Source organism: Sphingobacterium faecium (assembly GCF_003054045.1).
Lineage (GTDB): Bacteria > Bacteroidota > Bacteroidia > Sphingobacteriales > Sphingobacteriaceae > Sphingobacterium > Sphingobacterium faecium.
The window spans coordinates 1-57,671 of record NZ_QBKH01000001.1; the positions used below are offsets into that span (position 1 = coordinate 1).

46 protein-coding genes, 3 tRNA genes and 1 rRNA gene (1 of these 50 running past the window's edge) are annotated in these 57,671 nt (G+C 35.4%); 29 read left to right on the forward strand and 21 right to left on the reverse strand.

What is annotated here, in order from left to right; all coding sequences use genetic code 11:
* The 7 genes from rrf to C8N37_RS00035 form a co-directional block, all read left to right on the forward strand.
* Positions 1-87, forward strand: a 5S ribosomal RNA gene (gene rrf, locus C8N37_RS00005); the annotation flags it as partial.
* A gap of 841 nt (positions 88-928) precedes the next feature.
* Positions 929-3,067 carry a cytochrome-c oxidase, cbb3-type subunit I gene (gene ccoN, locus C8N37_RS00010; protein WP_108156983.1) on the forward strand — a complete coding sequence of 713 codons (2,139 nt, stop codon included), beginning with the start codon at positions 929-931 and terminating at the stop codon, positions 3,065-3,067.
* Between the two features lie 11 nt (positions 3,068-3,078).
* The gene (locus tag C8N37_RS00015) at positions 3,079-3,270 is read left to right on the forward strand and encodes a hypothetical protein (protein WP_045753281.1); all 192 of its coding nucleotides are present in this window, start codon (positions 3,079-3,081) and stop codon (positions 3,268-3,270) included.
* A gap of 2 nt (positions 3,271-3,272) precedes the next feature.
* Positions 3,273-4,142, forward strand: a complete 870-nt coding sequence (locus C8N37_RS00020) for a cbb3-type cytochrome c oxidase N-terminal domain-containing protein (protein WP_108156984.1) — start codon at positions 3,273-3,275, stop codon at positions 4,140-4,142.
* Positions 4,143-4,151: 9 nt separating this feature from the next.
* Entirely contained in the window at positions 4,152-5,534 is a 1,383-nt protein-coding gene (gene ccoG, locus C8N37_RS00025) for a cytochrome c oxidase accessory protein CcoG (protein WP_108156985.1), read from the forward strand.
* Between the two features lie 34 nt (positions 5,535-5,568).
* A complete protein-coding gene (locus C8N37_RS00030; RefSeq protein ID WP_108156986.1) occupies positions 5,569-5,991 on the forward strand; it encodes a FixH family protein in 423 nt (140 codons plus the stop codon).
* 1 nt (position 5,992) lies between these two features.
* Entirely contained in the window at positions 5,993-6,691 is a 699-nt protein-coding gene (locus tag C8N37_RS00035; protein WP_108156987.1) for a sulfite exporter TauE/SafE family protein, read from the forward strand.
* On the opposite strand, the gene C8N37_RS00040 is transcribed toward C8N37_RS00035, so the two are convergent.
* Genes C8N37_RS00040 through C8N37_RS00050 form a run of 3 tightly spaced genes read right to left on the reverse strand, consistent with a single transcriptional unit; the run spans position 6,684 to position 12,501 of the window.
* Positions 6,684-8,138 (reverse strand): efflux transporter outer membrane subunit, encoded by a 1,455-nt coding sequence (locus C8N37_RS00040; protein WP_108156988.1) that lies wholly within the window; start codon positions 8,136-8,138, stop codon positions 6,684-6,686. The two genes, C8N37_RS00035 and C8N37_RS00040, sit on opposite strands and share 8 nt — an antisense overlap.
* Before the next feature lie 10 nt (positions 8,139-8,148).
* On the reverse strand, positions 8,149-11,304 hold the full coding sequence (locus C8N37_RS00045; RefSeq protein ID WP_108156989.1) for an efflux RND transporter permease subunit: 3,156 nt from the start codon (positions 11,302-11,304) through the stop codon (positions 8,149-8,151).
* 36 nt (positions 11,305-11,340) lie between these two features.
* Positions 11,341-12,501 (reverse strand): efflux RND transporter periplasmic adaptor subunit, encoded by a 1,161-nt coding sequence (locus C8N37_RS00050; RefSeq protein WP_108156990.1) that lies wholly within the window; start codon positions 12,499-12,501, stop codon positions 11,341-11,343.
* A 257-nt stretch (positions 12,502-12,758) separates the two neighbouring features.
* Here C8N37_RS00050 and cls point away from each other — a divergent pair, with 257 nt between their 5' ends.
* On the forward strand, positions 12,759-14,246 hold the full coding sequence (gene cls, locus C8N37_RS00055; RefSeq protein WP_108156991.1) for a cardiolipin synthase: 1,488 nt from the start codon (positions 12,759-12,761) through the stop codon (positions 14,244-14,246).
* A gap of 91 nt (positions 14,247-14,337) precedes the next feature.
* Positions 14,338-17,064, forward strand: coding sequence for a carboxypeptidase regulatory-like domain-containing protein (locus C8N37_RS00060; protein ID WP_108156992.1), 2,727 nt, complete (start codon positions 14,338-14,340; stop codon positions 17,062-17,064).
* A 61-nt stretch (positions 17,065-17,125) separates the two neighbouring features.
* On the opposite strand, the gene C8N37_RS00065 is transcribed toward C8N37_RS00060, so the two are convergent.
* Both C8N37_RS00065 and C8N37_RS00070 read right to left on the reverse strand, forming a co-directional pair.
* The gene (locus C8N37_RS00065) at positions 17,126-18,127 is read right to left on the reverse strand and encodes a YihY/virulence factor BrkB family protein (RefSeq protein ID WP_108156993.1); all 1,002 of its coding nucleotides are present in this window, start codon (positions 18,125-18,127) and stop codon (positions 17,126-17,128) included.
* Between the two features lie 73 nt (positions 18,128-18,200).
* Positions 18,201-19,970, reverse strand: a complete 1,770-nt coding sequence (locus tag C8N37_RS00070) for an AMP-dependent synthetase/ligase (RefSeq protein WP_108156994.1) — start codon at positions 19,968-19,970, stop codon at positions 18,201-18,203.
* Positions 19,971-20,159: 189 nt separating this feature from the next.
* On the opposite strand from C8N37_RS00070, the gene C8N37_RS00075 reads away from it, so the two are divergent.
* Positions 20,160-20,660 carry a hypothetical protein gene (locus C8N37_RS00075; RefSeq protein ID WP_108156995.1) on the forward strand — a complete coding sequence of 167 codons (501 nt, stop codon included), beginning with the start codon at positions 20,160-20,162 and terminating at the stop codon, positions 20,658-20,660.
* 57 nt (positions 20,661-20,717) lie between these two features.
* Here the strand turns inward: C8N37_RS00075 and C8N37_RS00080 are convergent, their stop codons facing one another.
* Positions 20,718-22,451, reverse strand: a complete 1,734-nt coding sequence (locus C8N37_RS00080) for a M61 family metallopeptidase (protein WP_108156996.1) — start codon at positions 22,449-22,451, stop codon at positions 20,718-20,720.
* Positions 22,452-22,658: 207 nt separating this feature from the next.
* On the opposite strand from C8N37_RS00080, the gene C8N37_RS00085 reads away from it, so the two are divergent.
* The gene (locus tag C8N37_RS00085) at positions 22,659-23,525 is read left to right on the forward strand and encodes an N-acetylglucosamine kinase (protein WP_045753295.1); all 867 of its coding nucleotides are present in this window, start codon (positions 22,659-22,661) and stop codon (positions 23,523-23,525) included.
* 9 nt (positions 23,526-23,534) lie between these two features.
* Positions 23,535-24,053: a glutathione peroxidase gene (locus C8N37_RS00090; RefSeq protein ID WP_108157733.1), complete on the forward strand. Its 519-nt coding sequence runs from the start codon at positions 23,535-23,537 to the stop codon at positions 24,051-24,053.
* 224 nt (positions 24,054-24,277) lie between these two features.
* Here C8N37_RS00090 and C8N37_RS00095 read toward each other — a convergent pair whose 3' ends face one another.
* A complete protein-coding gene (locus tag C8N37_RS00095; RefSeq protein ID WP_108156997.1) occupies positions 24,278-24,862 on the reverse strand; it encodes a thymidine kinase in 585 nt (194 codons plus the stop codon).
* Positions 24,863-25,100: 238 nt separating this feature from the next.
* Between C8N37_RS00095 and C8N37_RS00100 the strand changes: the two genes are divergently transcribed.
* Complete coding sequence (locus C8N37_RS00100) at positions 25,101-26,090, forward strand: hypothetical protein (protein ID WP_108156998.1); 990 nt, start codon at positions 25,101-25,103, stop codon at positions 26,088-26,090.
* A 32-nt stretch (positions 26,091-26,122) separates the two neighbouring features.
* On the opposite strand, the gene C8N37_RS00105 is transcribed toward C8N37_RS00100, so the two are convergent.
* The gene (locus tag C8N37_RS00105; protein ID WP_108156999.1) at positions 26,123-26,749 is read right to left on the reverse strand and encodes a substrate-binding domain-containing protein; all 627 of its coding nucleotides are present in this window, start codon (positions 26,747-26,749) and stop codon (positions 26,123-26,125) included.
* A gap of 126 nt (positions 26,750-26,875) precedes the next feature.
* Between C8N37_RS00105 and C8N37_RS00110 the strand changes: the two genes are divergently transcribed.
* Positions 26,876-27,181 (forward strand): YbaB/EbfC family nucleoid-associated protein, encoded by a 306-nt coding sequence (locus C8N37_RS00110; protein ID WP_045756141.1) that lies wholly within the window; start codon positions 26,876-26,878, stop codon positions 27,179-27,181.
* 3 nt (positions 27,182-27,184) lie between these two features.
* A complete protein-coding gene (locus tag C8N37_RS00115) occupies positions 27,185-27,868 on the forward strand; it encodes a metal-dependent hydrolase (RefSeq protein WP_108157000.1) in 684 nt (227 codons plus the stop codon).
* Positions 27,869-27,904: 36 nt separating this feature from the next.
* Here the strand turns inward: C8N37_RS00115 and C8N37_RS00120 are convergent, their stop codons facing one another.
* The 3 genes from C8N37_RS00120 to C8N37_RS00130 form a co-directional block, all read right to left on the reverse strand.
* Entirely contained in the window at positions 27,905-28,723 is an 819-nt protein-coding gene (locus C8N37_RS00120; protein WP_108157001.1) for a UDP-2,3-diacylglucosamine diphosphatase, read from the reverse strand.
* A gap of 135 nt (positions 28,724-28,858) precedes the next feature.
* Positions 28,859-29,713 (reverse strand): N-acetylglucosamine kinase, encoded by an 855-nt coding sequence (locus C8N37_RS00125; protein ID WP_108157002.1) that lies wholly within the window; start codon positions 29,711-29,713, stop codon positions 28,859-28,861.
* 243 nt (positions 29,714-29,956) lie between these two features.
* The gene (locus C8N37_RS00130; RefSeq protein ID WP_094772860.1) at positions 29,957-31,684 is read right to left on the reverse strand and encodes an MFS transporter; all 1,728 of its coding nucleotides are present in this window, start codon (positions 31,682-31,684) and stop codon (positions 29,957-29,959) included.
* Between the two features lie 335 nt (positions 31,685-32,019).
* On the opposite strand from C8N37_RS00130, the gene rho reads away from it, so the two are divergent.
* Complete coding sequence (gene rho / locus C8N37_RS00140; protein WP_108157004.1) at positions 32,020-33,501, forward strand: transcription termination factor Rho; 1,482 nt, start codon at positions 32,020-32,022, stop codon at positions 33,499-33,501.
* Positions 33,502-33,569: 68 nt separating this feature from the next.
* Positions 33,570-34,247 carry a CDP-diacylglycerol--serine O-phosphatidyltransferase gene (pssA, locus tag C8N37_RS00145; protein ID WP_108157005.1) on the forward strand — a complete coding sequence of 226 codons (678 nt, stop codon included), beginning with the start codon at positions 33,570-33,572 and terminating at the stop codon, positions 34,245-34,247.
* Between the two features lie 3 nt (positions 34,248-34,250).
* Here pssA and C8N37_RS00150 read toward each other — a convergent pair whose 3' ends face one another.
* Both C8N37_RS00150 and folK read right to left on the reverse strand, forming a co-directional pair.
* Complete coding sequence (locus C8N37_RS00150) at positions 34,251-34,598, reverse strand: Hpt domain-containing protein (RefSeq protein WP_108157006.1); 348 nt, start codon at positions 34,596-34,598, stop codon at positions 34,251-34,253.
* A complete protein-coding gene (gene folK / locus C8N37_RS00155; RefSeq protein ID WP_108157007.1) occupies positions 34,591-35,082 on the reverse strand; it encodes a 2-amino-4-hydroxy-6-hydroxymethyldihydropteridine diphosphokinase in 492 nt (163 codons plus the stop codon). Before folK ends, C8N37_RS00150 begins: the two co-directional genes overlap by 8 nt.
* 110 nt (positions 35,083-35,192) lie before the next feature.
* Between folK and sppA the strand changes: the two genes are divergently transcribed.
* Both sppA and C8N37_RS00165 read left to right on the forward strand, forming a co-directional pair.
* Positions 35,193-36,956 (forward strand): signal peptide peptidase SppA, encoded by a 1,764-nt coding sequence (gene sppA, locus C8N37_RS00160; protein ID WP_108157008.1) that lies wholly within the window; start codon positions 35,193-35,195, stop codon positions 36,954-36,956.
* Between the two features lie 112 nt (positions 36,957-37,068).
* Positions 37,069-38,259 carry a phosphoglycerate kinase gene (locus C8N37_RS00165; RefSeq protein ID WP_108157009.1) on the forward strand — a complete coding sequence of 397 codons (1,191 nt, stop codon included), beginning with the start codon at positions 37,069-37,071 and terminating at the stop codon, positions 38,257-38,259.
* Between the two features lie 53 nt (positions 38,260-38,312).
* Here the strand turns inward: C8N37_RS00165 and C8N37_RS00170 are convergent, their stop codons facing one another.
* A complete protein-coding gene (locus C8N37_RS00170) occupies positions 38,313-41,132 on the reverse strand; it encodes a TolB-like translocation protein (protein WP_108157010.1) in 2,820 nt (939 codons plus the stop codon).
* Between the two features lie 648 nt (positions 41,133-41,780).
* On the opposite strand from C8N37_RS00170, the gene mgtE reads away from it, so the two are divergent.
* The 4 genes from mgtE to C8N37_RS00190 all read left to right on the forward strand — a co-directional run bounded on the left by mgtE (position 41,781) and on the right by C8N37_RS00190 (position 44,693).
* Positions 41,781-43,163 (forward strand): magnesium transporter, encoded by a 1,383-nt coding sequence (mgtE, locus tag C8N37_RS00175; RefSeq protein ID WP_108157011.1) that lies wholly within the window; start codon positions 41,781-41,783, stop codon positions 43,161-43,163.
* Between the two features lie 133 nt (positions 43,164-43,296).
* Positions 43,297-43,370 (forward strand) — tRNA-Asn (locus C8N37_RS00180).
* A 121-nt stretch (positions 43,371-43,491) separates the two neighbouring features.
* Positions 43,492-43,565: transfer RNA gene (locus C8N37_RS00185), tRNA-Asn, on the forward strand.
* Between the two features lie 264 nt (positions 43,566-43,829).
* Positions 43,830-44,693: an HD domain-containing protein gene (locus C8N37_RS00190; RefSeq protein ID WP_108157012.1), complete on the forward strand. Its 864-nt coding sequence runs from the start codon at positions 43,830-43,832 to the stop codon at positions 44,691-44,693.
* A 146-nt stretch (positions 44,694-44,839) separates the two neighbouring features.
* Here the strand turns inward: C8N37_RS00190 and C8N37_RS00195 are convergent, their stop codons facing one another.
* Positions 44,840-46,399: a S41 family peptidase gene (locus tag C8N37_RS00195; protein ID WP_108157013.1), complete on the reverse strand. Its 1,560-nt coding sequence runs from the start codon at positions 46,397-46,399 to the stop codon at positions 44,840-44,842.
* Positions 46,400-46,607: 208 nt separating this feature from the next.
* On the opposite strand from C8N37_RS00195, the gene C8N37_RS00200 reads away from it, so the two are divergent.
* Positions 46,608-46,681: transfer RNA gene (locus C8N37_RS00200), tRNA-Asn, on the forward strand.
* A 61-nt stretch (positions 46,682-46,742) separates the two neighbouring features.
* A complete protein-coding gene (locus tag C8N37_RS00205) occupies positions 46,743-47,657 on the forward strand; it encodes a PfkB family carbohydrate kinase (RefSeq protein ID WP_108157014.1) in 915 nt (304 codons plus the stop codon).
* Here C8N37_RS00205 and C8N37_RS00210 read toward each other — a convergent pair whose 3' ends face one another.
* The 3 genes from C8N37_RS00210 to murB form a co-directional block, all read right to left on the reverse strand.
* A complete protein-coding gene (locus C8N37_RS00210; RefSeq protein ID WP_108157015.1) occupies positions 47,658-47,903 on the reverse strand; it encodes a cytochrome b5 domain-containing protein in 246 nt (81 codons plus the stop codon). It lies immediately after the preceding gene.
* Positions 47,904-47,922: 19 nt separating this feature from the next.
* Positions 47,923-48,435 carry an RNA polymerase sigma factor gene (locus C8N37_RS00215; RefSeq protein WP_108157016.1) on the reverse strand — a complete coding sequence of 171 codons (513 nt, stop codon included), beginning with the start codon at positions 48,433-48,435 and terminating at the stop codon, positions 47,923-47,925.
* Between the two features lie 263 nt (positions 48,436-48,698).
* On the reverse strand, positions 48,699-49,715 hold the full coding sequence (gene murB / locus C8N37_RS00220) for a UDP-N-acetylmuramate dehydrogenase (RefSeq protein ID WP_108157017.1): 1,017 nt from the start codon (positions 49,713-49,715) through the stop codon (positions 48,699-48,701).
* Between the two features lie 104 nt (positions 49,716-49,819).
* Between murB and C8N37_RS00225 the strand changes: the two genes are divergently transcribed.
* The gene (locus C8N37_RS00225) at positions 49,820-50,425 is read left to right on the forward strand and encodes a TetR/AcrR family transcriptional regulator (protein ID WP_108157018.1); all 606 of its coding nucleotides are present in this window, start codon (positions 49,820-49,822) and stop codon (positions 50,423-50,425) included.
* Positions 50,426-50,429: 4 nt separating this feature from the next.
* Here the strand turns inward: C8N37_RS00225 and C8N37_RS00230 are convergent, their stop codons facing one another.
* The 3 genes from C8N37_RS00230 to C8N37_RS00240 form a co-directional block, all read right to left on the reverse strand.
* Positions 50,430-51,404 carry a YpdA family putative bacillithiol disulfide reductase gene (locus tag C8N37_RS00230; protein WP_108157019.1) on the reverse strand — a complete coding sequence of 325 codons (975 nt, stop codon included), beginning with the start codon at positions 51,402-51,404 and terminating at the stop codon, positions 50,430-50,432.
* A gap of 20 nt (positions 51,405-51,424) precedes the next feature.
* Entirely contained in the window at positions 51,425-53,623 is a 2,199-nt protein-coding gene (locus C8N37_RS00235) for an FUSC family protein (protein ID WP_153195824.1), read from the reverse strand.
* Positions 53,624-53,716: 93 nt separating this feature from the next.
* Complete coding sequence (locus tag C8N37_RS00240; protein ID WP_108157021.1) at positions 53,717-54,127, reverse strand: organic hydroperoxide resistance protein; 411 nt, start codon at positions 54,125-54,127, stop codon at positions 53,717-53,719.
* Positions 54,128-54,329: 202 nt separating this feature from the next.
* On the opposite strand from C8N37_RS00240, the gene C8N37_RS00245 reads away from it, so the two are divergent.
* From C8N37_RS00245 to C8N37_RS00255, 3 genes are all read left to right on the forward strand, one after another.
* Entirely contained in the window at positions 54,330-56,906 is a 2,577-nt protein-coding gene (locus C8N37_RS00245) for a phosphoenolpyruvate carboxylase (RefSeq protein WP_108157734.1), read from the forward strand.
* A 74-nt stretch (positions 56,907-56,980) separates the two neighbouring features.
* Positions 56,981-57,532 (forward strand): hypothetical protein, encoded by a 552-nt coding sequence (locus C8N37_RS00250; protein WP_108157022.1) that lies wholly within the window; start codon positions 56,981-56,983, stop codon positions 57,530-57,532.
* A 16-nt stretch (positions 57,533-57,548) separates the two neighbouring features.
* Positions 57,549-57,671, forward strand: the 5' end (the start) of a protein-coding gene (locus C8N37_RS00255; protein ID WP_108157023.1) for a Gfo/Idh/MocA family oxidoreductase. Its footprint extends 903 nt past the window's final position; only the first 123 of its 1,026 coding nucleotides appear in the window; it begins with the start codon at positions 57,549-57,551; its stop codon lies beyond the right edge, outside the window.

Genomic DNA, 57,671 nt, shown 5'->3' on the forward strand with positions numbered 1-57,671 from the left:
ACCTCTTCCCATTCCGAACAGAGCAGTCAAGCCCGCCAGAGCCGATGGTATTGCCGTAACAGGTGGGAGAGTAGGTCGGTGCCTTTTTTTATACAGAAGCCCTTGCTAAACAGCAGGGGCTTTTTTGTGCGCTAAACTTTTTTTTCTGTACTGCCTTTCTGCTGCACATACCCCATCTCACTGGTTTCGCAATGATGCCATGCACCGCAATATCCTTTTCCTAAGATCTCCATGATTCTGTATGTGGTTATCCTTTCTTAACGCACTGTTTGTATTGATCTTTACGTTTACTCCTCTTCTGCGCTTTGTGCTATGGTTTCTTTTCAGCTTTATTATTTTTTGTTTGTGGTTTGTTGCTTTAATTAAAATAGAAAGCAAAGTCTGACCTTGGTAGGAAGTTTACTTCTTGTTTTATGGAAGATTCCTATTGTTATTCATGCTGTGTATACAATGATATGGAAGGAGTTGCCTGAATGAACTCATATCAACAAGCTTAGATGTAACTTAGAGTACACTATAATATGATATTACCTTATCCATGTTGTCAATTATCACCTCAATAACTTTCTATTTTTATGGGGATATCTAGCTTTCCTGCTCTGGTCTGATCATTGTTATTATTGAAGTATTTCCTAGAGCATAGCTTACTCCTTATCATCTGTAATTACCTGAATAATTTCAGTTGTATCGCGAGAAGTATCTTTAGCTTAAGTTATGTTTCAATCCCTTATATGCTCTATATTAAGCTATAAAATCAACCAATTCTACCACGATTTATCCCAATTATTATTTCAATATTTAAAGACTGCTCAATTCGTTACATGCGTGTGCAAAAAGTGTGACGAATGTTATTATTTTTGGTTATCGTCATCATTCTAATGTCATAAAACAAGCTCTACTTTTGATTAAGAAATCAATATTATAAGTAATGCAGTTAGAGCAGTTTAATTATGACAACAAGATTGTCAGAAATTTCGGTATCGCTACCATTATTTGGGGGATAGTTGGTATGTCCATTGGACTACTTGTAGCTACTCAACTGGTATGGCCTGCGATGAATTTTGGAATTCAATTTTCCACTTTTGGTCGAATCCGACCTGTTCACACCAATGCGATTATCTTCGCATTTGTCGGTAATGCAATTTTTATGGGCGTTTATTATTCGTTGCAGCGTGTGTTAAGAGCGCGTATGTTTAGTGATGTGCTCAGTAAAATTCATTTCTGGGGTTGGCAGTTGGTCATTGTAGCGTCGGCTATTACATTGCCTTTGGGATTGACGACAAGTCATGAATATGCAGAGATGGAATGGCCTATTGATCTTGGTATCACTATTATTTGGGTGGTATTTGGTATCAATATGTTTGGTACAATTATAAAACGTAGAGAGCGACATATGTATGTAGCGGTCTGGTTTTATATTGCCACATTCGTTACTGTTGCTGTATTACATATTGTCAACTCTGTTCAGTTACCTATATCGGGTTGGAAAAGTTATTATGTGTATTCGGGTGTTCAAGATGCATTAGTACAATGGTGGTACGGACATAATGCGGTTGCATTTTTCTTGACTACTCCTTTCTTAGGTATGATGTATTACTTCTTACCTAAAATGGCAAATCGTCCTGTCTACTCGTATAAATTGAGTATTCTTCACTTCTGGTCATTGATCTTCATTTATATTTGGGCTGGTCCACATCATTTACTGTACACTGCTCTTCCGGGCTGGGTTCAATCTTTAGGTGTAGCATTTTCCATTATGTTGATTGCTCCGAGCTGGGGAGGTATGATCAATGGTTTATTGACACTTCGTGGGGCATGGGACAAAGTACGTACAGAGCCTGTTTTAAAATTTATGGTGGTTGCTCTGACTTGTTATGGTATGGCTACTTTCGAAGGGCCAATGCTATCGCTGAAACAAGTAAATGCCATTGCCCATTTTACGGATTGGATAGTAGCTCACGTGCATGTTGGTGCTTTGGGATGGAACGGATTTATGACTTTTGCAATTTTGTACTGGTTGATCCCGCGTATATATAGAACTGAATTGTATTCTAAAAAAATGGCATCTGCTCACTTTTGGATTGGTACACTTGGGATTTTATTTTATGCTATTCCGATGTATTGGGCTGCAGTAGTTCAAGGATTGATGTGGAAAGAGTTTACACCTGAAGGGGTGTTGAAGTATCCGAATTTCCTTGCAACAACATTAGAAATCATTCCGATGCATATGATGCGTGCAGTTGGTGGTGCTTTATATCTCAGTGGTGCTATTTTAATGACGTACAATTTGGTAAAAACCATGCGTCAAGGTAAGCTATTGGCTGATGAGCCAGCTCAAGCCCCTGCTTTATTACCGGTAACTACCAATGAACAGTCTACGCATAGACGTTTGGAACGTAAGCCTGTGATGTTTATGGTGTTGGCATTGATCGCTATTTTGATCGGTGGTATCGTAGAGATGATTCCTACATTTACAATTTCTTCTAATATACCCACTATTGCTAGTGTAAAACCTTACACGGCATTGGAACTTCAAGGAAGAGATTTATATATCCGTGAAGGTTGTGTCAATTGTCATACGCAATCGATCCGTCCGTTCCGATCAGAGACTGCACGATATGGTGAATATAGTAAAGCGGGTGAATATGTCTATGATCATCCATTTTTATGGGGATCAAAACGTACTGGTCCAGATTTACATCGAATCGGTGGTAAATATCCAAATAAGTGGCACTTCGATCACCTGTTAGATCCAACGATCACTTCTCCTGGTAGTATTATGCCTACGTATCCTTGGTTGATCGATCAAGAATTAGATAATTCTTTACTGACAGCTAAATTGGAAGCAATGAGAAAATTAGGGGTTCCTTATACAGATCAAGAGATTGCTCAAGCACAATCAAATTTAGATAAACAAGCTCAGAAGATTGCTGCTGATTTGAAAAAGAATCAAGTAAATGTATTGCCAAATCGTGAGATAATAGCCATGATTGCATATTTACAACGATTGGGTACAGATATTAAAGCTGAGCCTAAAGTTGCTGATAAAGTTGATGAACTCAATTAAAATTAAGGATTATGTTCAAACAGATAACAAATTTAAATGGTAGCGAACTGTATCTGATCGCTTCATTATGGATATTTCTAGTATTCTTCATTATTGTCGGAATTATGTTGTTCAGGATGAATAAAGAGCATATTTCATATATGAAGGAACTTCCGTTCCAAGAGGATGATATTAATAAAAGTGAGTCATCAGATAGTTTATAAATATGAGTTTATTTTTAAATACTACAGTTTTAAATGCAGCAGCATGGGGCATTGGCTCAGGCAATATGTATCAAGATATTTTAGTTGTTGTACTTATTGTTGTCATGTTTGCTTTACTAGCTACAGCATTGATCGTGAATAAGGCCATGCGTTCTATTCTGCGTATCACAATGCCGGAAGTTTTAAAGGAAGAACAAGTAACTAAAGTCAAAAGAAAAGAGTCGCGAAAAGCTTCTTGGAATAAATTATTGGGTTTACGTCCAATTTCTGAAGAGAAAGACTTGATTATCGACCATGAGTATGATGGAATTAGCGAATTGGACAATCCAGTTCCCATTTGGTTCAATGCTTTGTTTTATTCGACCATGACTTTTGCAGTGGTTTATATTCTAATCTACCATGTATTTGGTTGGGGAATGAACCAACATCAAGAATACGTGCAAGAGATGGAAAAGGCTGAGATAGCAAAACAGGAATATTTAGCACAGGCAGCTAATTTAATTGATGAATCCAGTGTGCTCTTTGATGAGACTAAGGTGGCGGCCGGTAGTGCTGTTTTTCAGGCGAATTGTGTGGCTTGTCATGGTGGTGCTGGAGAGGGTGGTATAGGACCAAATTTAACGGATAAATTTTGGCTACATGGTGGTGAAATTAAAGATATTTTTAAAACGGTTAAATATGGTGTCCCTGATAAAGGTATGGTGCCTTGGGAGCAAACACTGACTCCAGGACAGATTGCAGAGGTGAGTAGTTATATTGTTTCCCTCCGTGATACAAAACCTGCAAATCCAAAGGAACCTCAAGGAACTGAGGTAGCATACCAAGCTGCAGACGCAAAAGCTGCAGCAACAGATTCGACAAAAGTTCAATAAAATAGTATTATGAAAGCAGTAGCGACAAATTTTCCTGAGACCCCGAATAATAAGACAAAACGTGCCTGGATATATGCAAAGAAGCCTTCGGGACAATTATATGCGATCAGGCAATGGGTCGGGTATGGGTTGCTACTGTTTTTATTTGCAGCTCCGTTTATAAAAATAGGAGGTGAGCCATTCTTGATGTTCAACATCTTGGAACGTAAGTTTAGTATTCTGGGGAGTATATTTTATCCTCAGGATTTACACATTTTTGTTTTTGGGATGTTGATCGTGATGGTTTGTGTTGTTCTTTTTACTGTTGTTTTTGGTCGTATCTGGTGTGGTTGGACTTGTCCTCAAACGATTTTTATGGAGCTTATATTTCGTAAAATCGAATATTGGATTGAAGGGGATTGGCAACAACAAAAAAAATTGAATGAAGGTCCTAATACTGATGAGAAGAAATTTAAAAAGATATTAAAGCATAGTATATTTTTATTGATTTCATTTTTAATATCTAATATTTTTTTATCCTATATCATTGGTGTTGATGCTCTTTATAAAATTGTTACAGACCCGCTCGATCAGCATTTGGGAGGCTTATTTGCCATTACCATTTTTACCTTTGTTTTTTATGCGGTATTCGCCCACATTCGAGAAATTGTTTGTACCACGATCTGTCCATATGGAAGATTACAGGGGGTATTGCTCGATGATCAAAGTATAACGGTTGCCTACGATCATCGTCGTGGTGAACCTCGAGGTAAACAAAAAAAAGATGCGCAGCAAGTAAAAGGGGATTGCATTGATTGTCAAATTTGTGTACATGTATGTCCCACTGGAATTGATATTCGAAATGGTTTGCAGATGGAGTGTGTGAGCTGTACGGCTTGTGTGGATGCCTGTGATGCCGTAATGGAAAAAATTGGTAAGCCTAAAAAACTGATCGGTTTTTATACCATGGGTGAAATTCAAGGGACTGTCACCAAAAGAAGTAATACAAGAGCTATCGCATACTCGGTCGTATTAATTGCCTTAATTTCTGTTTTTATTTCACTCATCTTAATGCGCTCAGATGTAGGTGCTACTTTATTAAGAGCTAAGGGGAGCTCTTATCAATTACGGGATGATCAGACTATCAGCAACCTCTACTCACTAGAATTAGTGAATAAGAGTGCATCAGAAATGCCTTTTAGACTAGTTCCTGAGGATAAAAAATTAAAAATTCAGGTTGTTAATCCTATAAATTCTTTAGCTAAAGGTGGAACAGCTTCTTTAAGCTTTTTCCTGATCATTGATAACGCAAATGTTAAAAGATATAAAGAGGATGTGAAAATAGCGGTATACTCTGGAGATCGAAAAGTAGAGACACTTAAAACAACATTTATTGCTCCTCCTGGTATGTAAATTTATAGAAATTTTAAAATTAGAAAAATAGCAGATGAATTGGGGTAGTAAGATATTTTTAAGTTTAGGTGCATTTATGTTATGTATCGTAAGTGCTGGGATCTATATGGTAAGCCACGATACGGATACGTTAGAAGATACGGATTATTACGAGCAGGGTTTAAACTATGATCAAGTTTATAATAAAAAAGAAAATGTGGTCACGCATCAGGCTAAACCTATCGTAAAAATCAGTCAGGATACCTTGTACATTGAATTTGTCCATGCAGCAAATAAAGGAAACTTAATCTTTAAGCGACCTTCTGATAGCAGTATTGATTTACAATTACCCTTTGAGACCAATTCGACCTTATTTCAATTGCCGATTTCGAGTTTGAAAAAGGGGACTTGGAATTTAGAAATTATCTGGAAGAGTGGTGGATTGGATTTTTTAACAGATCAACAATTGCATTTATAGGATGAGCTATTTGTATTTTGCGTTTTTTATGGGTCTATTTGGAAGTATTCATTGTGCAGTTATGTGCGGACCTTTACTTCTTGCAGTACAAGGAAATCAAGAATTGACCTGGACAATTGCATTAAATAAGGTATTGTATCAAGTTGGGCGGATACTGACCTATGGTATTTTTGGTGTAGCACTCGGTCTGGTTGGTCAATTAGCCTCTATCCAAGGGTGGCAAGTGGGACTCAGTCTTTTTACAGGAATCATATTGCTCCTTATAGGATTGATTCAATTATTCAAAATTAAAAATCAGGGTTTTACAAAATTACAAATGCGTTTTGTTCAGCCAGTAGCCAAATTAATGGGACGCTGGTTATATAGACCTGGGGGGAGTTTTTTTGCTGGGGTTTTAAATGGAATCTTACCCTGTGGTATGCTTTACATGGCAGCCGCGGCAGCCATGAATACATCGTCTAGCCTGACAAGTTTCTACTTCATGATCATGTTTGGTTTAGGGACACTTCCTTTATTATTGGTCTTTTCTTTTTTAGGTAATTTTATTCGAACATATTTTAAGATGAATTTTTCCAAATGGTTACCTTTTATCTATATTTTGATGGGAATCTGGTTTCTGCTACGTGGAGCAAATTTAGATATTCCATATTTAAGTCCATTGCTCCATATGGATGGAGCAATAAACTGTCATATTATTTAGATACTGCCCAACCGCCACCTAAAGATTTATATAATTCGACAAAAGAATCCAATTGAGACTGCTTGATCGATACTAAATTCAATTCTGATGTCAATGCATTGGATTGTGCTGTTATGACCTCCAGATAAGTTGCATATCCAGATTTAAATAGTAAGTTGGCATTTTTCACGGCCAAGTGTGAATTAGCAACTCGGGCTTCGGCTAATACCAATTGTTCTTTTAATTTGGTGAGTGAGGTGAAACTATTGGATACTTCATTTACGGAGCGTAGAACAGTTTTTTGTAAATTGATTTCGGCTTTCTCACGCTCTAATTTTGAGACTTCGTATGCTGTTTTTAATTTTCTATTTTTGAAAATTGGCATCGTTACATTCCCTAGAGCCGAACCCAGTAAAGATCCGGGGATATTAAACCAGTTTTCAGGTAACATCGCATTTAGACCCAGTGTTCCACCAAGCGTGAATGAAGGATATCGCAGCGCTTGATTCATATTCATTTGCGCATTTGCCGCTATCAAGTCTAATTCTGCTTCTCTAATATCTGGTCTATTACGGATCAAGTCTAAGGGTGATCCTAAAGAAATTTTAGATTCATCAATTAAATGCTGTAGACTTTTTCCACGATCAATTTTATCAGGCATTTTTCCTGTTAGCTCCAATAATGAATTTTCTTGAATTTCTATCTCTTGCTCCAACTGTGGCACTAATGAAGCTGCAAGCAGTCGTTGAGATTGGGTTTGCTGAATCGCTAATGAGGTAATCTCGCCTGCATCAAACTGCAATTGGATCATCCTTAATGTACTGTCGTTAAGCTGTACATTTCGAAGTGCTACTTCGATTTGCGCATCCAACGTCAACAGGTTAAAATAACCTTTGGCGATGTTGGCAATCAAGCTGGTTTGTATTGCTTTTTTTGCTTCAGTAGAGCCCAAAAAATTGGCTAAAGCTTCTTCTTTTTGAGCGGATATTTTACCCCAAATATCGATTTCCCAACTGAGGTTCAACGTAGTTAAGTATTGGGATTGTGTTTTGAAAAGATTATTTTTCGCTTCTTTTCCATCATAAATTTTAGAGGCAGGTCCTGCATAGTAATTCTTGGATCTCCACTCTTGTCCGACACCTGCAAGTGTTGCATCCAGTTGTGGGAGATAACCGGCTTTTGATTGCGATAATTGACGATTGGCGATTTGAATATTTAAAATTGCGCTACGCATGTCATAGTTATTGGCCAATCCGGCATCAATAAGCTGAATTAGACTCGAATCTGTGAAGAAATCGCGCCAATTGACTTGAGCAAGTGCTTCCATACTATCCTGATAGGTGGAATCCGAACGATATTGATCTGGAAGTTGATAATTGGGAGCAGTATAGCGCTGTCCAATTTTACATGATGATAATAGGAGCAATATAGCTGTAAATAAGAAGATATGACGATTGATATGTTGCATGTATAACAGACTAATTGGATTTAAAATTATTTTTTAAGCGTTCATCTAAGGTTTTGAAGATGATATAGAGTACTGGGATAATGAAAATCCCGAGTAAAACACCAAACAGCATTCCTCCTGCAGCACCGAAACTGATCGAGTGGTTTCCTTTTGCGGATGGTCCAGAAGACCACATGAGTGGTATTAAGCCAGCGACAAATGCAAAGGAGGTCATTAAGATGGGACGTAAACGCAATTTCGCTCCTGCTACAGCGGAATCATAGATACTTAGTCCTTTGTTTCTTTCTTGAACGGCAAACTCGATGATTAGAATGGCATTTTTGGCAAGTAGACCAATTAACATTATAACCCCCACTTGCACATAGATATTGTTTTCTAAACCCACGAGTAAAATGGTGGCATAAACGCCCACAAGACCTACTGGAATGGATAATAATACTGCCCAAGGTAAAATATAACTTTCATATTGTGCTGACAGTAGGAAGTAGACAAAAACGATACTCATAATGAAGATCAATATGGTTTGTGAACCCGATTCTGACTCTTCTAAACTCATACCGGTCCATTCATAGCTATAATTTCCAGGGAGCTTGTCTAGGGCGAGTTTTTCAATTGCTTTCATAGCATCTCCAGTACTGTAACCTTCATTGGGATTAGCATTAATGGTAATGGCATTATATAAATTGTAACGGGTGATGGTTTCTGGACCTACGACCTTTTTTAAGGTGAGTAAGGTGCTGATAGGAACCATTTCATTGTTTTTATTTCTGACAAAAATGGATTTAAAGGATTCGGGATCTGTCCGGTAATCGTAATCTGCCTGTATGTAAACCCGATATTGTCGACCAAAGCGACTAAAATCTCCTGCTTGTACGCGTCCGTAATATGCACGTATGGTAGACATGAGCGATTTGATGTCGACTCCTAATGACTTGGCTTTAACAGCATCAATATCCACTTCGTATTGTGGGAAATTTGCTTTAAAGGAAGTATAGGCACTTTTAACTTCGGGTAACTGATTGATTTCATTGATGAAAGTATCGGCGATACTACTAAAATCTAAAATTTCTCCACCTAATTTATCTTCTAAAACCAATTGAATACCTGCGAAATCTCCGAAACCTTGAACAGTAGGTCGTGGAAATACGTTAAATGTCGCTTCATTGATTACCGAAAGATCCTGACGGATCGTGTCCATAAAGGCTTCAATATCTTTGATTTTTTCTCGTTTATCATAGCTTTTTAGATTAATATATCCTACTGCATATGCGGGACTTGTACTTCCATCTAAAGCATTGTAACCTGATATGGTTGTCATCCCTGCAATATCTGGATTACGCTTTTGTAGAATGCTATCGGCTTGTTTTAAAACTTCTGTTGTTCTTGCTAATGACGCACCTGGTTGCATCGCCAGAGAATAAGTGACGAAGCTATCATCCTCAGTAGGAATAAAACTTTTAGGTGCTAATAATAATAGGGTAAATCCGATCGCTGAAATACCGATTAAACCTGTAATGGCGATCTTCTTATTTCGGATTAAATATTTAACACCAACAATATAGCGTGAAGTTAAGTTATCAAATGAGGTGTTAAAGGCTGTAAAGAAACGCTTTTTATAAGCGGTAAATTTATTTTTTTCGGGCTGTGTTGATGAATCCTCGTGTTCAGGTGCTTTTAAAATCAAGGCACATAATGCTGGACTTAATGTCAAAGCGGTTAGCGCTGAAATTAAAATGGCTGTTGCTAACGTATAAGCAAATTGTCTATAAAATATACCGGCCGGTCCTTCCATAAAACCGACAGGAATAAACACAGCTGCCATCACTAAGGTAATCGATACAATAGCTCCAGAAATCTCTGACATGGTGGAAAGAGTTGCTTCTCGGGCTTTCATACCAGTCTCATGCATTTTTAGGTGAATCGCTTCGACCACAACAATGGCATCATCAACAACAATACCGATCGAGAGTACCAAGGCAAACATGGTCAACACGTTGAGCGAGAAGCCAAATAGATTGAGAAAGAAAAAGGTACCGATAAGTGAAACAGGAATGGCGATTGCAGGAATGATCGTTGATCTAAAATCTTGTAGAAAGATAAAGACGATAATAAAGACTAATATAAAGGCTTCAAATAGGGTGTGTTTTACTTGAGATATGGATGAATCAATCTGATCTCTAACTGAATAGGAAACTTCATATTTAATACCTTCTGGAAATGTTTTGGATAGATCTTCCAATACTTTACGAACTTCAATATCAATATCATGGGCATTTGAACCAGATGTTTGTGTAATATTTAAGGTCAATCCTGGTTTCCCATTTACTTTATTGTCGGAACCTAAATTGGAAGAACCAAATTCAATACGCGCCAAATCGCGTAAATATAATACAGAACCATCTTCATTTGTTTTGATGACAATATTTTCAAATTCTTCGGGTTGACTGAAGCGCCCTTTATGTTTGATTACGGTTTCAAATACTTCATCTGAAGTCTCTCCAAATTTTCCGGGTGCTATTTCAAAATTTTGGTCTTTGATTGCTGTAATTACATCGTCTGGTACGAGATTGAATAAAGCTAGTTTTTCAGGGTTCAACCACATGCGCATGGAGTAATCACGTGCTCCGACGCGTGAAACTTGGGCGATACCGTCTACACGAAGTAAAGGTCGGATAATATTGATTTGTGAATAAGCTTGTAAGAACGTTTCATCAAACATACTCTCTTTGGAATCTGCAAAAAGATTAATGGTCATGATGACTCCAGATTGTCGAGGCATCACGGTGATACCAGCTTCATTGACTTCTGATGGAATAGAACCTATCGCTTTTGATATTCTGGTCTGAACATTAACAGAGGCAATATCTGGATTAATACCGGTTTTGAAAAAAACCTGTACCGAGCCAGATCCAGAATTACTGGCTGTAGATCGGATGTAGGTCATATCTTCTACACCATTAATAGCTTCTTCTATAGGTAAGAGAACAGACTTGGCTACTGTCTCGGCATTAGCACCAGGATAACTTAATGAAACGACTACGGAAGGAGGAGCAATTTCTGGAAACCGAGATACGGGTAGCATTTTTAATCCCACGGCTCCCAAGACTACTAAGAGCATGGAGACCACGGTAGCCAATACGGGTTTATTAACAAATGTTTTTAACATTTATAGATCGTTTTATTATAAATTAGGAAAAGTTGATTACTTGGTTTTGTTGATTGGAATAATGGTAGCACCTTCCGATATTTTGTCAAACCCTGATAGTAAAATCCGATCTCCGACAGCTAAGCCTTCTGAGATAATATAGTTTGAATTGGATTTTCCCTCAATTTTGACGGATCTGCGATGAACAATATTTTTGTTATCAACGACATATACAAAGGTTTTATCTTGTAATTCTGATGTGGATACTTGTGGTATTTGAATAACACCTTTTTGTGTTTCTACAAACTTGAGAGTACCGGTACTTCCTGTGCGTAAAATATTGTCCGTATTTGGAAATGTTGCCCGTAAAGAAATTGCACCCGTGGTTCTATTTACTTGTCCATTGACAGCATCTACCTTACCTTTTCGACCATAGGCTTCACCATCTGCTAGCAATAGAGACACTTCTGGGAAAGCTAGTTTTCTAATTTTTCCGCTTGCGGTATAAATCGAATCTTTTAAATCTTGTTTGGCTTGTTTTTTAGTGAAATACAAGAAATCGGATTCACTCATAGAAAAATACACATAGACTTCTTGGACATCAGAAAGAACAGTTAAAGATTGGGAATCATTTTTAGTTACTAAATTTCCGACACGTTTGGGTATACGTCCAATATAACCTGAAACCGGTGCTTTGATAGTCGTAAATTGTTTGTCGATATCTGCAGAGCGCACAGCAGCTGATGCTTGTTGTAGAGATGCTTTAGCAACATCAAATTCTGATTGGGCAGATTTTAAACGTACTTCGGAAATTACCTCGTTCTCAACCAAAGGTCTAAGCCGTTCCATTTCTAATCGTGCGTTTTGTAATTTTGCTTTAGCTACATTTTCTGTAGCGACCATATTATTTAAAATCTCATCGTAAGCAGAGGCATTTATTTTAAATAATTTTTGCCCAACTTCAACAAAATCACCTTCATCGACGTAGATTTCTTCTAAAATTCCTTCTACCTGAGGACGGATTTCCACATTTACCTTTCCTTCGATAGTGCCAATATAATCTTTTACGGTATTCGCAGAACTTGTATCAATTGAGTATATTGGCAGGGCAATAGCGTTGTTTTTTTTATCTAATTCTTTAGTACTACCAGAGTTACAACTAAAAAAGAGTATTCCGGAGGAGGATAGGGCTAGGATAAACAGTGTAAATTTATTCATAAATATGATATAGCGTTCTATAGCGGTTAATTGTTAATTAACTTTTGACTTTTAAATTATTAGGGTGTCTAACATAAACATTGCCAATATGGCCTTGCTTTTTTGATTTAACATTTGTTAACAAATTGGATTAAATGAATTGAAACTTCATTTGGAGGTTTCGCAACATGTTTATTGTGTATCTAATATGTTACAATAGTTAAAACGTTTAAGAGAGGATTTTGTTACTTATAAGGTTAAAAATATGCTGATTTTTTATGGAAAACTTAATTAATCAAATTGAAATTGATTGGAATCAGGTGTGGCAATGGTTGTTAAATTGGTATTGGCTGCCCTTATTTATTTTGTATTTTGGTATAATAAGTACGATACTTATTGAAAACAGAAATCCGACGAAAACAATATCCTGGGTTATGGTTATTGTGTTTCTACCTGGTATTGGCGTGATTCTTTATTATTTATTTGGTCAAAAGTTTAGAAAAGTTAAGCGATTACAACATATTAATCGGGAGCAACATACCAAATTGCTTGCTGCTTGGCAAGAAAGTCTTATTAGAATGGATGAGCAACTGGAGACAATTCATGAAAAAATAGGCACTTTATCTCGGGTGTTTGATTATCTGAAAAATCAAAAACTATCTTTTTTTTCCTTAAATAATCGGGTCGAATTGTTTATTAATGGTGAAGAAAAGTTTCCGGTTTTATTGAAAAGGCTTCGTGAAGCAACGCATTCCATCCATATGGAATACTATATCTTTGAGTTGGATCATATTGGTACCCAAGTATTAAAGATTTTAGAAGAAAAGGCAAAATCAGGAGTAAAAGTTCGTTTGATATTAGATAGTTTTGGTTCTCCAGATGTGATAAAATATTTACGTAAAAATCCTCCGAGTTACCCCTTTGTTGCATTTTTACCGGTTAATTTTACTTCTCTAGCGAATAGCAATTATCGCAATCACAGAAAAATTGTTGTTATCGACTGCCAATACGGGTTTGTAGGTGGGATCAATATCTCAGATCGCTACATTAATCTTCCTAGTCAAAATGCGTATTGGAGGGATACAGCTATGGCGGTAGAAGGTATTGCGGTGAATAATTTACAAATCCAATTTTGGAATAGCTGGAATCAAACGGACGGAGAGCCATTTTTATTGAGTGAAGAATATTTGAATTTTAATATTGCCCATATTCCTGAGCGTGCTGCTGTTGCTTTTTCATCAAGTGACCCGGGATCTGTGGGACCTTTTAATATGGAGGCTATTATATTGGCCATCAATGATGCAAAAGAGCGTATTCAACTGTGTACTCCTTATTTTATTCCTAGTGAGCAATTATCAACGGCTTTGGAGATCGCAGTCTCCTCAGGTGTAAAAGTGGAATTGATGCTCCCTGAGCGGTCCGATTCGTATATTGTGCAACATGCTTCTTTTTCTTTTCTAAAACCACTTTTACAGCGCGGTGTACAGGTTTATCTCTATCAGAAAGGTTTTATTCATGCTAAAACAATCTGCATTGATGGTCAATTGGCTTTTGTAGGAACTGTCAATCTGGATATGCGAAGTTTTTATATCAATTATGAAATATCGAGTATTGTCTCGGATAATGCCTATTGTAAACGTTTGGAACAGCAATTTGAAATTGATAAGCAGGAGTCTGATCTGGTTACCTTATATATATGGGCACATCGAAAAAAATGGAAAAGGGGGATCGATTCTTTATGTCGACTATTGGCCCCATTGCTCTAGATTAAAAAATGTTAAAAATGGAGGATACTTCCCATATTTAATTAAAATTGAATATATTTATCTATTCTATTTTAATTACCAATAGTATTAGATGAAGTATATAAAATTATTGACGCTTACCATGGGTGTTTGTGGTGCTCAACATCTTGTTGCCCAGACTACTGATGCGACACTGCCGATCAATACCATAGTCGAAAGAGTACAAAAGTTATTCCAAGTATTTCCTGTAGAAAAAGTACACTTGCATTTTGACAAACCTTATTATGCTGTAGGAGATACGTTGTGGTTTAACAGTTACCTGTCTCGCAATCTTGCAGAATATGAGCCGAGTAAGATTACCTATGTGGAAGTGCTGAATAGCCGAGATTCATTGATACAGACCTTAAGAATTCCTTTAGATAAAGGAGTAGGAGATGGCTATTTGGTATTAGATCCACAATATCTGGCTCAAGATAATTATCGCTTCAGGGCTTATACAAAATGGATGGGAAACTTCTCTTCCGATTACTTCTTTAATAAAGTCGTTCCTGTTGGTGATGCTATTAATAAAAAATTGATAACAGATATCTCCTTTATTAATAACGATCAAAATGCGGCAAAAAGTCAAGCTGTTATTCAGTTCAGAGATCCAGTCGGCAAACTTTTGATTAATTCGAAGGTCAATTGGTCTTTAATATCTGGCTGGGAAACCATTGCTAATGGAAAAGGTGAAACGGATAATCTGGGTAGAATTACGGTGAACTTGAGTGCCAAGGAAAAAGATATTTTGCAGAAAGCATATTTGGAGGTCTCCCTTCTAGAAAATAAAAATGAAAAGCCATTAAAGAGTACATTTTCATTGAAGAATTCTCTTTGGGATGCTGATGTTCAGTTTTTTCCAGAGGGTGGTGATTTGCTAGCAGGTATTGCTAAAAATGTTGCTTTTAAAGCTGTTTCTTCATCGGGAAAGGGTGTGCCTGTTAAAGGTCGTATTTTGGACGGTAAGGGTAAACAAGTGGCTGAATTTTCAGATTTTGGTTTGGGAATGGGCTATTTTAGCTTGTTGCCTATAGCGAATGAAAAATACGAAGCTGTGATCACTTTTGCGAATGGTCAAGAGCGTAAATATAAATTGCCACAGGTGGTTCAGAATAAAGCCAATGTTGTTTATCTGAAGCAAGATGAAACAAATCTGAATATGGCTATTGTGACCAGTGATGAAGATTTTGCTCAATCGCCTAATCAATCGTACTATGTTTTGGTGCAATCAAATGGACACCTCGTATATGCAGCTCAAGCAAATTTGAAAAGTGCATCTGCTCTTATTGTGATTCCAAAAGAGCGTCTGCCTAATGGTATTGCTCAAGTGACTCTACTAAATACTGCAGGTAAAGTAGTTAGTGAACGATTAACATTTGTTAAGAGTGAAAAGCTTTTAGATATCAATTTATCGGTTAATAAGGAATTGTTTAAGGCTAAAGAAAAGGTTAATTTGAAACTTTCAGTCTTGAATAATGGTAAAAAATATCCAGGAAGTTATTCGATCTCTGTCATCGATGAGTCGAAGGTTCCTTATGATGATCAACAAGATTTGTCGATTGTCAGCAATTTTTTATTGACTTCTGATTTGAAAGGTTATATTGAAAATCCAAATTCTTATTTTGATGAGAAAAATACAAATCGGGACAAAGCATTAGATGCTTTATTAATGACGCAGGGTTTCCGCAGATTTGAATATCAAGATTTGATTGCTGAAAAACTTCCTACGTTATCTTTTATGCCTGAACAAGGAATTGAAATTGGAGGAACTTTACGCTTGAATACAGGCCGGACTGTTCCAAATGGTGGATTATTATTGTCCATTCCTTCACGCAGTATTCGTAAAGATACGTATACGGACGATAAGGGACGATTCTTGTTTAAGGATCTTGTATTTACTGATTCATCCAAAGTGACGGTTAATGCGCGTGGAAATGATAATTATCGGAGTATGGTGATCAATATGGATCAAACTTACTTTCCGGAAATCGATAAGAATAATGCTTATAAAAATAACTTTGTCATGAATATTGACAAAGCAATTGCTCCTTATTTGGAAAATAGCAAGAAGGAATTTAGAACATCAATTTTATTAGATGAAGTTGCGATTACAGGGGTACAGAAAAAAGTAATTACAAATAGGGACTTTCCCTCTATTTCGGGATTATCTATGCCTGAGCACCGTATCGAGGCTGATCGATTAACCGGTTGTAATGTTTTGACCATGTGTCTGACCACATTATTGACGGGTATAACATACGATTCACAGACTCAAAAGTATTATGTCACTCGAGATTATAACAGCGGTAGTCGGGTTCCTGTTCAATTTTTCTTAAATGGAATGGCGATTGACGAACCGGGATTAAATGGTATTAATGTTGTCGATATTGAAGGAATTGAAATTTTCTTGAAAGATGATCTGGGAACAGTTTCAAGAATGTATCAAAATAATGGTGTCGTTTCGATCTATACCAAAAAAGTAGAGAAGAAACCAAGAATGTCTTTATCGGAGATTGAAAAATTGTTGCCGAAATCGAATGTGATTGATTTATTCCCATTAGGATATATTAAGGAAAGAAAGTTTTATGTACCTAAATATGAAACAGCAGCAAGCAAAGCTGTTAATGATTTAAGAACAACAATATATTGGAATCCAAAAGTGCAGGTCACAGAAACTGGTGAGGCTGCTTTAGAATTTTATAATGCTGATGGAAATGGTCAATATAAAGTTGTCGTGGAAGGAATGGATGAAACGGGTAATGTGGGTAGAAAAGTAATCCATTACCAAGTCAGACAGTAGTAAAAAGGTCTTTCATATATCGAGAAAAGGGAGTGCTTCATTTTAGAAGCACTCCCTTTTTTTATTTAAGAACTTGAATAATTTCACCTTCTTTGGCATCGGCATCTTCACCGACTTTTTTGGTCCGTTCTGTCTGTTCAATCATGACTGCAAATGAGGAGGGTTCAATACCTCCGCCCAGTTTTTGAGCATAAAATTTGGTAAATTCAGCACCGAAATATAAGATTGCTGCAGAATAATAGATCCATAATAACATGACAATGATTGAACCAGCTGCTCCATATAAACTTGCTGTCGAAGAGAATGTCAAGTACAGGGATATTAAATATCTACCTAACATAAATAATAAGCTCGTGAATATCGCGCCACCTAGGATATCTTTAAATTTTACTTTGGCATCGGGGAGGAATGAAAAAATAAAACCGAATAGTGTGACAATGACGACAAAGGTGATACTTGTATTGATCCAATCGATTAACGTGATGGGGATAAACGGTAAGTATTGTATAACTAAATTTGTGACGGCGGCGATCACCCCATTGATCATCAGAGAAGCAATTAGTAAAAACCCCAATGCAATGATGATGGAAAATGAGATCAGGCGATTAATGATCAATTTTAACCATCCTTTTTTAGGTTTTGGTTTTACTTTCCATATCTGATTGATGGAATCTTGTATATCTACAAAAAGTGTTGTGGAACTGATAATGAGTGTTACAACCCCTACTGTGATACCAATGTTGGATTTATTTTCAAAATTTATTTTTTGAATATAAGATTGAATTTGAACGGTTACATCTTTTCCAAATAGAACCATAAGTTCATCAAAAACTTCTTTTTGTGCAGATGTTTCTTGACTGAGATGTTCGCCATAAAAGAAACCGATACACCAGATCACAATAATTAATAATGGACCGATGGAGAAAATGGTGTAGTAGGCTAATGAAGCACTTTTTTTCATGCAATTGTCGTCCATAAAACCATTAAAGGCATCATAGACTAATCTTAAAACTTGTTTCCAGTAATGGTGTGTGAATAGATCTTTAAAGTATACTTCTTTCATGTTGTGAGGTGCAGATAAAACAAATTTTATTTCAGAAAATACCCCCTATTTTTTAGATAGAGGGGTATTTTGTTTAACTATTTTCTTGATATATTTTTTCAATTTTTTCTTCATTCTCTTTAAGAATGATTTTTCTTTTTAAACTGAGTTTAGGGGTTAATTGACCTTCATCAATGGTCCATTCTTTGGATAGTAAGATGAATTTTTTGATTTTTTCCCAGTGACCAAATTCGGTGGATAATCGATCTACTTCTTGATTATACTTCTCAATTACTTTTGGATTTTTGATGGTCTCTTCTTTAGAAACAACAGGAATACCTTTATGTTTCATCCATTTTTCAATTTCTTCAAATGCGGGTACAATCAATGCGGAAGGAAACTTTCTATTTTCTCCGACGACCATAATCTGGGCGATGAGAGTAGACTCCATCAATTTTGTTTCAATAGCCTGCGGAGCAATATATTTGCCACCGGCTGTTTTAAACATTTCCTTTTTACGATCGGTGATTTTTAAAAAGCCATCGGATGAAATTTCTCCAATATCTCCAGTTTTGAAAAATCCATTTTCATCAAAGGTTTCTTTTGTGGCTTCATCGTTTTTGTAATATCCTGAAGTGATGCTTGGGCCTTTTACCAAAATTTCACCATCTTGAGCGATTTTTACTTCTAGATTTTTTAATGGTTTTCCTACGGTTCCAAATTTGACCCCAGTATCATAGAACGTGTTTACAGCAATAACAGGTGACGTCTCTGTCAAACCATATCCTTCAAGAACTTTGATATCTGCTGCCCAAAAAACACGGGCAAGTCTTTCTTGAAGTGCGGCTCCACCGGATACAATTATTTTGATATTACCCCCTAATGCTTCTTTCCATTTTGAAAAAATTAATTTTCGAGCGATAGCGAGTTTAAAATTGTACCAAGAACTATTTTTCGTAGGCTCCTGATATTGAAGACCTAAATTGAGTGCCCACATGAATAGTGATTTCTTTATTCCTGTCAAATCTTTTCCTTTTGCGACGATTTTATCATATACTTTTTCTAATACGCGTGGTACTGTTGTAAAGACATCTGGTTTTACTTCATTGATATCTACAACAATATTGTCTAGGGTTTCGCAAAAATGAATTTCTACGCCTTTTGAATAATACATGTAAACGACCATGCGCTCAAAGATATGGCAGAGAGGCAAGAAACTGACCGCTTTTTTGAAATCTGATCTGATGAGGTGATAGCAGGCCTGTACATTGCTCAAAATATTTTTATGGGATAGATATACACCTTTAGGTTTACCAGTGGTACCTGAGGTGTAAATCAATGTCAGTAGGTCATCTTCATGGATGGCATCATGATATGGTTTTAGATCTGTTTCTAATTTTTCTCCGATTTGATAAAGAGCTTCTAAGGTTTTTTCATCAGCTGTGGTTTCAAAACTATATATGGGTATCGTTAACTGGTGGTCGCTCAATGCTTCGATAACACGTGCCGTCAGTTCACGATTACTGACAAAGACCAATTTAGCTTCTGCGTCATTGATAATATAAGATAAGTCCTGTGGGGCCAATGTTGGGTAAAGTGGAACTAGCGCAATCCCTAATTGATTACATGCAAAATCTACGATGCTCCATTCGGGACGATTGCCAGACATCAGGGCTACTCGATCTCCTTTTTGTAAACCTAGGTTCAATAATGCTTTGCTCAGGTTATTTACACGATCAATAAATTCACTTGCTAAATATGTTTTCCAACGACCTGTTTTATCGCGACCCGCAATAATCGTTTTATCAGAATATTCGGATATATAATTGGTGATGAGATCAAAAATTCTATTTTGTAGTGCCATAATAAATTTATAATATGTACTTAATTGGGTTATTACTAAGTATTCAAATACAGTCTAATATATGAAAAATGTTTTGATGTGCATTTTTTTATATTTAAAATTGTTGATAACATTTTAATGTTTGTATCGTTTAATTATTGATATTACCTTTGGAAAATTATATTGAAAAACAAATTACGGACATTAAGTATGAAAAAATTATCTTGGATCTTTGGGGTAGCAATTGGTTTATTGGGAGTATCAAATGAAGCTTTTGCTCAGTTAGATTCTAAAGGCGCAATTGGAGCTCGTTTTGGTTCTGCTCAAGGAATTACGTATAGACATACACTCTCAAATGACCGAGCTTTAGAGGCGCTATTAAGCATCCAAAGTAACTCCAACTACAGAAGGTTTAGAGTCGTTGGTTTATATGAATATTATAGACCTCTATCATCTGCTTTTAACTGGTATTATGGCTTTGGTGGTGGTCTTGGATCTTATAAGGAAAAGGACAAAACAATTGATGGAAAACGTGTGGAACATGATTCTGAATTGGCACTCAGTATCGATGGAATCATTGGAATTGAATATAATATTCCAGAAACTCCATTTCAAGTTTCTTTGGATGTGAAACCATATTTTGATTTTTTACAATCCAGTTCGATAAAATTAATAGATCCAATTGGATTTTCTTTCCGGTATAAATTTTAGCACTCGATCTAAGCAATAACAGGCCGTCTTACCATGAGAAAGACAGCCTGTTATTTGTTATGACAGCCAGAATTGAGCTAATTTTTGCTGTTCTTCGGATTGATCTTTTAGTGGTTGGATCCGGAACATTTTTTTATTATTGGAGCGTATCTGAATTTTAAGTTCTTTAATGATACCATCTCTCGCTATTAAGATATCTAAAATTTCGCCTTCAGTACTATGCTGCATAAAATAATCATACTCTTTGTCCTTCATATCTAATCGGATACCATTGATTGCAATTAACTCATCTCGAACATTCAATCCCCCATCCCAAGCTCCTGATCCTCTCTCTACTGCCGTAATGATATGCAATCCATCATTTTTTTGATAGTTAATTCCAAGACTTAGATAACTGCTTTCGGCATTGATATCTATAATTTCAAATCCAACTAAATTGAAATAGTCATTATAAGCGAGTTCACCATTTTCATGAGCAGCATGGAAGATCTCAGCGACGGAAATTCCAGAGACTTCTTCTACCAATTGTTGAAATTCATACTCTTCAAATCCTCTATTTTGCTGTAAATAGAAATACTCATAAGCTACTTGTAAGACATTGTCTAATTTTTTTGTTCCTTTTGAGGCTGCAATGATTTTTAAATCTAAAAGGACGGTTAGCATAGCGCCTTTATTGTAGTAGGAGATGCTGGAATTGGGCGAGTTTTCATCCTGTCGATAATACTTGATCCACGCGTCAAAACTGGCTTCGGCAGCAGATTGTATCTGGTGACCGGGACGATTGAGAACTGTAGTGAAATCGTTTGCTAATAAATTGAGATACTCTTGTTCGGAAAAGAAACCACACCTTTTGATGATTAAATTGTCGTAGTAAGAGGTAAATCCTTCCATAATCCAAAGTCCTGCCGTATAGTTTTCCTGATCGTAATCAAAAGGGCCTAATGCTTTAGGACGTAGACGTTTTACATTCCACAGATGAAAATACTCATGTGCAATGAGGCTTAAGTATGTTTTATAAGATCCTTCATTGCTATAGGCTGTTCTAGAGGCGCCGAGTACTGTTGAATTGAGATGTTCTAATCCTCCTCCTCCTGATTGATAGTTATGCGTGATGAATACGTATCTTTTATTGGGATTGGATCCCCAGATACGAGTTTCTTCTTCTACTATTTTTTGTACATCTGCGCTTAATCTTTCTTTATCATAGGTTCCGCCTCCAACCATGGCAAACTCATGCTCTACACCTGATGCTTGGATCGTCCAAATATCTTGATTCCCTATTTCAATCGGTGAATCGTATAAAATATCAAAGTCAGGAGCAAAAAATGTATGATGTTCGACTTTTTCAAGCCCCGTTGAGATGTGTTTCCAATCTTTCTTTGGAAAGAATTTGACAGTTACCGATTCATCAATCATTCCGTCGATGTATAAGAAAGTAGCGGTCGGAACAATAAAAGCGTGTTCTTCATTGATGAAATTAGTCCGGACGGAAGTTTCAAAACCGTAAACATAATAGTTGATCACTAATGAGTTTAAATTTTTGCAATAAATACGCCAAGTATTTTTGCTTATTTTTTCATACTTTACATGATCTTCGACGGAGAATCGTTCTAATTGTTTTGAATATTCGCGTATTAAATAGGATCCTGGAGACCAAACTGGCATTTTTACATCAATGAAATCAGTCTGAATTTCTTTGATTGACATCTTGATATCGGCGTAATGTGCTTGAGGCTCACTAAAGGAAACATCAAAATGTATTTTTGATGTATTATTACTTTTTTCGATCATTTTAAAGCGTTAAATAACTGATACGTATATCAGTTCAAAATTTATTTGTGGTTTACAAAAGTACAAGGTTATGCGTGTTATACAAAATTTATTAGTGAATGTTTTGGTGTCGTTAGTAATTTTGCTTTGAGGGCAAATGTTAAGTTATTTTAAAACTTGAAAATTTTGTATATTTGATACGCTCCATGGAGCATAATCTTTTTATTTATGATTTTAGTTGTTGATAGTGGTTCATCCAAATCAGATTGGAAATTGGAACTTCCAGATAGTCCTCCTTTGTCTTTTTCTACAAATGGGCTCAATCCTTTTTTTGTAAACGATAAAGAAATTACTCGGGTGATCAAAGAGATACCCGAAATTATACCTTATGCCAATGAAATAACGGAACTTTATTTTTATGGTGCCGGCTGTATTTCTCCTGATAGAAGGGAAATGGTTTCAAATGCATTGACTCCATTGTTTGAAAATGCATTTATATCTGTTGAGAATGATCTCGTTGGAAGTGCATTAGCTACCTGTGGTAAGAACAAAGGTTATATAGCAACTTTAGGTACGGGGTCTGATATCAGTTTTTTTGATGGTGAGGAGGTGCAACCTTCTAACTATGGAAATGGGTATGTGCTAGGTGATGAGGGCTCAGGAGCGTGGTTTGGAAAAAAGTTAATCACTTTATTTCTGTATGGAAGGCTTCCAAAAGATCTGGCTGAGAATTTTGCTGAACATTATCGGGTAACAAAAGAGATCGTTATTAAGAATGTTTATCAAAAAGAAAGACCAAATGCTTATTTGGCTTCATTTGCACCATTTTTATCGGCCAATATTACGCATCCTTTTATTGATGAAATTGTTCGGTCAGGTTTTGAAGAATATGTTCAGACGTGCGTACTCACGTATCAGGATTATCAAGATTATGAATGTCATTTTGTGGGTTCTATCGCTTATTATCTTGATTTGATACTCCGTGATGTATGTAATGGTCATCATATTAAAATTGGTAAAATATTAAAATCCCCTATCAACGAATTATTTGATTTCGTGATTGAAAGAGAAAAAAGTTCACTTATAAATTTTTAACACAACATGATGATTTTATCCACAATTATTGCTTGTTTTTCCATGATATTTGGAAACCCTAGCATCTATGATTATAACTTTAAAAGTCTAGATGGTCATGACGTCAAGATGTCTTCTTTTAAAGGAAAGAAAATTTTAATAGTCAATACGGCTTCAAAATGTGGTTTTACCAAGCAGTATAAAGATTTGCAAGAGCTTTATCAATTGTATGGTAAAGATCTGGTGATTATCGGATTTCCAGCGAACAATTTTGGAAATCAGGAGCCAGGTACAAATGATGATATTCAGGAGTTTTGTCAACAAAATTTTGGAGTTGAATTTTTAATGGCTGAGAAGGTTGATGTGAAAGGTGATCAAATTGATCCACTATTTAAGTATTTAACCAGTCAGGACAATCCAGATTTTAAAGGCGAAATTAAATGGAACTTTGAAAAGTTTCTAATTGATGAGCATGGTAAACTGGTTCACCGTTATCGTTCAGCTGTAAATCCATTGGCAGATGAAATTGTCAACTGGGTAAAAAAATAGAAATTGAAAAACCAACAAATTTATTTGTTGGTTTTTTTTATTTTATTTCATTTTCAATAGATCGTATAAAAAGAAAGTCCACCTTGGGAGGGTGGACTTTAACTAACCAATTATAAACCTAAATTATGAAAAGTATTTTTATAGCTACGAGTAGCTGTTATTATCTTGTTTGATATAGATATACAAACCTAATGCCAAAAAATAGTTGGAATATTAAAAAATTGTTAAGAGTTTGTTAAATTATAATAACATCTTCTACATCTTGCTTCATAAGCTTCTTTCTCGCCCAAAAGGACTGTCTTTGTATCTGATGAAGTTCTAAAAGAATAATTTGCAGGGGCTCCGCATTGCATACAAACGGCATGTACTTTAGTTACATGTTCAGCAATAGCCATAATATTGGGAATGGGTCCGAAGGGTTGTGCTTTGAAATCCATATCTAATCCGGCTACTATGACACGAATTCCTTTATTTGCCAAATTGACACAGACATCTGTCAATCCTTCATCAAAAAATTGGGCTTCATCTATACCAACGACTTGGGTATCATTGCTCAGTAGCAAAATGGATGATGAATGATCGACTGGTGTAGATGGAATACTGTTGCTATCATGTGATACCACTAAAAGATCATCATACCTTTTGTCTACTGCTGGTTTGAAAATTTCAACATGGAGTTTGGCATATTGTGCTCGCTTAAGTCTTCTAATGAGCTCTTCGGTCTTACCCGAGAACATGGAACCACAAATAACTTCGATACTTCCATATGCAGGCCCTCTTTGGGTGAAATTATGTTCAGAAAAAAGCATTTAAATGAATTAAAATCAATAAATTGAGTATTATCCTTAATCAGTGCTAAATCTGATTTTTAAAGTAAAATAATACGGATTAAGTCCTGCTAATATCAGAATTTAATATTAAATTTGAGTCTATAATAACTAAAATACTGAACAATAAAGTATAAATCAGTAAGTTGAAAATAGGGTTTAATTCCATTTGTAAAATTTAGGCTTTTACTGGCATCAAGAACAAAGAAATGTATAATTTATGGCGACGCAACAAAATTTATTTGATAAAATAGGGGATGTACTGCAAGAGTTGGAAGTACAGTATCTAGCACTTTCAAAAAATGGTTTTGAAAATAAAAAAACTGATTTAGCTCTTTTAGAGGCTACTGCGCAATACCTTGCTGCTCAAGTAGGGGTGTTAAAGGCGCAAGATCTTCTTGATAAAGATCAGAAATTGGCTCGGGAAGATGAACCTGCTGCGCCAAAAGTAGTACATGATCAAAAAGATGAAGAGAAAGTATCGTTTAATAATTACTTTACGCCACCTTCTAATTTGTTTCAAGGAAGTCCACAAAAGAAAGAAGAACAACCAGTTGCTCCTGTAGAAGTTATTGAAGAAAAAAATGATGTAGCAGTTGAAAATACGGACGTGGAAACGGATGTGATATCTACGAATGTGGAAGAAATTAATCCTCTTGAAGAGATCGAAGCTGAAGATGAAGTTGTGCATGATGAACAGGCTAATGCTGCTCCTGTGCAAGAGGAAAAGCAAGTTGAGCTCAATGAGGCGCAGCCAGCAGTTCTGGAAAGGCAGGAGCCAGCAGTTGTTGTTCATGAAGTCATTGAGGAGTCTAAGGAAATTTTAATTGAAGAAGCAATTCGTGTGGAAGCTCCAATTGAACCCGAGGTTGCGGCTCGACCTTTGACATTAAATGAAATTATTTCACAACAAAAGAAAGCGGGGGTGCAAAATCGTGTCTATGAAATGAATAATACAGCAAGTAATTCAGGTCAGGTCAGGGATATTAAGACGATCATTAATCTAAATGATAAGCTCTTGTTTATTAAAGATCTTTTCAATGGTTATAGTTTGGCTTACAGCGAAGCAATTGAGTTACTGAATCGCTGTAATGATTATGCAGAAGCGGATGCGTTTTTACAAACGAATTACGCGGTGAAAAATAAATGGATTGAAAAACCTAGTTCGGTCGAAAAGCTATATGCTTTGATTAGAAAGAGATTTGCTTAAATAAAAAAGCTGACTACTAAGTCAGCTTTTTTTTATTGCAGTTGAAATTGAATCCATGTCTTGCCTTCTAACCCGTAAAAAAAGTATTTGGGTTGGAGTATCTCAGCTAATGTTTCTAATTCTAGGCAGTAGTTTTTTCCAGGAGTTTTGCCGAATTCTTCCTTATTGACTAAGAAAACTTGGTTTAGCTTAATGGCATTGCTATCGTACCAATTGGAATCAGATAATAGATTGGGGATTTGAGCAATTGTCAATTCTTCATCATTGATAACAATGACTTTATCAGCCTCATCAATACGAGTTGTTGATATCCCGCCTGAAATGGTCAGGCATTCTTGCACATACCGGCTTGTGTTGATAACTGTTGGATTAAGGCCATCGACAACAATCACTTTAGGACGATCGGTTGCGGTAATAAATTTCAGTTTATGGATGATAATATGAACTTCATCATCTAAAATTTCTACGAGATCAGCTGTTTTTTCTGGTTTATTTAATAATTCACCTATATACTTGGTGTAATTTATGATATCATTACTCGTCACCAAGTTACTGGGTATAGCATAGATTTCATCTAAAATTCCTTGTGGCAAATGAGCTTGATCAACTTCATATTGATTCAGGATAGCTTCAACTAAAATTTCTTGATTGCTTTGCATGCCGCAAATTTACGAAAGGATGATTTGATTTGCGAATTAAATTGAAAGGTAATTTTGACATCTATGTTTTGATTTCAAATTCGTAAATTGCAATACATTTAGAATTGTTCATTTAGATCTTATATTATGTTTGATAAATTATTCCAAGCGCAACAAAAAGCACAAGAAATTAAACAGCGATTAGATAATATTTCTGTATTTGGAGAAGCCGAGGGTGGACTTATAAAAGTCGTTGCTACCGCTAATAAAGAAATCAAGGAAATTACCATTGATCCGATCTTTTTGAGTAATGCGGATAAGGAGGAGTTGGAGGAATTGCTTGTCGTGGCTTTAAATAAGGCAATGGTACAAGCGGAAAATGTGAGTCAATCTGAAATGTCTGCTGCTAGTCAGGATATGTTAGGTGGATTAGGAGGACTATTTAATCAATAAACTATGAAAGCTACCTATTACGGACAATCTTGTGTTGCATTTGATTTTGATGGACACGAGGTTTTAATGGATCCATTTATCAGTTATAATCCCTTGGCAAAGGGTGTAGACGTTAATGCCCTATTACCAGAATATATTTTTTTAAGTCACGGTCATCAGGATCACGTGGCAGATATGGCACAGATTCAAAAAAATAGCCAAGCAACTGTTGCAGCTATTGTAGAGACTGCAGCATGGGTTAGGAAACAAGGAGTTCCGGATGAAAAAGTGATTGAGTTCAATTTAGGAGGAACTATTGTGACTTCTTTTGGGACTGTGAAGATGGTATATGCTATGCATACAAATAGCACTCCTGACGGACAATATGGTGGATTTCCTGTTGGTTTCATTCTGCATTCTGGTAACAAGAAAATTTATTTTGCAGGAGATACAGCGCTTACAATGGAAATGAAGCTTTTGGCAGATCTTGAATTGGATTGGGCATTTTTACCTATCGGTGGACATTATACAATGGATGTTGATGATGCGGTAAAGGCGGCAGAATTTATTAATTGTGATAAAATAGTGGGTGTGCATTACGATACATTTCCTCCTATTACCATTGATAAAGTTAATGCTTCTGAAAAATTCGCAAATTATGGTAAGACATTATACTTACCTGCAATTGGTGAATCGATCGAATTATAAATACAAAAGGGGAACTGATCAATTCCCCTTTTGTATTTATATGGTGACTAATTTCTTTAAATCTTCTAACGTAAATATCGGCGTATCGGTTAGTTTATTCTTCATAATCGACTCTTTATAGTCTTCGTAATGAAACAATGTCCATTTGCCGTTATGATATTCTAGACTACTTAGGTTTTCAACCCAATCGCCGGAGTTCATATAGGTTACAGTCCCTTTTCTGGTGATGACTTCCTTGATTTGTGGTTGGTGGATATGTCCACATATGACGTAGTCATAGTTTTTTTCTATTGCTAGTTCTGTGGCCGTCTCTTCAAAATCTGAAATATATTTGACTGCTTTCTTGACACTATTTTTTATTTTTTTAGATAAGGAGTATTTTTCTCGACCCATCTTTATCAAGACCCAGTTGATAAAATGATTGAGCTGGATCAGTTTATCATATCCCCAACCCCCAAGTTTGGCCAACCATTTGGAATGTTGAATGGAGGCATCAAATACGTCACCATGAAATATCCATGCTTTTTTATTATTAAGTGATAGTAGGAGCTTATTGGTCAATTTGATATTTCCGAGTTTAAGATCTGCAAATTTGCGCAACATTTCGTCGTGATTGCCTGTAATATAATAGACTTCTGTACCATTTGCACTTAAATCAATGATTTTTTTAATCACATGTAAGTGCTCGGATGGGAAGTAGCTTTTTTTGAATTGCCAGATATCGATTATATCACCATTCAAAATGAGCATTTTTGGAGCGATGGACTCCAGGTAATACAACAACTCTTTTGCGTGACTTCCATGTGTTCCGAGATGAATGTCTGATAGTACTACGATATCGAGGTTTCGTTTCATAACTTCGTTTTTTCAAAAGACGCATTTTAGTGTGATGTGTGTATAAATGCTTTGTTATGAAATTATTAAGAAACACAAAGGGTGAAAATCATGATTTTCACCCTTTGTGTTTCTTAATATCAAAATAGATTATACCTATTTTGACGCTCTATTAATGTGGAACTGAACTAAATCATCAATAGGTGAACGTAAGATTTTTCCTACTTTCATTCCATATTGCAATGCCTTTTCTTCTAATACATTACGGAAATTGTAACCTACAGAACCGATACAGTTAAAAGTGTATTCTTGATAATTAGGATATTTACTTACTAAGTTTTTGAAAAATGCTTCAAAAGCTTCGTCTACAATGGCACGCGTATATTCAATATTCACGTTGTTGTCGTAAACAAATTTACTAAAACTTGCGCAAAAGCGATTTGCTAAAGGTTTGGTGTAGACTGCATCCATGATCTCATCAGGGGTGATTTTGTAAGTGTCATAAAATACTTTACGAACATCTTGTGGCATTAAATCACGAATATAATCCGCTAATAATTTTTTACCGATATAACTTCCACTACCTTCATCTCCTAATATGTACGCACAAGAATCGATGTTGTAAGTGATGTTTTGTCCATCATAAATACAAGAATTGGTTCCTGTACCCAAAATGGCTGCGAATCCAGCTTCTTTGCCTAGTAAAGCTCTTGCTGCAGCAAGTAAATCATGTCCAACCTCAACTTGAGCTTTTGGGAAAACTTCTTGGATAGCTTTGACAACGATTTCTGCTTTTTCTTTATTGTGTACGCCTGCACCATAGTAGTTAACCTCTTTAATATCATCAAATGGTAAATCATTGGGTAGGCCTTTTTTTAATGAATTAACGATATATTCGCTATCCACAAAATACGGGTTGTATCCTTCAGTATTGAAGTAAATTTTTTTGTTTGAATCATCCAACAAACACCAGTTTGTTTTCGTTGATCCTCCGTCAGCAATAATAATCATTATTGAGTAGTTTTAATTGAGTTTTTCGTTTTAAAATGGGATTATTAGAATCCGATTTTCGAAAATACATTTTTTTATTTATAATTTATGTATCCCTAGCGTACTAAAATAAAAAATTATTTCAACTATAAAATTTCTCATTCATGAAAAACGCCTTAAAATATTATTTAAGGCGTTTTTTTTGATTTCTACCAAATTAATTTGATAGTGTATTTTTTACAATTAGTTGGGGTATAGGGAAGCTTAATGTCCTCCTTCTGCTTCAATATCATCAATATTAATACCTTGTTTTTTCAATACGGATCTTACTGCTATTGCAAAGAAGACAATGTACACAAATCCAAGTAATGGAAGTAAGTAAGAATTATGAATACCTATGATGTCGGCCAATTTTCCTTGGATAGGGGGGATAATACCACCACCTAAGATCATCATCACTAAGAATGCTGATCCTTGTGCTGTATACTTTCCAAGACCTACGATTGATAAACTGAAAATAGAAGACCACATAATAGAACATGCTAATCCACCCGCTAAGAATGAATAGATGGCTACTGTTCCAGAAGATAATAATCCTACGGTCATGGCAATAATACCAAATAATCCAAAAACGATCAATGTTCTTGCTGGTTTCTCTTTACTCAGGTAAAATGCTCCGATTTGGATGATAATACAGATCACATAATAATAAAGATGTGTCATCTCAAAACCAGCCATTGTATTGACGCCAATAATGATCGAAAAAGCGACTAATGGTACAATGATCAATAAGATATTTTTAGTTGATTTAGTCAGATTAAATGCTGTAATGGCTCCAGCCCAACGTCCGATCATCATACTTCCCCAGTACATCGATACATAAGGAGTGATTTGAGATGACTGAAGGCTTCCAAATTCTTTTAAAGTAAGTAGTTCTCCTAAATTACTTCCTATCGCGACTTCAACTCCTACATATAAAAATAAGGCAATCATACCCAAAACAAGTTGTGGATATTTCATTGCACCCCATCCTTCGGCATTTTTCTGAGCTTTAACGTTAGCGAATATCAGTCCTCCGACTACGACAATGAGAGCTCCAGCTAACCAAAGCATGCGTTGTATTTCAAGAGGGTGGGCAAGTTCTTTTATTTGAAGTTTTAATTGGTCAATACTTGCAGGGTCTGTTAAGGTCTTTAATTGTGCATTTAATTGCTCCAATTGAAGTGCTATTTCACTTTTGTAACTTAAAAATACAGGTGTGAACATGGCGAAAAGTAAGATGGTCATAATAACCAAGGTATTTAACGCCTTATTTGCTTTTTCCATAGGCTCATTGCTTATTCCAGCAGGAACCTTCTTACTAAAATAAAATAAACTCGCTGCTAGTAGAAATAATAGACCAACACCTATATAGAGATAGACTACTTTGTCTAATGGTAAATTAGCAATTTCAGAATCGGAGATTTTCTCAAATGTACCAAATAAGGCAAAACCGATTACTAATGGACCTATTGTTGTTCCAAAAGAATTGACACCACCACCTAAATTAACACGTGAAGCTCCAGTTTTAGGATCGCCTAATAAAACAGCGAAGGGATTGGCCGCTGTTTGCTGAAGTGAAAAACCTAATGCTACAGTAAACAGACCTAATAGCATACCTATATATACGTTAACTTCTACGGCTACGATCATCGCACCGGCACCGAGTGCAGAGAATAGTAAACCATATACAATACTTTTTTTGTATCCCCATTTACCTACCAAATCCTTTCCAGAAAATGTACTGAAGATAAAAAGGAGTAACGCACCTAAATAATATGCCGTGTAGAAGGCAAAGTCAATCAGTTGAGACTGAAATTGATCCAAGTGAAAGTAGTTTTTACAAAAAGGAATGAATACACTATTTCCTGCTGCAATAAAGCCCCAAAAGAAAAATACAATAATCAATGTATAAAGGGCAGGATAATTCGTTTTAATGAGTTTATTTTCCATCTAAATCGTTTGCTTTGTTTTTTTTGCACCGCTAACTTAAAAAAAAAATGTCAGAATCAAATATAATATTGTTGTTAATAAATGCGTTTCCATTTTTAGTAAAACGATTTAACAAAAAATCATTTGTTGTAAATTTGTTTTTTTTTACAATTTATTTTGAATTGTCACATTTGTTTTTTTTCTTTGTGCAGGTTCTCATAATTTATTCCGCTTCAGGTGTAAAAGAAATCACTTAGTTCTTAAATCCCTTGGTTTGTTAATCAAAATGATTAATGGAGCGCAATAAATAGATTTCATTTTAAAATAAAATCCTAATATATCATAATAAAAATTTAATGGATATTAATGAATTAAATGCAAAACTCGTGTCTGAATTACGCGAAATTGCAAAATTAATAGGTATCGGTGACGCTGATAAGCTTAGAAAGCAAGAACTAATAGAAAAAATTATCAGTACTGGTGATGACGCAGAAAACACTTCTGAAGTAAAGGAAGAGAATCATGATGAATCAACTGAGCGACCTAGAAAAAGAATAAGAACGGCAAAAACATCAGAACCGGTCCCTGTTCGCAAAAAAGAAAAAGAAGAAACAGATTCGGCTACTGAAGTAGTAAACTCAGAATCTGAAGAAAATATAAAAGCTGCTCCAGCAATAAAACCAACTCCAACAAAAGCAGAATCAACTTCATCAAATGCTGATTTCGACAATGTTATTGTCAATGAAGGGGTATTGGAGATTATGCCTGATGGATATGGATTTTTACGCTCTTCTGACTATAATTATTTAACATCTCCGGATGATATTTATGTTTCTCAGTCTCAAATCAAATTATTTGGATTAAAAACTGGTGATACGGTTAGAGGAAGTATCAGACCTCCGAAAGAAGGCGAAAAATATTTTCCATTAGTACGTGTAGAAGCGATCAATGGTCAAAATCCTGCTGAAATCCGTGATCGTGTTCCTTTTGATTTCTTAACGCCATTATTTCCTAATGAACGTCTGAATCTGGATTTAGGAACAAGTAACTATTCGACACGTATTATGGATCTGTTTACACCGATCGGTAAAGGTCAACGTGGTCTAATCGTTGCTCAACCGAAAACGGGTAAAACAAACTTGTTAAAAGAGGTTGCGAATGCGATCGCTAAAAACCACCCTGAAGTCTATTTGATTATTTTACTAATTGATGAAAGACCAGAAGAGGTGACAGATATGGCTAGAAGTGTGCGTGCTGAAGTTGTTTCATCTACTTTTGATGAGCCTGCTGAACGTCATGTGAAAATTGCTAATATCGTGTTGGAAAAAGCAAAACGTATGGTCGAATGTGGTCACGATGTGGTGATCTTGTTAGATTCAATCACTCGCTTGGCACGTGCTTATAATACGGTTGCACCTGCATCTGGTAAAATCTTATCTGGTGGTGTGGATGCTAATGCTTTACATAAGCCAAAACGCTTCTTCGGTGCTGCTCGTAATATTGAGCATGGTGGTTCATTGACTATTTTAGCAACCGCACTTACAGAGACTGGATCTAAAATGGATGAAGTTATCTTTGAAGAATTTAAAGGTACTGGTAACATGGAGTTACAATTGGATCGTAAGTTGGCGAACAAACGTATTTTCCCAGCTATCGATTTGACTGCTTCTAGTACACGTCGTGATGATTTATTAATGGACAAAGAGTCAATTCGTCGTCTTTGGATATTGCGTAACCATTTGGCAGATATGAATTCTAATGAAGCAATGGAATTTTTACTAGCGCAAATGCGTGGTACTAAGTCCAATGAAGAGTTTTTGATTAGTATGAATGGATAATCCCATTTGATTTTAATAATTTAGCCATCATTTATTAAAATGATGGCTTTTTTATTTATACAGAAAACATGAAAAAACATATTCCCAATACTATAACCTGTTTAAATCTATTTAGTGGATGTATCGGAGTGCTGATGGCTCTGAAGGGGGATTATATGTCAGCTGCTTATTGTGTGTTGGCATCTGGTATATTTGATTTTTTTGATGGTATGGTTGCGCGCATTTTACACGTGAAATCGAATATTGGAAAAGAATTGGATTCGTTGGCTGATATGGTAAGTTTTGGTTTTTTGCCAGGTGTCATTATGTATAAATTGCTAGGAGAGGTTTTTGTGGATCAACCTGCAGTAGCTTATTTGGGATTTTTCGTGACCATCTTTTCGGCATTGCGCCTCGCTAAATTTAATTTGGATGAACGTCAAACGACCGATTTTATTGGTTTAAATACACCGATGAATACCTTTTATGTGCTATCGTTACCTTTTATTGCAGAAAAATACCCACAGATTATCCTGAATCCTTTTTTCCTGTTAATCAGCGTTGCTATAACGAGCTACCTGTTGATCAGTGAGATTAAACTGTTTTCGATGAAATTGTCTTCGATGTCATGGGAAGAAAATAAATATAAATTTATTTTCGTGATTTTGGCAATTGTGCTTTTTGCTATTTTTCAGTTTATAGCATTGCCTATGATATTGCTCATCTATCTTATCCTATCGTTGTTACATTTTCAACGGTTAAAATAATCGTTATAGTGATTTTTCATACTGCTCCAGTTCATTAAATAGTTCATCGAATAATATTTTTAACGAATTGAATTGTGATTGAATATGATCAATAGCGGTCATCTCTTTTGCTGAGGTTTCCAATAGTTGTAATTGATCTTTTAAATACGAGGCTCCAATATATTCCATTGTTGGTTTGATATGATGGGCGGCACTCATTATTTGTTGATGATCTGTTTGTTCGACTGCTCTTGTTAATTTTTCAAAATCTACCGGAGTCTGTGTCCGATATAATGCAATAAACTCTTTGATCATATCGTCATTATTAAACATACTTTGTTCAATAATGTCTGGTTTAATGTACTTATACATGTTCTTGATAAATGTGTACGTCTAAGGTGTCTGTGCAGATGGCTAAAAGCTGATCGTTACTCTTCTTTAAAATTGGATGTATATAATCTGGAGCGATTTCAACTAACGGAATGAGTGTAAATTTACGGTCTTGAATATAGGGGTGTGGAATTTGAAGATGTGGCAAGTTAACGCTTTCATTTTCATAATATAAGATATCAATATCAATAACACGTGCTCCCCATTTTTCAGAACGAACTCTTCCTAATTGATTTTCTATACTTTGACAGATTTCTAAAGTTTCAATGGGATTAAGGAAGGATTTAACTTCAATAACCTGATTGAGAAAACTTGGTTGTTCTTCTACTCCCCAAGCTGCGGTTTCAACGATAGTAGAAACTTTTGTAATTTTTCCGATTGAACTTGCTATAGCGATTAAAGCGTCATTTAATTGCGCTGTTCGATCACCAAGATTTGCTCCTAATAAAATGTAGATGCTTTTCACCTTATAAATATAGAATTTTAGTTAATTATATGAAAGATTTAAAAATATATTTGTAACATTTGTACAGAATTGACAACTAATGAATCAATTGAACGTTAGATTTTTATTATATGAGATCATTTTTTAAATATGTATTAGCTACTGTCACTGGAATTGTGATATCAACAGTAGTTTTATTTGTTATTGCACTCGGTATTATAGGTGCGTTGGTGACTTCTGCTTCTTCGGAAAAGGAGGTTATCGTTAAAGATAATACCCTTTTATATCTTACTTTTAATCATGCTATTTCAGAACGTTCGGTGGAAAATCCATTTGGCTCTCTGGATATCCCGGGCTATAATTTGAAGAATCTAGGTTTGGATGATATTCTTGCTAGAATTAGAAATGCAAAGAAGGATGGGAAAATTAAAGGAATTTATATGGACGCTAGTACGATCGCTACTGGATTTGCAAGTCTAAAAGAAATAAGAGATGCCTTGTTGGATTTCAAATCATCGGGTAAGTTTATCGTTGCTTACAATGAAGGCTATTCTCAAAAAGCCTATTATCTAGCGAGTGTTGCTGATCAAGTATATGTAAATCCAGAAGGTACGATTGATTTTAAAGGTTTAGCAAGTTCTACCATGTTTATGAAAGATGCGTTCGATAAATTTGGGGTTGATATGCAGGTTATCAAAGTCGGTACTTTTAAAAGTGCGGTTGAACCGTATTTTTTAAATGAAATGAGTGCTGCTAACCGTTTGCAAGTAAATTCATATTTGGGAAGTATCTATGATTCCTTTATTCAGGAGATTTCAGCTTCAAGAAAAATGAGTGCGGATTCATTGAGAAATATTGCCAATAATTATTTAGTTCGTAATGCGGATGATGCTGTGCGCTATAAATTGGCAGATGCTAAACTCTATAAAGATGAACTGATTTCAGAATTAAAGAAAAGACTGAACGTAGCGGCAAAAGATGATCTATCCATTGTATCCTTAATGGATTATAAATCGAAAACAAATACCAGTTCTGAGACATCTCAAGTAGCTGTTTTGTATGCTGAAGGTGCGATTGTAAGTGGTGAAGGATCTAAATATGAAATAGGCTCGGATAAAATCTCTAGAGAGCTTCGGAAGTTGCGTGAGAATGAAGATGTGAAAGCTGTTGTTTTTCGTGTCAATTCACCGGGAGGATCTGCTTTAGCTTCTGATGTTATTTGGAGAGAGGTCGAATTGACAAAGAAAGTGAAACCGATCATTGTTTCTATGGGTGATTATGCTGCTTCTGGGGGGTATTATATTTCTGCTGCCGCGGATTCGATCTTTGCTGAGAATAATACGATTACGGGTTCGATAGGTGTATTTGGTGTAATTCCAAATTTTAAAAACTTATTGAACAATAAAATCGGTGTGCACTTTGATGGTGTTAAAACGGGTAAATTTTCTGATTTAGGCATGGTCCCTGACCGACCTTTAACTGCTGAAGAACGCGATATCATCCAGATGGAGGTGAATCGTGTTTATCAAACTTTTATGAAACGTGTTTCGGATGGACGAAAAATCACTGTTGCTCAGGTTGATACTATTGGTCAAGGTCGTGTTTGGACGGGTAAACAAGCGCTTGAAATCGGTTTGGTAGATCGTATTGGTGGTGTAGATGATGCGATAAAATCTGCTGCTAAAAAAGCTAAAATAGCTCAATATGCGGTCAAGCAATATCCGGCTAAAGATGATGCCTTATCTATGTTTTTAAATTCATCTAAGGAAAAAGTGCAGATCTGGATGGCTCAGCAACAAATGGGGGAGTTTTATAATTATTTTAATGTGATTAAAAATGTTTCCAGTCAATCGGGTATTATGGCAAAATTACCATATTCGATTGAAATACATTAATTCTTTTCAAATTTATCAAAAAAAGCCTTTTATTATTCGGATAGTAAAAGGCTTTTTTTATATTTAGCTGTCCATTTGAATGGATCAGTAATACTTCACAAAAACAATAGAAATGAAAACAGTAGATAATTTAAACTTCGCTGACAAAAAAGCGCTGATACGTGTTGATTTTAACGTTCCCTTAGATGATAATTTTAATATTACAGATGATAATAGAATCCAAGGTGCAACTCCTACGATTAAAAAGATTTTAAATGATGGTGGATCGGTTATTTTGATGTCACACTTAGGTAGACCAAAAGACGGACCAACGGATAAATATTCATTAAAACACATCGTATCCCATTTATCTCAAGTTTTAGGAGTAGATGTTCAATTTGCAAATGATTGTATTGGTGAAGAGGCCGTAGATAAAGCGAAGCACTTGGAACCTGGTCAAGTATTACTTTTGGAAAATCTTCGTTTTTATAAAGAGGAAGAAAAAGGTGATGTCGCTTTTGCTGAGAAGTTAGCAAAATTGGGAGATGTGTATGTTAATGATGCTTTTGGTACAGCGCATCGTGCACATGCCTCTACTGCGGTAATTGCACAGTTTTTTCCTGATGCAAAATATTTTGGTTATTTAATGGCTGCAGAACTTGGAAATGCTGAAAAAGTTTTAAATAAGGCTGAACGTCCATTTACAGCTATTATGGGTGGTGCTAAAGTTTCCGATAAATTGGAATTAATCGAAGCTTTATTGGACCGTGTTGATAATTTGATTATTGGTGGCGGTATGGCTTATACTTTTGTAAAGGCTCGTGGCGGTGAGATCGGAAAATCATTAGTAGAACTTGATAAGTTGGACTTGGCAACAGCATTGGTTAAGAAAGCGGCAGCTAAAGGAGTGAATTTGATATTACCTACTGATGCTCAGATTGCCGATAAATTTGCTAACGATGCTCAAGTTTATGATGGTCCTAATGATGAGATTCCTGCTGACTTGCAAGGTCTGGATATTGGTAAAGAATCGGGTGCGGCTTTTGCGAAAGTAATCGAGGCATCTAAAACGATTCTATGGAATGGACCGATGGGTGTTTTTGAGTTTGATACTTTTGCTACTGGAACAAAAGCTGTAGCAGATGCTGTGGTGAGCGCGACTGAAAAGGGTGCTTTCTCACTAATCGGTGGGGGGGATTCTGCTGCTGCTGTTTCTAAATTTGGAATGACGGAACAAGTGAGTTATGTATCGACTGGTGGTGGTGCTTTGTTAGAATATATGGAGGGTAAGGTGTTACCTGGTGTAAAAGCTATCGAAGATTAGTTAATCATCAAAAGGAAATAGAACAAAAGGCATCGATAAGATGCCTTTTGTCGTTAGTAGGTATAATTTAAACTAAATACGGGAACAACTTTCTGGGTAGCTGTTATATCATTGATGTACGTTAATTTAAGACTTGCTTCAAAATTTGGTAGTGGAAATCTAAAAGCATTAAAATCTGCAGATACGGATAGTCCAAAGGTCTTTGGACTGATATCGGATTGATGATGTATATTTTGATAGTTGGCAAATATTCCACCTTTGATCCGTTTGATATAAGTTAACCCGCCAATGGTCCAATCGGGATAGCTGATAGGAAACCTATAATTTATTAATAGCGTATTCTTAATTTTCTCATATTTATAATAGCCGTATCCGCTAATGGTTGGAATATCATTGCTATACTGATAGCGGCCTGATGCCTTTTGATACCCAAACCTAACCTGGAAACCATGATTGGTGACCAATCCAGGAATATAAAATCCGCTTCTGATTGAAAATAGCGTACCTGTTTGATTATCAAAGGGGAGGTGACGGTAGGTGAGGCTGAAGTTTTGTCCCCATCGTGGTGTTATATCCATTTTTGACATCATCGCATTTCTATTCCAGTAAAATTGATAAGTTAATGGGAATAATACCTTTGAGTTGAAGTTTTTCAAGCTATTGATACTTAAATCGTATCGTTGAAGATAGGACGTTGCAAAATTAAATCCTGTGCTATAGACATAATTTTTTTTGTAATAAGCCAATGGTATGGATATTTGTCCACTTATATCATGTTCTCTCCAATCAAAATTAATCGTACTATCTGCTTTATTATTAATGGTGGCTGTACCTATTTGTCCTTTATTTTCATATTTTAAGGTGAATTTTGGAAAATACTTATTGTAATTCAGCGTAGCCGAATAAGTAGATTTTTTAATATCTGTATCGTACTCATATCCTAGAACAAATTGTGTTGTATTGAGGATGTTATTGGATAGCCAAAATATACCGGGTTTAAAGTTGTCTAAGCTTTCGAAATTGGTATTGCTTAATGATAGGCTGTGAAAGTTAAATGTTCGGGATAGCCCTTTATATGGAGAAATTACATGTGCTGCTGTTGAGTCCGTATATGCAGAAAATTGGCTTTCTATCGTTCGATCAACATGATTCATGGCTAGAGTAATGGAATTCAACTGTAATGAATCATTATTTATTGCAGATATCTTTGATATTTTGTATCCATTATATTGGTAATTATTAAATAAAATTTCCTTTCTATAAGGGTCATAATATGGATTGAAAGCACCAAATGGTGCATTAGTGAGTTTTGTTAATTTTTTTGATTGTTTATGAAATTGATATATATTATCTAATCCCGAGAATTGAGCTTTAAATAAAATATGATCTTCATCGATATATTGTGGTCTTTCAAATTGCTCATTTCCCCAGTTCTGTAGGAATGTAATTTGTGAAGAGTTTAAGGATATTTCCGCTAAATTTGTTCCTTTGTTTGAAATTGCAATAGCGACTATTTTGGATCCGTCAGCATTAAATGAAGGTTGCTGTAGAAATATAGCGGGGTCTATCTGAATTTTCTTCAGTACTTTTTTTGTTTTAATATCGATTATGATAATGGCGGTTTGGTTACTTAGATCCACCTCAAGAGTCAGGATCTCTGACTTATGTGGATGTATAATGGGGTAGAAATAGCGACTTTTAGAGCTGATTTGTTCTTGTTTTTTTGTCCCTAAATGATATAGGTTAATTACATTATAGGATCTTTTTGTATACCGAATATCTCTCTTTACCTCATCCCAAACGATCATATTATTTCGAATATCAAAATTTGGAACGGTCTGATAACCCAATTTTATGAGGGTTGAAATTCTATTATCAGTATCTGTTTTTATAATTTCGGAGGTATTGTGTGGTGTTTGTAAAATGGAAAAATAATTGCTGTTTTCATCACTTTTCGGTAATAACCAATCTTGATAATTTTTATTGCTTCTGACTTCTATTATAGGGTATTTAGTGGAGGCATTTATTTGCTCATTTTGTAACCACTTATTATTCAGGTTGCTCATCGTTTTAGCGAACAAACCTGTGGTATTATATCCGGTTGTTTTCTTTAATGAGCGACTGAAATTGTATGGAGTCAGTAGTTTTTTATTGATATTTCCATATAGTTCGGGTTCAAAATTTTCTTTAAAGCTTTGTTTTAAATAAGCTGTCATGAAATAACCTATGGTATAGTAGCTTGGTATTTTATCGCGGTAGGATCCGAGCAGATATTTTTCAAATGTATATTTTTTATGGGCTCTTTCATTGGCTTTCAAGGTCATTTCAAAAGAAGGGAGTCTGCCTCTTCCACCTTTTGAATAAAAGGTTTCTGTCCATACAGCGTCGCCTTCGAAATACCAAGAAGGTAGTGTTAATCCGTAAATGGCAAGTGCCAATTGTTCTAAAAATGGAGCTTTAAGTTTTCCTGTTAATTTGTCAAATTGTGCAACGTGCCTCAATTCATGCAATGCCAGATTTGATAGCCATTCTTGGTTGTCTGGTTCGGGCGATGGACTGCTGTATAGTTCTGATTTTCTAGGAGCTAGCTGTACAAATCCATTGGGTCGAAGTTCTGTGTTCTGTAGAATGAGTGATATTTTTCGCGGCTTTGTCTGGAGATCTTTACCATTTATTTTTAAATACTGTACAATTTGATCAGCTAGTGTAAAGGCTTTATTTTCCATTTCGATAGGGAAAATCAATCTAAATTCTTTACAGTCAATTTGATGCCATTTCTGTGATGGTGGGGCTTGACTGTCTTCAAAAATTTGAGAGAAGCTTTTATGAAAAGTTAATATAGATAATAGAAATGATAACAGATAGATTTTCATGTACTTAAACTATTTTTTTGATCGTTAATTTTGGTCATTGATAGTGATTTTGGTGTAATTGTTGGTTTTTAATTTAATAATTTATTTACTATTTGGTTATGTGATAGTTCGTTATTGTAATTATACTTTTTTGTAAATCTATTATTAAATATATGTTTTTTATTTTAATTTGATCATTTAGATATTTTTTATTTTAATGTATTGATAATGAGTGTGCTTGTTTTTTTTATTTATCTAATTTTATAATCTTTATTACTACGTTTTTCCTCCTTAGTGATTGTTTCGTGTTGAAGGGTATCTGAGTTTGGGGTACATTTTGAATACTATTATATATCTGAATATAGGTATAAGAGTTTCTTGATCCTTAGGATTCAGTTATCCGATAGGATCGATTTTATGTTTTTCCATGTAAAATTAGGAGTGACAATACATCTTGTTTTTTTATTACTTTGATTTACCGAGTAGAGTTACTTACCTTTCTTAGATGAATTGAAAATGGAGTTCATCTTATTTTTTGTGATGAATACGTAGGTGAAAATAAGTATTTCATATAGACTATAAATAAATTCTTATATTATTTTTAAAAAGACGAGTTTTGCATAAAATTTTAAATACACCGATGTAGCATATTAGTAAAGAAAGGGAATTATGGAAGAATTGGAAATGCATGTTGAACAAATCGAACAGTTCATTGAGTCGAAGGATAATGATGGATTGCAAGCATATTTAAATGAACTAAATATTTCAGATGTGGAGGCGCTGATCGATGAGCTTCCTGAGCATGCCCATATATTCATAGAGACCTTAAATCTGAACCGTGCTGTAAATGTATTTCGTATCTTGGATTTCCCTACTCAAGAGCGTATTTTTAAAAAGCTTTCTGGTGGTAAAATTAGTGAGCTCATTAATGAAATGCCTCCGGATGACCGGACTTCTTTTTTTAGTGAATTGAAGGATGGTGATGTGGTGAAACAATTGATCATTTTACTACCACCGAATGATCGAAAAGAAGCCCTTTCTTTATTGGGATACCCTGAAGATAGTGTTGGTCGTTTAATGACGCCTGACTATATCACTGTAAAACCACATTGGAATATCATTCGAATTTTAGAACATATCCGTCGATATGGAAAAAATTCGGAAACTATCGATGTTTTATATGTCATTGATGCTGCTGGTAAACTGATCGATGATATTCGTATTAAAGATGTGCTCATGGCAGATCCGAATGTTGTTGTTGGTGATCTTATTGACAACAGGCTGATTTCTTTGAATGCCAATGATCCACAGGAAGAGGCTGTTAATATTTTCCGGATGAATAATCGTGTAGCATTGCCTGTCGTCGATAAAGAAGGGATTATGTTGGGGATTGTGACTATTGATGATATTCTTTGGGTCGCAAATGAGGAATATACAGAGGATATGCAGCGATTTGGGGGAACTGAGGCTTTGGATGAACCTTATTTGGATGTTTCTATTGTCAATTTGGTTAAAAAGCGGTCTGGATGGTTAGTGGTCTTATTTTTTGGACAATTGTTGACTGCAACCGTTATTGAGCATTTTGAGCATCAATTAGCAAGTGCTATCATGCTTTTTGCTTTGATGCCACTCATTATATCGAGTGGTGGTAATAGTGGTTCACAAGCATCGACATTGATTATTCAAGCCATGGCACTGGGTGAGGTTACATTGGGTGATTGGTGGAGAGTCATGAAGAGAGAGTTAGTCTCAGGTTTTTTGTTGGGATTAATTCTTGGAATTTTAGGATTTATCCGAATCATGACCTGGCAGGGGTTTTCACATGCTTATGGTGAACATTGGGTATTAGTCGGACTTGTAGTCAGCTTTTCGCTTGTTGGTGTTGTGCTTTGGGGTTCTTTGATGGGATCAATGCTTCCTTTTATTTTAAGAAAACTTGGTGCAGATCCAGCGAGTTCATCGGCTCCATTTGTATCGACTTTAGTTGATGTAACCGGTCTTCTGATTTACTTCACATTTGCTGTTTTACTCTTAAAGGGTGTTTTGATCTAAATGAGATAAAAATTATTCTTATTGGAAGCGAGGGAGTTGCAAAAAATGTTTTTAAAAGATTTGTAGGATTGCAATAATCTTCCGATAATTGCATCACCGAAACGGAAATGACGCTTCGGAAAATTAACCGGATTCCTGAATAGCTCAGCTGGTTAGAGCATCTGACTGTTAATCAGAGGGTCGCTGGTTCGAGCCCAGCTTCAGGAGCAAAACGATTTTAGATAGTAAAATCGTGATTCAATCGATAGTCTAGATTGAACGTATTTAAAAGATAAGAATGTAAATTCTTAAAACCAAAAAGAGCTATAGCAATATACTCTTGAATGATTCCTGAATAGCTCAGCTGGTTAGAGCATCTGACTGTTAATCAGAGGGTCGCTGGTTCGAGCCCAGCTTCAGGAGCATAAGGGAAAGCACGGTAAAACGGTCGCTTTCCCTTTTTTTTTAAAATCCCACAGTCTGCTCTAAATCGGAGGTATAAGTTCATAAACAAAGCCGACATTGGCGGTTCGATCTTACCCTTACTCCATAGGTCAATTTTAATTGAATATCCGATGAACAATCCCCATGCAATTATAAAAACTGATTTTCAATTTTAAGATCATCAGAAAATCGTGTTATTCCGTTTTTTCATCTCTACCCTTATCTTAGATCCATTATATTTGTATGATGACGTCAATCGATATTTTTTATGGCAATTTCGAACTTGAAGATATACTCAGCGATCTCATAAGTTCGGCACCCGTTCAAAGGTTAAAAAATGTCCATCAGGGAGGTGTGATTTTTTTGGTTTCACCACATGTTAGTCACAGTAGATATGAACATGCTATCGGAGTTATGCTTCTTGTGAGGAAACTTGGGGGTAGTCTGGAAGAACAGATTGCCGCCCTTTTGCACGATGTCTCCCATACTGCTTTTTCCCACGTTATCGATTATGTCCAGCAAAAGAAAGAAGAAGATTATCAAGAGCAAATTTTTGAACAAGTAATAGCAAATTCCACTATACCTGCTATTCTCACTAGACATGGATTCAGTACTTCTTTACTGGAAGATCCGAAATATACTTTGCTTGAGATGCCTCTTCCTGCCCTTTGTGCGGATAGGATAGATTATACGATGAGGGATTTATATCATTTTGGCGTAATCAATATTGTTGAGGTGCATGATTTCCTCAATGAACTTGCTGTTCAGAATGGGAAGATTGGTGTTAAGAGTGAAAAGGCCGCTTCATGGATTGCCAATAAATATCTTCAGCTCAACAAGGAGTATTTTAGAAAACCCGAACATATATATGTCAATACGAAGTTTTCTGAATTGATTGCTCTCGGATTGGAGAAAGGAATTATTATTTTGTCTGATCTCTGGAAAGATGATCCTGCAGTTTTATCGATGATAAAGTCTAATCCTGATCTCAATTCAGAACTTCAAAAAATAAAAAGCCTTGACGGTTTCGAAAGTTTTTCTGTTTATGAGTCTGCAAAGACGTTTAAAGAAAGGATTCTGAAACCGATGGTCATTGATAATACCTAAAAATTACGCTTTGCTGAATGTATCTTATATATAATATCATTTCCTATATCGATCAATTTAGGTGATGAAGCAATCATCTGGTTTGCGAATTGCGCACTAAAAAGAGCAAAATTAAAGCCTTTCCAAAATGGAAAGGCTTTTTACGTTTATTTTGTTTTTAATCTATTTTCAACCATTCCTTTGAATTGATTCGAGGATAAATCCTTTAATTTCTTGATTTGGTTCGTTGATGTCCGCGTACTTGAAATCGCAGATGAGCTATTGAGGTAACTACCTGTTGTCAAATAATTATAGGCAGCTTGAAGCGATTGTTCTTTCAGGTTTCCTAATGCATAGTCTGGATCATCTCTACTTGTTTTGTCAACCGACATGCCATCAAAGTAATCACTTTCGTTATTTGAGTTTTTTGATGTAAACATACTCAAGTAGACTTCATAACCTCCAATGGTCAAAGGGAAAAATCCGACCGGCTTTCCGTAAGTTTTTTCGCCAATTAATTTGACAGGTAAGTAAGGTTTGAAAATATTGATGAGTAGTTCGCTTGCAGAAGCAGTATTGTCCGTGACAATAAATACAATTGATTTAATATTTAAATTTCCATTTGGGACAAACTTAAATGTATTTCCTGAAACACTATAATCGATATTACCGTAATTGCTCGTTATAGGGTTTCCCATTCGATCTGTCGTTTGGTAAGTTAAGTTCTTTAAATATTGTGTTTTGTTGTTTTGCATCGTACTATTATAGTGTTCTGAAAACATGACTTTTCCATTTAAAGAGGCTGGAGCAATTTTATTGGCGATAAACTGAGCGGTATTGATATAGCCTCCGCCATTATAGCGCAAGTCAATAATCAGATCCGTAATACCTGCAGTTTGGAATTTATTAAACGTATTGATTAGATCTGCTTGTGTATGCTCTAAGCTAGAAAATGAGGTGAAAGCAAAATAGCCAATTTTATTGGCACCATGGGTATAAACACTGTCTTTAACGACTGATTTGGTTTTATATCTAGTTTTTTTCAATGCAATCTCAAATGATTTTCCATCAAGTTTTACCCCTTTGATTGTTGTGGATTCACTATCAAATAACGCCGTGTTTAACCGTGCTATTTCACTATTAAAATTAGAACCATATTTAATTCCATCGATATGTGTGATTACATCTCCACGATCTAATCCAGCTATAGCGGCTGGAGAACCAGTATAGGTTAATTGTATTTTAATGTCGTAGTCTGTATTGGTTCCATAAAGACCTACTTTCAAACCAAAGTCATTCCCATTTCCTTCTAAGTCGAGAGATGCTGATTCGTTCTTTCTAATAAAAGCGGTACTGCCGTTATAGCTTTCTTTATCGATATAACTATATTTCGTTTCATTATCAGAACTATATTCATAAGGCAAGGTGGTTTTCGGATTTATACCATAACGTGTAATGGCAAATAATTCGGCATTTAGATTTTCATATTCATCAGTTCCTTTGCTGTATTGTCGTGGATTGAAGACGGTATACGTCGGAAGATCGGTGTTCCATAAATATGCATCTGTTGCATAATAAAAAAGAGAGTCTGTCAATCTTTCGATACGTGTAGTTTTTATATCAGGTTCTTTGACTGCATCATCATCTGTTACATTTTTTTTGCTACAACTAAAAAAAAGTGCGGTTAAGAGTAAAAGGGTGCTTGTTTTTACAGCAACTTGGTGCATAAGGGAATAAATTTAAATCAAATTATTAAAGTAATAGGATGATGTAATTGCTTTGTTTTCAATCGCTATTATTTTATAATCTAAATATGATCATTATTTCGATAAAAAAAAAGTAAAAAATATTTAAAATAATTTGGAAATACGTTGAATTTAGCTATTTTTGTGGCATCAAAAGAGAAGGATATATAGTCATCTTTCTTGAGAAGATTCCTGAATAGCTCAGCTGGTTAGAGCATCTGACTGTTAATCAGAGGGTCGCTGGTTCGAGCCCAGCTTCAGGAGCATTAGGTTAAACCGGCTAAAAAGCCGGTTTTTTTTGTTTAAAGTTATTTATTTATACACTATGAGTTTAGTAGTAATGGGTACGGTAGCATTCGACGCTATCGAAACACCTTTTGGTAAGACAGATAAAATTGTTGGTGGAGCTGGAACTTTCGCGGCACTTTCAGCATCTTTCTTATATGACCAAGTAAAATTAGTAGGCGTTATCGGTGAAGATTTTGGAGATGATAATCTTCAAATCATTACGAGTAAAGGTGTAGATGTTGAGGGTATCCAAATCATAGAAGGTGGTAAATCATTTTTTTGGGCAGGTAAGTATCACAACGATATGAACAGTCGTGATACCATCACTACTGAATTGAATGTATTGGAAAATTTTGATCCGATCATTCCGGAGAGTTACCAAGATTGCGAATTTTTGTTATTGGGTAATGCGACTCCTCAAGTTCAAATGACTACTTTAAATCGTCTAAAAAACAAACCTAAATTGGTTGTTTTGGATACGATGAATTTCTGGATGGATATCGCTATGGATGATTTGAAAGCGGTATTGAAACATGTTGATGTATTAACGATTAATGATGGTGAGGCTCGTCAATTATCTGGAGAGTATTCATTGGTAAAAGCTGCTGCTGTTATTCTTGAAATGGGACCGAAATATTTGATCATTAAAAAAGGAGAGCATGGTGCTTTATTATTCGGTGAAGGACAGATTTTCTCAGCTCCAGCATTGCCATTGGCAGAGGTGTTTGATCCAACGGGTGCCGGTGACGCATTTGCAGGTGGTTTTATAGGTTATTTGGCAAAGGTAAAAACGATTAACTTTACCAATATGAAAAATGCTGTGGTCTATGGATCAGCATTGGCATCATTCTGTGTCGAGAAATTTGGTACTGAGCGATTGCAGACTTTAACGCACGAAGAAATTGAAGCTCGATTAAAAGCTTTTGTTTCTTTAGCTAAATTTGATATTTAATTATCCTATTTTTCCTATTACAGGAAATTTAAGAAATACTTGATCTGAGTGAGGAGCTTGTGAAAGCTCCTCCGTTAGGTCTTGACCAGCCCAATGTTCATAGTGTTTTCCTGATCTCCACAAACGACTTGCTGTGACATCATATATTAATCCTTGAAAAGCCACCCATATTTCAGGTCTATCTTGACCATTTCTCAATGCAAGTTTCGATTTCGAATATACCGGGAGTGTTTCATGATGATCCATGAACCGAAGGTATAAAAACTTAATCGATAAGTTTATAAGTCGATAATGATTTTTTCATTACTTTTCGAGCGATATGTATTCGTGTTTTAACAGTACCAATAGGAATTGCTAAATATTCTGAAATTTCATGATACTTATATCCTTCGAAATACATGCTAAACGGAACATAGTAGTCTTCTGAAAGCTTGGAAAGGGCTGTATGTATATCTTCCATGACAAATTTATTTTCACCTTGATTTTTTGATGCTGACAAGATCAAGTTAGCGCTTGAAATTTCTTCTTCTTTGGTTATGAAAGAATTCGTTTTAACAATTCTTCTGTAATTGTTAATGAATGTATTTTTCATAATAGTATATAACCAACCTTTTAGATTGGTGCCTTCTCTAAAGTTGTTAAAATAGGTAACAGCCTTTAACATTGTGTCTTGCACCAGATCATTTGCGTCTTCGGTGTCATTTGTAAATTTCTTTGCATAGTGCTTTAGGGAGTCGGATTGCTCTACCACTAATGAGTTGAATTCATACTTAGTCATATCACTGAATTTATATTCACTTTAAAATGAATGGTTTGCAAAACACTGAGTGAGAAATAAAATGTTAATTCCTCAGCGATTTTAATACGGTTCAGTAATCTGATTGCAAATAGTATGCTAATTATTGAGAATTGATATAAAATTAATGAATATTTAACAGCGAATTTCGTTTACAGAAAAGTTATTTTTCTATAAACACGAAGTCAAATACCTAATAGGGCGCTTTTTTATGAAAAATATTATAAAATATTTTTCATAAAAAATTAAAAAATATTTACTTCGCGCTCTAATTTCACATTGAATTTTTGATAAACGTCGTTTATTATTTCAGACGATAATTCAAAAATTTCATTTCCTGTAGCGGATTGTATATTTATTAGTACAAGGGCTTGGTTCTTCCATACACCTGCCTGACCAATCACTTTGCCTTTCCAATTGCACTGTTCTATTAGCCATCCAGCAGCAAGTTTTATACGCCCATCGGGCATATCATAACTGATCATCTCGGGGAATAATGTTTTGATTTTTTTGAACTGCTCGGCAGATACAATCGGGTTCTTGAAAAAACTTCCAGCATTTCCAACTGTGCTTGGATCGGGTAATTTTTCAACGCGAATAAAAGATACAACTTCTGCAATATCGCGTATCGTAGGATTTGTTATTTTACGTTTTTCAAGCTCAGTACTAATTGCACCATAGGAACTGTTGATCGATGGACTGGTATGGAGTTTATAAGTTACCTCCGTAATGATATATCTACCTTTTTGCTCGGATTTGAAGATACTGTCTCGATAAGAAAATTGACAATCTTCATTATAAAAAATCCTAAATACACCTTCAAGTGTATCAAAGGCAACACAGCTATAGAAAATATCCATGAGTTCAGTGCCATAAGCTCCAATATTTTGGACAGGAGAGGCGCCGACCGTGCCCGGGATGAGGGCCATATTTTCTAGTCCGTTGTAATTATTATTTACACAGAACCATACGAGATCGTTCCAGATTTCTCCAGCTGATGCTGTTAGGAATATTTCCTGCTGAACTTGGTTTGCTTTTATTCCTTTGATATTAATTTTGATGATATAGCCTGCATAGGGTTGGGTGAATAAAATATTACTTCCTCCGCCTAATGTCAGAAAGTCTTTTTCGAATATACCAGATTCATAAGCATCCAATAATTGAGTTGCCTCAGTGATCTCAATGAAATGTTGTGCAACTTCCTCAATTCCGAATGTGTTATATTTTTTTAAAGAAATATCTGATTGTATATTTATACCCATTGTTGACTAGTTTTTTCAAAAAATCAAAAAAATAAATTATCTTTATATAATAGTTAGTAAAGATAGTACAAAGCAGTAATTAAGTGTAATTAATTTTTGAATTGATGGCAAATGCAGATTTAAAAAGAACTAGGATATTAGAGGCGGCAACACGTAGATTTGCGCATTTCGGCATGGCAAAAACAACCATGTCAGAAATTGCTACTGATTTGAATTTTTCAAAAGCACTACTTTATTATTATTTTCCAGATAAGAATAGTTTGTATTCTGCTGTATTTGAATACGTCATTGATAAAATGGTTCAGGATATTAAAGCTAAAATTAATACTTGTGATGATTTTGAAGAAATCATGATGTATTCACTTGATAAAAGAGTCGAACAAATCAATAAGTACTATAACTTATTTGAATATACTATCAATATGGTCAAAGAGCTTCCGGAAGAATTGGAACGCGTATTTAAAGAATCATATGAAAGAGAAGTAGAACTTTTTGTTGAAATATTAGTGATCGGTGTAGAACACAATAAAATTGAGGTTGAGGATATTGAAGAGACAGCTCGAATTTTATTGTATTCTTTATTTGGAATGCGAATGGGTATCTTGAAAGATATGAAAAACATGTTATTTCCTACTAAAGATGAGTTTGACGATATCTTGAGTTTACAAAAAAAGATGATGAAGATCTTCTTAAAAGGATTAAGGAAATAGCATATTATTGATGTTCCTGCTTGATCGCTGTTATAATCTGTTCAGCATGAATTCTAGAATTTTCTATGAACCATAAATGAGTGTTTAGACCTCCGCATACAACACCTGCAAGATAAAGACCTTTGATATTTGTTTCCATGGTCGCGGGATCATGCTCTGGAATACATGGTGCTTCTTCACTGATATGGATACCGACGGATTTTAGAAATTTGAAATTTGGCTGATAACCGGTCAATGCCAATACAAAATCATTTTCTAAAATAATTTCACCATTTGGAGTGTGGATATAAGCGTGAGATTGAGTTACCTTGGTCAAAGTACTTTTATATAATACGCGTATCTCACCTGCTGCAATCCTATTCTCAATATCTGGTTTGACCCAGTATTTGACTCGAGGACTTATTTCTTCTCCACGTATGACCAGGGTGACATCCGCTCCTTTTCTAAAGGTCTCTAAAGCGGCATCAATGGAAGAATTACTGGCACCTACAACAATAACTTTTTGATTGACATAGTAATGTGGATCTTCATAATAATGTTTGACTTTATCCAACTCTTCTCCAGGGATATGGAGCTCCATAGGAATGTCATAAAAGCCTGTAGCAATGATGACGTATTTGGAGGTATAGCTGTTTTTGATCGTTTGTGTATGGAAGCCAAATTCAGTTTTATCAATTGCTGTTACTTCTTCAAATAAATTAATTTTTAATTTGAACTTTTGTTGAATTCGTCGATAATACTCCAGCGCCTCGGATCGCTTAGGTTTGGGCAATGTCGTCACAAAAGGTATATCTCCAATTTCTAATCGGTCTGATGAAGAAAAGAAAGTCATATTTTGGGGATAATGATAGAGTGAATTGACTAGGCATCCTTTTTCTAATATGAGATACGAGAGATTATTTAAGGAAGCTTCTAAAGCACAGGCAAGTCCTATTGGCCCTCCACCTACGATGATGATATCGAAATAATTATCTTGCATAATTGCTTTTTATTTTAAAACTATTGCACCTTTTTGTTTAACATGAGGTCACCGCTTTCCGCACTCGTTTTTTCTTTTAACTGTTGTACTAATTTAGCAATATCTGCTGCGATTTTATTGATAAACTGTAGTTGCTCTGTCATTAAATTACTGTTATCGTCGCCGATCTCATCTACTGCTATGAGGCTTTCAGGTATCTGGAAATCTACTGGTGTAAATATATTTTCCTCATTTGGATTGCTAAGATCTTTAATTGCGCTTTCCAACGAACTTAATATTCTACGAATCAATTTGACATGTTCTTTTGTAATGCTATGGTTAGCTCTTGATGAAGTGACCTGATTATGTAAGGTGACTGCAAATGAGGCTAAAACATGATTGAAAATGACAAACTTATTGACATCTTTTGTATATTTCTGTTTGTTTTTTGGCTCTGTTAACATGCGTTGGAATGTTGATCCCATATTTGCTGTTTCCACATAAAGCTTTTTTCTAACCAACTTGTATTCTGTGACTGTAGGTTCATTTCCTGCAATCTCTTTGATGGTCAGTGCTATATAGTGATAACTTGCCGTGAGTAACTTTTGCATGGAAACTTTAACTTGTGTCGACTCCCAATTTGGGAAGATGACATAGCTGGATAGGAAGGCGATCATGCCTCCAATAAATGTATCAAAAATTCGCTCTTTTGTTACCTCAATGGTATTGGTGCTGACAAAGCTCAGCATGATCAGTACATAAGGAGTCATGAATATTACAGCTACGATGTAGTTGACCCGAAAAAGGCTATAAGCACTTAAGAAGAAAAATATAAGTAAAACAAAGCGAATGGTTTCATCATGGACCATGAAAAGAATAAAAGCTCCAATGAGTCCTCCAATTATGGTCCCCATTAAGCGTTGAATATTTCTTGATTTTGTTAATCCAAATCCTGGTTTTAAAATGACCATGATCGTCAGCAATATCCAGAATATATTTTGGCTGATATGAAATGACTTCGCTACAAAATAAGATAATGACATAACGATGGCCATGCGTAGCGCATGTCTAAAATAGGTTGAATCTAAGGTTAGATTTTCTCTTATTTTTTTAAAATCAATAATAGATGGCTCAATAAACTTTTTTGCTTCATCAATTTCTTGTTTATTAATTTCCGTCGATTTTAGATGAGAATAACTGTAGATATCGTTGATATGGCGGATGATATCTCTGACATTGATTAAAATTTTTCGTAATGCAATGGTATTATATTGAAAGTCCTTTTCTACCTGATCGATCCTTTTGTGCATTAAGTTGATCTCTTGATCAAAGTTGTACATTGGTGTTGGGATCCGATTGGCATTTAATTGATAGGCGATATGATCCAATTCATTCGTTAATTTTAAGATGATATGTTTGAATTCATTTAAAATGCCGGTATGTCCAAATTTTTCACTTACGGCATTATAATCATAATGAGTAGCCATACTTTGTTCAAAGAGGTCAATGATATCATTGAATACGAATGTCAAATATCGCCCAGTTTTCGTGGTATCTTTGATGGATCTTTTACTCTGAAAGAGTAGGTTTCTTACATTTTCCTGATGGTCGTTTACTTCGACTTGTTTTTCGATCAGTTTCAGGTAATTTTTGTCGTTATCAACATTGATATCGTAAAAATTGGCTTTTAAACGTAGGTAATCGGCAACATGGCGGATCGATTCGGCAAGTTCTTGTTGCGTTAGTCTATAGGGTCTAATCTGCGTGATCGATAAGCTAATGATGATATACCAAAGGCAACCTATAGTGTAATAAAATAAATAGGTCAGTGCGCTGTATAAGGTAAATGGTGTATCCACATGGATAAGCATCATCAACATACACATTAATCCAACGTTTGCTGCACGTGCATTGAAAACAGCAAACATGGCAAATATGAAGCACAGCGCAGCAATTAATATCGTTAATAAGTAAATGTTGGAATTGACAGATACTGTCAGTATAAAAGTTATAATAGTCAATATGCCCGCAAAATACATTCCAGTACGACGGTGGGAGGGGGCTCCTGGAGTATCAGACAATCCAACCAGAAGGGCTCCTAATGAAACAAATGTTCCATTTATGAATTGACCCATTGCCGCGAATATAATAACAGGTATTATACATCCAATGGTGATCCTGATGCCATCGGCGAAATATTGGCTATAAAAAAAACTCTTTATCTCTTGTGTCTGCTTCATAATCTAGAATACAAACAAATATACAAGATTGAATAGGAAAAGCTATGCTTTTACAATAAAAAGCATAGCGGGTTCATATTTGAAGATGAATAACTAAATACCTGTTATTTTTGTTTCTACATTTCCTCTTGTAGCCTTTGAATATGGGCATACATGGTGTGCTTTTTGTGCCAGTTTTTGTGCTTGCTCAGCGCTAAGAGTAGGAACATGTAAGTCAATTTCTGCAGAAATAAAGTAAGCATTGTTTTCTTCATTAAATGTTGCGCGTACCGTCACTGTAGCATCGGTCATATCGACGTTATCTTTTTCTCCTACTGCTGCTACTGCTCCTAAAAAGCAGGAACTCCATGCGGCTGCAAATAATTGTTCGGGATTAGTTGCGTTTCCATCACCGCCCATTGCAGTTGGTTTTTTTACAATTAAATCAATGATACCGTCTGAAGATTTTACTTCACCATTACGTCCGCCAGTTGCAGTAACTTCTGCTGTATAAATTTTTCCCATTTTGTAACATTTAGTAATTTGTACTTGATCAAAAATAATATAACAACTGAAAAACGTTTTTGTTCTTAATAATATTGTAATTTTAGGATGTTATTATTAGTTTTTTTTCATTTAAATGATTATTTGAATATAAATTTTATATATTTGAATGTTTGATCATATTCAAACGTTCTCCATTAACTACAACTGTTTTTTCTATAATATGAAATTAAGTACAAAAGAAGCCGTTTTTCAAAACGAAGTTTTGACGCGATTTGAACTTTTTAAAAGTCTATTTTTAACGCTACCCTTCCAACAGGTAAAGGATACGGGTACCTTATTACCTTTTTTTGCCAAACACTGTGAAAATGGAGTAGAGAAGCATCAGACTCCGGAAGATATCATCAATACTTTTTTTGAGCAGCATGAAATTTATTCGGATGAGGAAACTCAAGTCGATTTGTTATTTCGATTTGTACAATACATCGAAAGACAGGTGGTGCTTTTTGATGCAATTGAAGATTCTTCATTTAAAGCAATTGGTAAAACAGATCAATCTTCACAGCTTGGTTCTTTAATTAAATCTTCAGAAACAAATCCGGAACTGAAGCGAAAAATAGTTGCGAAACTAAAAGATTTCTCTGTCCGCCTTGTATTGACTGCTCACCCGACTCAGTTTTACCCTGGATCTGTTCTGTCGATTATCAACGATTTGATCAGTGCGATCAAAGAGAATGATATTCATAACATTCATTTATTATTGCAGCAGCTTGGTAAAACACCTTTTATCAATAACAATAAACCAACTCCTGTTGATGAAGCGATTAGCTTGGCTTGGTTTTTAGAAAACGTTTTCTACAAAGTTGCTTCTGAAATCCAAACTTATATTGATGATGAGTTGGGAATTGAAACAGAAGAGGTAAGGCAATTGATTGAACTGGGCTTTTGGCCAGGAGGGGATCGTGATGGAAATCCAAATGTAAGTGCTGATAGTACTAAAAAAGTGGCAACGCTTTTAAGAACGATCTTATTCCGTTGTTATTATCGAGACTTCAGAGTGGTCAAACGCCGTATTACTTTTAGAGGGGTTGAACAATATATGGATAATTTACAGGAATTATTTTATGAAAATAGTTTTAATCCTGTTGAAAATCCAGTCGATGAGACTGCCCATATTATTGAAAATCTAAAAGCTATTCAGGAGGTTTTGAAAGAGAAGCATAATAATCTTTTCGTGGAGATTGTAGATGATCTTTTGCGTAAAGTAATGACTTTTGGATGCTTTTTTACCACATTGGATATTCGTCAAGATAGTAGTATTTTGACTCAAACTTTTAATTATATCATTAAGAAATATCCTCAAGAAACTGGTATTTCTGCCGAATTTGGATCATTATCAGAGAATGATAAGCAAGAAGCTATCAATTTCAAAGAATTGGATCTGATATTTGATGATGAAGCCACTGCATTGGAAAAGGATACTTTGGAGGTTATTCGTTTGCTCAAAAACATTCAAAAATCAGGTTCTGAACGTGCTGCGCAACGCTTTATCATTAGTAATTGTCAACAAGCAAGTGATATTTTAGGTTTAAGACAACTTTTCTTATGGTCAGGATGGACAAAGGATGCATTGACAATTGATTTTGTACCATTGTTTGAAACGGTAGATGATTTAACCCGGGCTGCAGATGTAATGAAATCTCTTTATACAAATAAGGAATATGCGAAACACCTTAAATTGAGGGGGAATAAGCAAACTATTATGTTGGGTTATTCTGATAGTACTAAAGATGGTGGATATCTAATGGCAAACTGGTCTATCTACAGTGCTAAAATTGAATTAACAGCTATTGCTAGAGAATATGATGTCGATCTTGTATTTTTCGATGGTCGTGGAGGCCCACCTGCAAGGGGGGGAGGTAAAACGCAAAGATTTTACGCTTCGATGGGACAGGAAATTGCAAATGATCATATCCAATTGACTATTCAGGGACAAACCATCAGCAGTCAGTATGGCTCTTTGGATACTGCCCGATTTAATATTGAGCAATTGTTACATGCTGGTATTATATCTGATCTTAAACAGCGATCGAGTGATACGTTGACACCACATCAAAAAGGTATTGTTGATAAGCTGGCTGATCTGAGTTATAATAAATTTATGGATTTGCGTAAAAATCCGTTGTTTTTAAGTTATTTAGAAAACCTATCACCATTAAAGGCGCTGTCGTCTATCAATATCAGTAGTCGCCCAGTTAAGCGCAATTCGGATAAAGAATTGAAACTTAAAGATCTACGTGCGATCAGTTTCGTTACTGCGTGGAGCCAGTTAAAACAAAATATCCCAGGTTTTTACGGTGTGGGTACAGCATTGAAGTGGGCGGAACAGAATAATCTTTGGAAGGATGTGCAACAGTTATACTTGTCTTCTGGTTTCTTCCAGACATTAATTGACAATTGTATGATGTCTATGACCAAATCCAATTTTGATATTACTTCTTATATGCAGTTTGATGAGAAGTATGGTGCATTTTGGAAAATGTTGCATGAGGAGTTTTTGGTTACTAAGGAGTATTTGCTAAAATTAAGTAATACCTCTAAGTTAATGGAAAACTATCCTATCGATCGCGAATCTATATTGGCTCGTGAACATATTGTATTGCCGTTATTGATTATTCAGCATTATGCGATCAAAGTCATCAATGAGGGGAATTTGGATGAAAAGAAACGAGAGATTTATGCTAAATTGATTGCAAGGACCATTTATGGTGTTGTCAACGCAGGAAGAAATGTGGCATAAAGTTTCAACTCTTTTTTAATAAGAGTTTTGAACCCCGTTTATTTTATTATTTTTGTGCTGTTAATATAATTGATATGAAATTTAATAAGTTATTTATAGCGGTAGCAGTTTGTGGAAGTTCTTTATTGGCTTCTTGTAACTACCAAACAGGTTTGGATAACCAATATAAAAATTCACGCGCTTCTTTAGCTGATGGAGATGCTTATGCAATGTTTAAGTATGTTGGTGAGCAAGGGAATTATTTAGTTAATTTAGCGAAGTTTGCTGAGTCAAAATCAACTTCTGCTGATACAAAAGCATTATCTGCAAAGATTCAAGATGTATATAGCACCATTCTTCCTGAGTTGGACTCGTTATCATTAAGTCTTCATGTGAATGATGCTATGAGAGGTGTACCTGCTTTTGAAGCACCTACTGCGTTAGCTGCTGATAGTACTGCTGCATTTAACGATAAAGCTTATACTGATTTGGTTGCTAAAATTCAGGCTGAAGTAAATAGCAAATTGACCAAAGAGTCACATAATACAAATGCTGCTGTAAACCATTTTTCACATGAGAGTTTAGAAAAATTACAGGAAGTATATAAACTTGCTGGTGGGAAAGTAGATGAGCATGCACATCACTAAATAAAACTTTATTTTAATGACTGTAAATAAAATAGTTACAGGTGTTTTGTCGTATGGAATGTCCGGAAGGGTATTCCATACGCCATTTATAGCCAATAATGATCGCTTTGAATTGCGTGCTGTAGTGGAACGATCTACT

Coding starts and splice junctions, on each gene's coding strand:
- C8N37_RS00120 (WP_108157001.1), bottom strand. CDS start 28,723: ATGAAACGAAACCTCGATATCGTAGTACTATCAGACATTCATCTCGGA.
- C8N37_RS00030 (WP_108156986.1), top strand. CDS start 5,569: ATGAATTGGGGTAGTAAGATATTTTTAAGTTTAGGTGCATTTATGTTA.
- C8N37_RS00015 (WP_045753281.1), top strand. CDS start 3,079: ATGTTCAAACAGATAACAAATTTAAATGGTAGCGAACTGTATCTGATC.
- ccoG (WP_108156985.1), top strand. CDS start 4,152: ATGAAAGCAGTAGCGACAAATTTTCCTGAGACCCCGAATAATAAGACA.
- C8N37_RS00245 (WP_108157734.1), top strand. CDS start 54,330: ATGAAATTAAGTACAAAAGAAGCCGTTTTTCAAAACGAAGTTTTGACG.
- C8N37_RS00060 (WP_108156992.1), top strand. CDS start 14,338: ATGAAGTATATAAAATTATTGACGCTTACCATGGGTGTTTGTGGTGCT.
- C8N37_RS00165 (WP_108157009.1), top strand. CDS start 37,069: ATGAAAACAGTAGATAATTTAAACTTCGCTGACAAAAAAGCGCTGATA.
- C8N37_RS00105 (WP_108156999.1), bottom strand. CDS start 26,749: ATGCAAAGCAATCAAGAAATTTTAGTTGAAGCTATCCTGAATCAATAT.
- C8N37_RS00150 (WP_108157006.1), bottom strand. CDS start 34,598: ATGTATAAGTACATTAAACCAGACATTATTGAACAAAGTATGTTTAAT.
- C8N37_RS00040 (WP_108156988.1), bottom strand. CDS start 8,138: ATGCAACATATCAATCGTCATATCTTCTTATTTACAGCTATATTGCTC.
- C8N37_RS00020 (WP_108156984.1), top strand. CDS start 3,273: ATGAGTTTATTTTTAAATACTACAGTTTTAAATGCAGCAGCATGGGGC.
- C8N37_RS00190 (WP_108157012.1), top strand. CDS start 43,830: ATGATGACGTCAATCGATATTTTTTATGGCAATTTCGAACTTGAAGAT.
- C8N37_RS00035 (WP_108156987.1), top strand. CDS start 5,993: ATGAGCTATTTGTATTTTGCGTTTTTTATGGGTCTATTTGGAAGTATT.
- C8N37_RS00230 (WP_108157019.1), bottom strand. CDS start 51,404: ATGCAAGATAATTATTTCGATATCATCATCGTAGGTGGAGGGCCAATA.
- C8N37_RS00130 (WP_094772860.1), bottom strand. CDS start 31,684: ATGGAAAATAAACTCATTAAAACGAATTATCCTGCCCTTTATACATTG.
- C8N37_RS00110 (WP_045756141.1), top strand. CDS start 26,876: ATGTTTGATAAATTATTCCAAGCGCAACAAAAAGCACAAGAAATTAAA.
- C8N37_RS00065 (WP_108156993.1), bottom strand. CDS start 18,127: ATGAAAGAAGTATACTTTAAAGATCTATTCACACACCATTACTGGAAA.
- C8N37_RS00225 (WP_108157018.1), top strand. CDS start 49,820: ATGGCAAATGCAGATTTAAAAAGAACTAGGATATTAGAGGCGGCAACA.
- C8N37_RS00205 (WP_108157014.1), top strand. CDS start 46,743: ATGAGTTTAGTAGTAATGGGTACGGTAGCATTCGACGCTATCGAAACA.
- C8N37_RS00210 (WP_108157015.1), bottom strand. CDS start 47,903: ATGGATCATCATGAAACACTCCCGGTATATTCGAAATCGAAACTTGCA.
- C8N37_RS00235 (WP_153195824.1), bottom strand. CDS start 53,623: ATGAAGCAGACACAAGAGATAAAGAGTTTTTTTTATAGCCAATATTTC.
- C8N37_RS00085 (WP_045753295.1), top strand. CDS start 22,659: ATGATTTTAGTTGTTGATAGTGGTTCATCCAAATCAGATTGGAAATTG.
- ccoN (WP_108156983.1), top strand. CDS start 929: ATGCAGTTAGAGCAGTTTAATTATGACAACAAGATTGTCAGAAATTTC.
- C8N37_RS00195 (WP_108157013.1), bottom strand. CDS start 46,399: ATGCACCAAGTTGCTGTAAAAACAAGCACCCTTTTACTCTTAACCGCA.
- C8N37_RS00170 (WP_108157010.1), bottom strand. CDS start 41,132: ATGAAAATCTATCTGTTATCATTTCTATTATCTATATTAACTTTTCAT.
- C8N37_RS00100 (WP_108156998.1), top strand. CDS start 25,101: ATGGCGACGCAACAAAATTTATTTGATAAAATAGGGGATGTACTGCAA.
- C8N37_RS00070 (WP_108156994.1), bottom strand. CDS start 19,970: ATGGCACTACAAAATAGAATTTTTGATCTCATCACCAATTATATATCC.
- C8N37_RS00050 (WP_108156990.1), bottom strand. CDS start 12,501: ATGAATAAATTTACACTGTTTATCCTAGCCCTATCCTCCTCCGGAATA.
- C8N37_RS00080 (WP_108156996.1), bottom strand. CDS start 22,451: ATGATCGAAAAAAGTAATAATACATCAAAAATACATTTTGATGTTTCC.
- C8N37_RS00215 (WP_108157016.1), bottom strand. CDS start 48,435: ATGACTAAGTATGAATTCAACTCATTAGTGGTAGAGCAATCCGACTCC.
- C8N37_RS00045 (WP_108156989.1), bottom strand. CDS start 11,304: ATGTTAAAAACATTTGTTAATAAACCCGTATTGGCTACCGTGGTCTCC.
- C8N37_RS00095 (WP_108156997.1), bottom strand. CDS start 24,862: ATGCTTTTTTCTGAACATAATTTCACCCAAAGAGGGCCTGCATATGGA.
- C8N37_RS00250 (WP_108157022.1), top strand. CDS start 56,981: ATGAAATTTAATAAGTTATTTATAGCGGTAGCAGTTTGTGGAAGTTCT.
- cls (WP_108156991.1), top strand. CDS start 12,759: ATGGAAAACTTAATTAATCAAATTGAAATTGATTGGAATCAGGTGTGG.
- C8N37_RS00240 (WP_108157021.1), bottom strand. CDS start 54,127: ATGGGAAAAATTTATACAGCAGAAGTTACTGCAACTGGCGGACGTAAT.
- mgtE (WP_108157011.1), top strand. CDS start 41,781: ATGGAAGAATTGGAAATGCATGTTGAACAAATCGAACAGTTCATTGAG.
- rho (WP_108157004.1), top strand. CDS start 32,020: ATGGATATTAATGAATTAAATGCAAAACTCGTGTCTGAATTACGCGAA.
- C8N37_RS00090 (WP_108157733.1), top strand. CDS start 23,535: ATGATTTTATCCACAATTATTGCTTGTTTTTCCATGATATTTGGAAAC.
- C8N37_RS00115 (WP_108157000.1), top strand. CDS start 27,185: ATGAAAGCTACCTATTACGGACAATCTTGTGTTGCATTTGATTTTGAT.
- C8N37_RS00125 (WP_108157002.1), bottom strand. CDS start 29,713: ATGATTATTATTGCTGACGGAGGATCAACGAAAACAAACTGGTGTTTG.
- sppA (WP_108157008.1), top strand. CDS start 35,193: ATGAGATCATTTTTTAAATATGTATTAGCTACTGTCACTGGAATTGTG.
- C8N37_RS00075 (WP_108156995.1), top strand. CDS start 20,160: ATGAAAAAATTATCTTGGATCTTTGGGGTAGCAATTGGTTTATTGGGA.
- murB (WP_108157017.1), bottom strand. CDS start 49,715: ATGGGTATAAATATACAATCAGATATTTCTTTAAAAAAATATAACACA.
- pssA (WP_108157005.1), top strand. CDS start 33,570: ATGAAAAAACATATTCCCAATACTATAACCTGTTTAAATCTATTTAGT.